This is a genomic window from Chryseobacterium geocarposphaerae, assembly GCF_002797535.1.
Lineage (GTDB): Bacteria > Bacteroidota > Bacteroidia > Flavobacteriales > Weeksellaceae > Chryseobacterium > Chryseobacterium geocarposphaerae.
In genome coordinates, this window is the sequence record NZ_PGFD01000004.1 from 57,672 (window position 1) to 115,342 (window position 57,671).

The window sequence follows — 57,671 nt, forward strand, 5'->3', positions numbered from 1 at the left end:
TGAAAAATATTCGATATCCGAACTCTGATCTTTTCTGATATTCAATATGGCAAAACCACTTCCTCCGTAGGAAAAATCTGTTCTTGAACCGATTGTTGCAGGATCTACTTTTGAACCTGCCCCACTGATGATCTGCCGGATGTTTCTTTCTTCATGATATTGAAGGTTATGATCATGCCCCGAAACAAAAATGATATTTTCTTTCTCCTGAACAATACTTTTTAACCGGTTGGCTAAATCAGCGTAATGCTGGTTGTTGATATCTTCCGGGTTTGCTCCGGAAGAACTTCTTAAAATATTGATGATGCTTGCAATTCCGGGAAGAGGAATTTTTGAGTTTAAAGGAAAAAGATGAGAAGCAGCAGAGTTATATCCTGCATGAGTTCCGCTGCTGATCACAGGATGATGCAATGCTACAATAATTCTTTTATCCTGATTTTTATTAACAAGGTCTTTAAATTCAGTGAAAAGATCTTCTCGGGTTTTAATGTCACAGTTTTTATTGATTCCGGGATAATTGTCCCAGTTGGCCAGTACCCATTCAGTATCGACTACAATTAATTTGATATCTTTTGTCAGGCTAATATCATCCAGAGGACAGGAATTTTTGGGCAGGAATGCTTTTTTATCATTAAAATAATTTTTTACGAGATCTTCCTGGGCTTTTAATCCATCAAGGCCATTATACCAATCATGATTTCCTGGAATTACCAATGTTTTTCCTTTGAAATTTTTGGTTATGTTCAATTGATTTTCCAATTTCTGCTTTGCCAGTGCGTAATCTTTATCAGATTCTTTGGGCATTCCGTTAGGATAAATATTATCGCCCAAAAAAATAAGCATCGAGTTTTTATCGGCAGAATCCAGTTTTGATTTTAATAAGCCTAATGTCTGCTGAGCCTGAGGTTCATCAGCATTTCCTGCGTCACCTATCAGGAAAATTTTGAAATCATTTTCAGTCTTGATATCAGAATGTTGTATTTCAGATAAGTTTTTACCCTTTTTTACGTTATATGTTGCGCAGGAATAGAGTACTCCTGCAGATAATACCGTTCTTACGACAACGGAAGTATTTTTTAGATGAGTTTTAAAGGATAAATTCATAAATTTACAATAACAAAATTTCAGTGATGAGCATTTTACAAAAAGCCAAAGATTATGTTGAAATCTTATTCAAAGATAAGTTATCTTCGGTATATTTTTATCATAATTTTATTCATACTACCTACACGGTCAACAAGGCCGAAGAAATCTTAAAGCATACTCAGGTCTCAGAACAGGATCAAGAGAAAGTTTTGCTTGCTCTTTGGTTTCATGATACGGGGTACATAGAATGTGCACAGAACCATGAAGAAAAAGGAGTCGAGATTATGAAAGACTTTTTGAAAAAAGAAAATTATCCTGAAAACTATATTGAGGATGTTGCCAAGCTTATTTTAGCTACTAAAATTACATATGAGCCCCAGAATCTGCTGGAAAAAATTGTCAAAGATTCGGATTGCAGCCATTTTGCAAGCCACGATTATAATGATATTTCTGATGCATTAAGAAAAGAATGGGAACTTACCAATGTGAGATGCTTTTCCAATGATGAATGGAATGCCGGAAACCTGGAAATGCTGAAAAATAAGCATAGGTTTTATACAGACTATGCAAAAACAGCCTGGCAGCCTCTGAAGGAAAAAAACATCAAAAAAATCGAAAAAAAATTGGAAAAAGAGGAAGGAAAAGAAGGCAAAAAAGAGGGTTCCGAAAATAAGAAAGAAAAAGAACCTAAATCTGACAGAAGTGTGGATACTTTGTTCAGAGTAACTTTGAGCAATCATACGAGACTGAGTGATATTGCAGACAGCAAAGCGAATATCTTATTGTCTGTAAATGCGATCATTATTTCGGTTTGTCTTTCTGTATTGGTTCCCAAGCTGGATACACCTAAGAACTCACATTTGATCATTCCTAGCTTTATTCTTTTGTTATCGGCAGTTTTAACGATCATATTTGCTATTTTATCTACAAAACCTAATGTTACGCAGGCAAGATTTACCATGCAGGATGTTGCAGACCGAAAAGTAAATCTTTTATTCTTTGGTAACTTTAATAGAATGATTTTCGATGATTACCAGAGCGCGATGAACATTTTGATCAAAGATCGTGATTATATTTACGATTCGATGGTGAAAGATTTATATTATCTGGGGAAAGTACTTGACAGAAAATACAGGCTTTTGTCTATAACCTATAAAATCTTTATGGCCGGAATTATCATTTCCGTATTATCTTTCGGATATGCTTTTCTTTCACTGTAAATTATTTTAAATTTAAAAACTGATGATTGTAAGACAGCGTACCAACTGGCTGAAAATGCTTTTTATATGGAGAGGTTCTGTATTAAAGAAAATTATTGTTCAGCTTTTTTCCATTACGTTGTTTTCTTTGGCCATCTATTTTTTCAAAGGAAAAATTTTTGATTACAAAGTTCATCTCAATCCGACTATTTTTACTTTGATCGGGCTGGCTCTTGCTATCTTTATGGGATTCTGCAATACAGCAAGCTATGACCGTTATTGGGAAGGAAGAAAACTTTGGGGATTGTTGGTGATTGAAACCCGGTCTTTAACCCGTCAAATTTTATCTTTGGTAGATGGACCGCAAAATGAGGAAAAGCAAAAAATTGTAAGAATGATTTCTGCTTTTTGCTGGTCTTTAAATTATCAATTAAGAAATAAACCAGGGAAAGAACATCTTTCGAGGCTGCTTTCTCCGGAGCAGGTAGAAAAGCTGAATGGGAAAAAATTTATTCCCGGTATTATTTTAGGATTTATTGCTGATTGGATCAAAGAGCAGAACAGAAAAGGAAATATTGATACCATTGTTTTAACGCAGCTCGATCATCAGTTGAATCAATTTTCGAGTATTTCCGGAGGTTGTGAAAGGATTTTAAATACACCATTACCCTTTGCATATAGTGTTTTACTGCATCGTACCGTATATTTTTACTGTTTTTGGCTTCCTTTTGGATTGGTTGATACATTGGGCTGGATGATGCCTCTGATTGTGGGTTTGATAAGTTATACCTTTATTGCATTAGATGCGATTATTCAGGAAATTGCAGAACCTTTTGGTGAAGAAGAAAATGACCTTGCCCTGAACACCATTTGCAGAACAATTGAGTTTTCTATTTTTGAGCAGGCAGAAATTCCACAAGAGGAGCTTAAGGTGCCGGACTCTTATTTTATTGATTAATCATATTTTGGGTAAGAATAGAAACCCTTAACGCTAAAAGCCCTGTAATCCCTTGTAAATCTTCTACTTTTAAAAATTCTACATCATGGTGAAGAATATTTTTTTTCTGTAATTTACTGATGTAATCTAAATATTCTTTTTGATTTTCCATTCCGAAATAAACTATGGTAACTTTTCCAGGGCAAGTAATTCTTTCGGTGGAATCTTTGATATGAGCTTTATCCAAACGTTTTTTAATGATCTCATAATAGGAATTATAAGCGCCATCTATATCAAAACGTTTTTCATCCATTCTGAAGCGGATATCAACTTTCTCGTTATACACAAATATTAAAGAGGCTATATCCAAAGGAACAGGCAGGTTTGTTTTGAAGCTTTGAAACTCCTGTTCTAGTGTACAAACGGTTTTCAATTGCCAGTATCTCAATCTGTGGACTACTTTTGAGGTATAATGTAGTTCTGGAGCAATCGTATTGCCAATATAGAGATTATGTTCTACACCATCTGATTTAAATCTTTCATAATAATGTGGAAAAATCTGCTGTGCCTTAATTTGGTTTTCATCCAGAATATCTGCCAGTTTTCTGTTGACCAATGTGATGGATTCATCCAGATTTTTTCTGCGGTTATAGAAAAGATGATTTTGAACGAATACTTTTGAGAAATAGTCTTTAATTTTAGATTTTACTTCTTTAGTACTTTTTATTTCCAGTTTTCCCTGTAAAAAAGGATGGATTTCATCTCTTAAAAGTCTTTGAAAACGCTGCTCCGTATCTGCTTTGATGTCATTGTTCAGTTCGTTTTCAAAAATATCTAATGCCAGTAAATATTTTTCTGAATCTGAGTTGATGAGCGAAAAAAGATCATGAAGACTTTCTATCTGTTCATTTAAATCTTCAAGCATTAAATTATAACGCTTTTCAGACGAAGAACGGATATCAGAAAAACCAAAAAGCGGAGTCAGATTTTTAAACGAAATCTGCTTCAATGTATACATTTTCCTACCTAAAAAAGCATTGTAATACTTTTCGGCTTCGTTTCTGAATTTCCATACCACACTATCATGGATTGTAGTATATTCTCTTTGAATAATGGCTTCAATCTGGTTATTTCTTTCAAAAGTAAACCTGCTTAAAGAGAAAAGAATCATATCCGCAAAGAATTCAAGCTTTTTGAGCTTCAGTCCGTTGAAACTGTATGCTATAGGAGAAGTAAACTCCATAATTGCAAGAAGTTCATTGTCTTTCATGATAGGGATTACCATGAAGCTGTTGATATTATTATTTTTTAATATACTGAAGGAAGGAAGTTTTTGTATTTCATGATCTAAATGGTCAACATTTGAAATAACAACAGGTTTGGAATTATGACTCAGATTATTGAACGTACTTTCCCTAACCTCCTGATCAAAAGTATTGATCCAGAAATCGAGAATATGATTGGTAAAGACGTTCTCATAGATCGGAACATTTTCCAGTCTTTTTTCCTTTTTGTTGAAAAGCATTAACCCGAAATTAAGCTCAGAAACATCAAAATAAGATTTGAAAATTTCCTTCAGATTTTCATCAGGAACAAGATTCTCCGGATCAATTTTAATCATGGTTGATTTTAAATCCGATAACGCCACTTCTGAGGTGCAGTCTACCAGAGAAATAATGGTAAACCCGCTTAATATCCATGATTTTGAAGGGAAATATTTTTTCCATAATGCAGTATCATCCAGATTTTCCAGAAGCATATCTATAACAGCATCCGGGGGAATTGGAGCATCCTGTGTAGGATAAACCTCCGAAAAATCGGAATTTACCGTGATTTTATAATGCTTCATGATTCCCTGTTTATTGGGAATATCATAATAAAAGGGTAGTGTGGACTTGATATCTCTTTTGAAATAGGTCTGTAAGATGAGACAGCAGCAGAAAACATAAAACTCATCATCATCAATGTTTCTGAGCTCAATTTCAAAATCTTTTCCTGCTTCTTTCAGAATATTTTTGAATCGCTCGGTATAATTGAACGTAATATTGGAAAGCGGAATACTTGCCGCTTTTATTTCATTATTAGTTAAACCGGTAGGAAACAGGTCGGCTAGTAAAAGCTTGATAATATCCTCATATTTGTCTAGTAAGGACACATCCTGAAAGCCATTTTTCAGCTCCTGAAAATTGTTGGTCTTCTCGATCAGGGATTCGGCATAATTGGCACGATACTCTAACCTGTCATTATAACGGATATGTTCCAACACATCCAAATACTTTTTGAATGATATGTAAACCTGAAATGGAGCGTCTTTTTTATAAAGGTTTGCCAACAACTGAAATTTAGGGTAAAGTTATGAAAAAAATAGATTTTTTCAGGAATGAAAAGCCAGAGAAATGTGAGATTTACGAATGTATCTGAATTTAAATGAAATCACGTTTTATATGTTCAATAAAAAATGAAGACTGTTGTTATTGTGATAATTAAAATGGAAATCTTATGGTCTGCGGATGTGTACTATTGGAATAAAGCTAAGTGATAAAGCAATTATTTTATCCTGCTTTTATGAACGTAGCCTTTATTACCTTCTTTGGTTTTGACTAACCACCAATCGCTTGACTGATCTAGAACTTCTATTTGCTCTCCTGAGTTTATTTTTTCTAAAACTTCAGAAGATGTATTTTTATCTTTCCTTAGGTTGGTATACCCATCATTGTCGTGGATAAAATATTCTATATTTTCACCTTTAATGATATAAGATTTAAAAAACGGTCTATATTTTATATTGTAAAGGGATAGTTCATTTTTATCAAGTTTATTCAAAATACTATCATCAATATATCTGTATAGATTATAATACATTATTGTTTTATTTTTCCAGCCAGTATCATAAGATGGAGAAAAAATGGCTTCAATTTTTTCACATTGCTCAATTCGTTTTTTTAAGTCTGGAATCGAAAATTTATTGACAACATCTTCACTGATTAATAAGGCATCTTTTTGAAAATTAATATCTACAATATTTTTATCAAAATAGTCTTTATTGGTCAGCAATGCCTGCGGAAGATTATGATTGATATAATCAACGAGTTTATTTTGTTTGTATTTATATTCTCCTTTAATAAAATAAGAAGGTTTATAGAGAAATAACTGAAATAAATCAAGTTCATAATCTTCCAAGTAATACCCTAAATTCTGATCATTAAAAATAAGTGATAAAAAATAATAAGATCTTATATCATCCAGTTGTTGTATCCGAACGAGTAACAGCTTGATAAAAAACACCTGTTCATATTGACCCTGATCAAAATTTCTACTGGTTAAAAATTGAAAAAAGCTATTTCTGAAAGACAGATCTTCTAAAGAACTGACTTCTATCTGTTCTATGTATTCTCCGTTATACTTGTATTTATTAAAATCTAAATCTTCAATAAATGAATTGGAAATATTGATTCCATCTTTTAATTTGTCATTTTTGTCTTTACAGCTTACAATAAATGGAAGGAGAAGGATAAGAAAAAATCTAATAAAATTCTTCATGTTATTATAATTACTGGAACCTCTGTGTATCTAACTTTTATTTTTAAATCAGTGAATATTCTTTATTTCATTATTATCCATTGATTATACGTTGACTCTCCTCCAACTCCTTTTATATAGAACTTCTTACCTTCTTTTTTAATGTAAAATTTTGGATCTATTGAAATACAGGAAAACTGATCACCAGCATAATATAGTTCTAGCATATTATTTTTTTCAATTGCAAAATATTTTCCTTCACATAAGTTCGATTCATGATAGGTTGTTAATGATAAATTTGTGGCTCCCTTTTTTATATTAAAATTGTAAGAAATAGATGCCATTCCGGTTGTGGTGGCTTCTGTTTCTACTGAAACTGAGTGAACCCCATCATAATTTTCAGTACTATTATTTATGCTGTTGAATTTATCTTTTTGAATTAAGCCAACTTCAAAAGCCAATACATCTTCCGGAATTTTCGATGTTTCTGTTTCATTAATTAGTCTCCATGTAGCATTTTCATATAAATAAAAAGAAGTTTTTGCACCAGGCTTAATGTCAAACTCATCAGACTCTTTATCTATATAAGAAATATATTTGCTTGGAAGGAAAGAAGCAATAAGATAGTAATCGTTAGTATTTATTAATTTCTTGATATTGTCTGATTGATAAGCTGCATCTTCAGGATTGGGGTATTTAGAAAAGTAACCATTTTCATTTTTTACATTCCAGAAATACTGAACAGTACCAGTTTTTCCAATGTAATCAATTGAGAAACCACCAAGCTTTTTGTCAGAAAAAGTATAGGTAGGAAAAGGATTTGGACTGTCCTCAATTATTGGTTTTAGATCTTGATATTTTTTGTTTAAGAATTGGATTACCGGATCATTAACATTTTTAATTTCATTGTTTTTGTTTTCTTCTTTTTTTATAGAAGTTTTAACCTTATTATCTTTCTTACATCCTGTATAGATGAATGTAGAAAAAATAACTAAAAGTAAAAATTGTTGTAAGATATTTTTCAAGACTAATATCAATTATTTTTCATTTTTATAAAATCTATTGTAATAGAACTTTATCTAACTCAAGTTGTTTAAAGAACTTTTTTCAGAAACTTCTTTTCTTATCCATTCTTCTTCACCTGTTTTTGCACTAGTTCCTAATGAGGATATAAATAATTTTTCAATAAAAAGATCATTATTTCTAAAAAAAACAGGAATTACAATTTTTCTAAATACATTTTGATACTGATCTGTATATCCTAAAATTAAATTAAAGGTTTGGTTATTTTTTGTATTGGTTTCTATGTCTATAAAATCACAAACGAACTTTTTACTAAAAAGTATTTTATTATTGGCTTTTGCTTCTAAATTATATCCGTCAGCCGTTTTTTGGACAGTAAGTATATCTTGTTTATCATTTTTATTAAAGCTTATGTTATATTTTCTAATTTGTTCGGACTTAGTAGAGTTACTAGGCGGATAAGTTACTTCCTCTTCTTGCATATTCTCTTTTGATTTCAGAAAATATTTTTTACACTCGGGTGAATCACACCCTAAAAGAAGTGTCTCTTTCCCATCATAAAGAGAAACATATGAACCTCCGTTAATTTGTAAATCATACTTTTTCCCTTTATATAAATAATCTTTTACATCAATATTGCATGGAGTAATAGGATAGGAAAAGTGCCATTCATCCTCTGTAATGGGGTTGGATAAGTTTATAATTTTATCTATATCTGCCTTATTCAGTGACCATGTTTTATCTTTTTCATTTAATTTTTCTCCATTTGAATATTCACCTTCACATTTTGCATAATATGTGATTGCTTTTTCTTGTTTTTTTCCATCCTTATCTTGTCCTTTGCAAGATATCATAAATGAAAAAAGTATTAAAAAACTTATAAGAATATTTTTCATAAATTTTAATTATAAATAATCTTTAATAGCGTTGTAAACAATTTGTCCCTCTCCTGCTTCTTTAGGGGCTAAGTGTTCATGACAATCAATTTTACTTTTATCTAAATTATAATAATTTAAAAGTGCTTTGACAAGACATGCAACCGATTTTGCTTGTACTTCAGTTAAATTTTCCCACCCTGAAACTGGATTTTGCCCTTTTAATCCGAGTGTTGGTTTGCCATTTTTATCAATTGCAAAACCTACAACCTCTATTCCTACAGATTTGGAATTCCATCCGGCACAATGCCAGGTTATTTTAGATAGATTGGCTGTTTGTGTTATTATGCCATCTTTTCCCACAATGAAATGTGTTCCATAATGATCTATACCTCCTTTTTTATTTTTTCTGCCATTTTTAAAAGCATTTATACATGCTTCAGTTGTTCCACCTGCAGTTCTATGCAATATTATTTTCTGAATACTTGTTATAGGGTCTTTAAATAGACCATTTTCTATGGCATTTACTTGATGACCTTTTATTGATTTTTATTTTTTGATTATTCAGGTAAGAAATTCTATTACTTATTGCTCAATAATGGTCTCAAAATGTTGAATCGAATATTTCTTCAAGAATTGTAAATCAAAAAAGTTTTTCTGAAGAAATTTGGCAGGTAAATTATCATGAAGAGAGTAAAGGTATTGAACTAAAGGTTTGCATTTTTCATTAGTTGTCTCTTGTTCATATTTTCCCAGTAATTTTTCTATTAGAGTTGCTATCAGCTGAAATTTATACTGATCTTCACAATAAATGTGATCCCAAAAATTAAAAAATTCTTCTATTACATCTAAAAAATATTGTTCTGAGTTTTTATTGTTTTGAAGTATATAAGAAATAATATTGGTTTTGATAGGTGTTTTTTCCTTATTGTTATACAGAAATAAATGTTGAATATAATCGGGTTCAAGATTTTCATAATTTATTTCGCGTAATGCTAAATTATTTACCAATATATTTTTTTCATAATCAAAATAAAAGAAAATATCTTCCAGTTTTTCTTTATCGTTTAATATATTGGTGATGGAAGAGTTATCATCGTTAAAAATGATTTTATTATAATTAATAAACTGGTTATTATATGAATTTTTTAGCCCCTCATTTATTACAAAATCTTTTAAATAATAATTCTCAAAAGGATATGTATTTATAAATTGATTTTCAATATCAATTTTATATCCCTTCTGATTAAAAAGAATAATAATTCCTCTATCAAAATTATCAATTCCAAAGTGGGTTTTCAGTTTTCCCAAAAATTCAGTTTTAGAAATATCTTTAAATCCGTTTTTTATTAAAATTGATTTTAAAGATTGTGACAGGATTTCCATATTAATGTATATTTATATCAAATCTATAAAATAAATAAGGTGATGGACTTTTAGCTCTTGCAGAGTTTACCAAACTTTCCGAATCTTTAATATCTGAAGAAATTGCATAATATTTATTATCCTTTTTATTAAGAATTAATACTGGTTTTTTCTCACTATCAGAAATATTTTTAGGGGAAGAAGTGTCATTTTCGTCTTTTGCATAAAGTTTTATGGTATTTCCGGAAATACTGTAATTACAAGTATAATGTATTGAATACCCACCGGGTGATTCTGTTGGAAATTCGCTTTCCATTCTACTGTCATTATCGAAGGTAATTTCTTTTGAACTTATTTTTAGCTCATACCAGCCGATTCTGTTTTTAATTTCCTGATATGAAGTTAGTTGTAAATTGTCGGAATTTAAATAAATTCCTGTCCAGCTATCAAGTGATGATGAAGAGGTTGTTGTTTCCTGTTTGGTCTTAAGTTTCAAAATTTTACTCTCTCTCCATTGGTTGGCTTTAGCTTCGTCATTATCATTGTCGACTGAAAATGTATCAGCGATTTTCCATGTATTGGAAGACGTATTATATTGGTATAAAAATATTTTCCTTGGAGTTAATGGCGTATAGGGAGCATCCATATTGGGAGTTGATTTTAAAAACTCTTTTGGAGTATGAAAAACCCAAATATCAAACTCTTTACTAAGATTTTTTAAAGACTGTTGATTTAGCCCTTTTTCAATAGTTGCATCAATATCCTGGTTATGGATTTTGTTTTTTTGCTCAGAATACCATTTTTCTGATCCTATTTTAGGAACCAGTATAAAAGTAGTTTCACCATTGCGGTATTTAAAATCAAAATTTCTATAAATTCCATCAAATTGAGTTGACACAATGCCTTCAAAATCATCAATTGGGTAATCTATAAAATTAATTTTTGCAGGACTTTGTTCTTTATTTACGGTTAAGTGGTCAAAATTTTTAGTGTTTTTTTGGCAGCTCATTAGCTGAATTAATAAGCAAAGTATGAAAATATGTAATTTCATTTTATTTATAATTTTTTAGTATAATTTTTTGGTCTAAAATATCCTACCCATCCTCCATGTCCCCATAAAGCTCCTTTTAGTCTTGTATATTTCGCTGTTCGTGAACATCCGGTTCCTGCATACCCACCATTCTTGACCTGGTCTTTTTCACTAACGGCCCCAACATTTCCTATTGCTTCTAGTATAACTACTACATCATTCGCAGAGTCATAAGAATATACAATACCAGTGTGTCCCGCGTCACTTCGTCTCCAAACAAAAATGTCGCCTCTTTGGGGAGTGAAGTCTTTATCATCACTTCCCGCAACAAAATCTATATTGTTATTTCCAATTACCTTTCTAAAAGCTTTCTCACTTATCATATTATCTGTAGTCATATATTTTATAGAAGAGGTAATTCCTAACTCATGTAAGTATCTGCTCACAAATTCTGAACAATCCATTTTTGAAATACCTTCTTCAGAATCGTCAGTTCTTAAATTGTTAGTTTCCTGTTTATAGGTATGGTGTTGATCTGCAATTTTTTTCATTTTATTGAGTACTCCGTCGTCATCCGATGCTACTTGATCGTCTACAGGATTTAGCAATTTACATTCTTTTACACGAAATATTGATTTCATCGAATCTTTTTCCTTAATCGTGTGTGACGTAGTTGTAGTATCATCATCCTTGTACCATGCTCCTCCAATCAAATGTGCGACTCTTTTGGTTTTTGATTTGGTTTTACTATTAATAATTTTAATAACATTTAAACAAGCTTCTTTTGTTACTCCAACCTTTGCAGGAATATACATTTTATGCAGATCCCAGTCACCTAGACCAGAAAGCAGAGCTTCAGTTGCCGTAAACTTTCCATCGTATTGTCGTCCATCTTTAATATTTAACGTCTGATTACCCAAAACTTTATTTACATGAGCTTCAATATCTGTATAATTATTTTTTCCAGTTATTTGCAGCATTCCTCTTCCTCGGTATCTCCAGCCTTCATTGTCATTTTCACTTAAACTCTGATTATCAGTAGGAGCCTTGTTTCCTAATGTTTTTGCTTTTGGATCAAGGCCATATACGAAATTGGCAATTTTTATTTGCCTGTCTAAATCCAAAGCTCCTTCGTTTGCCTTTCTTCCCAGATCTTCAGCCATTTTAATTCCGGTTTTATTCCCAAACATGTACGACGCAGATACATTTAAAAAGCCTGTTGTTTTTAATGCTGCAATATTATAATTCATGCTTTCACCATTTATGGCAGGTGTTAATGAATCTCCACTTTCCTGTTTTGCCTGTGCAAAAAAATGAGCTTTAAGTGTGCAGGTATTAACATTAAACTTTTTGCAAAACTCATTAAAAGATTTAACGATTTCTTTAATTAATGTTGTGTTTGTTACTGATGGAAAAACTGCTTTTAGCTCATCTTCTGTAAGTACTTCACATCGTGGGCACTTACCTGTTGAATTTTGCTGATTAACATTTTGGTCTACATTAGTAGCTGTATCGGGATTTTTAGCAGGAGGATTACTTCCGTTTCCTTTTACTGTAATTTTTTGATTTAGAATCTGAACTGTTTGTGGGCTATAGGTTGAAAAAGTATTTTGCTTTACTACCAAATAGTATTCATGCTCTCCTCCTTCCATAATGGAAGAAAAACCAGTTCCTTGAGCTTTTTTCATCATTAATTCGTTGAGAATTATCTTCTCATCATTTATTCCGTTGGCATTAACTAAGATTTCTTTTTCATAGAGCAGGGTGTTTTCATCTTTGTTATGCCCTGTATCTGCTGCGGTATCCCGTTCCCAAATCTGCATAAGTAATTTTTCTTTGAACATATTTTGCGTTTTTATTTCCGCAACTAAAGTCTGTCCGTATTTCGGTTTCTCTGTAATTTTTTTCTTATTACTATTAAGGAGGGTTAAGGAAAGGATTTTCGGAGTTCCTTTTACAGGTTCTATATGGATAATGGTGTTGCCTTTTCTTTCCGGGGAATTGAGGTATCCTTCTACAAAGAACTTTTGTCCAAGCGCTTTCTCTTCAAAAGTGAATGTTCCTGTAATACCTTTCTTTTTAATATTTGTAGAAGTATAATTGCCATTACTCCTTCTTCTGAAAAGTTCCCATGTAATATTACTACCATTACGTTGACTAGAAGGAGTTTCAGGATACCATTCTATCACTGAATAAGTTGCAGGTGCACCTATTCGAGGATTTGATGGACCAGATATTTTTGCTACACCTTTTTTTGACATTGTCTTACAGTTTTAATGTGCATAGTTATTTTCATTATCCATTTCATCTTTTAGTTCATCAATATTTACTAACGGATTGTAAATCTGTTGTTCTATAGGATTGGCATTGGAAATTTGGGTATTACTGATCCCACTTTGTTGACCGTGCTTCAGAACCGTAATTTTGCCACCGGTTACACATGTCAGTTCAGAAATCTCTGTAAGACAGCTTTTCCCTAAAATTTTCACTTTTTCATATGTTTTCTGCCATTTTCCTGCAGGAGCATAGTTACAAGGAAGATAGCCGCCAGAAGTTGGCTTAAGCTTACATTGCCCGAAAGGTTGAATGGCAGGATCCAACTGAAGATCATCTTCTGTGACAGCAAGATAATCTGCTTGACTTTCGGCATTATTCCAGTAATGTTTCTGATGGCTTGTGACTTTAAATTTTGGAAATTTAAAGCCTTGGTTGCATTGGCAGGTTCCTTTTTGAATCACAAAATATTTTCCATCATGTTCACTGGAATCATCACTTTTTTGTGTTGTACTGTCGTCCTTTTTTGAAGATTCGGAAAGAGTATTGCTTTTGTTTTCTGTTAGAAGTATTTCATTTGAGGGTTGACCATCAGTATAGCTTTCTTCAGTATAATTTAGCTCTTTCTCTAAATTTAGCTTTTCGTCTGATTGAAGAACTTTTTTATCTATTAAAAATTGAGGGTTTTCAGGAATAAAAACTTGTTTACCTACTTCAGGTTCTCCGTGTATAATGTCATTCTCAGGACAGGAGAGATTGTGAAAAGTTTTTAAATAATTTTCATCCTTTATACTGAAGTTTTGAGCAATACTGGCAAAACTGTCGTTGGCTTTTGTGATATATATTTTCATATTATGATTGTGCTTTTAGATGTAATTTGTGTTTGTGAAATAATTTATCCTTATACCAAATGTTTATCTCTAGTTTTATTTCGGATAGCTGTCTTGTGATTTTATTTGTAAAATAATGTAAATGTATATTGGCCTTTAATTTGTTTACATCATTTTCATCTCTAATACGAGAACCTTTTATAAGTTCCTGAAAACTGCAGTTTTCTGATATTTTTCCGGTAAGAACTGTCTCAATATACTCCGGATTTTCATAAAAATATTCGCTTTTAAAATTAAATTCTAATGGAAATGAATTATAATAAATGGCAAATTTTTCTTTCCATTCGGCTTTTTTATGAAACCAATTGATATCGGGAAATAATATTTTATAAACCAAGGTGCATTGCATTTGTCTTAAAAAATAATCTTCATTGGAAATATTTTCACTGAACAAATCAATATAGGAATTTGCTACATCACCGATAAAAAAATCTTTGAGTTCAGATTCTTTATCTTTAAATTTTTGAACCAGACTCTTGTGATTGGCCAATGCTGATATTTTCCCTTCTGATAATATGAACGAAATAGGGGAGATCTTTTCCATACAGGCGAGAGCAAAAGATGTTACTTTGTCATCGGGAACAATATTATTTTTTCTAAAATCAGTTTGCTGGGTTTTTACAATAATCTGTCCCTTTTTCTCCTCAACATCCAAACGAATTTTATAATTAAGCTGTAATTGATCTTGATTGAATTGTTCAATATTCTCTGTGACAGTATATTCAGAGGAATGAAATGAAATTATATCTACAATTGATGGAAGTTTTTTTTGTAATTGTCTTTCTTGCTCTGTTTTAGAAATATAAGATATAGGTATTAAAATAAATTTCACGCCCTGCAAGTTTCCGAACCACAACTTATCCATTTTTTCGCAATGTTTATTATGGAACTCCTTAAGCTCTAGTTCGTTCATATTCACACGAAATGCGATAGAATTAAGACTATCTTTTGGTTGCACTTTATATTTGATAAAATTGTTGTCCATCATCAAATATCTTTCAGATGATATAAAGCTATAAAAAAGGAAAAAAATAGCTTGTAGTAATTCTACTACAAGTGACAAGGAATCGAAAAAATATATTAAAAAAACCTTTCAATTTGTTTGAAAGGTTTTTAAATTTTATGATGTTAAGGTTTTTAGAACCCTACTAATCTTGCGAATAAATCAGGGAAAACACCTAAGACAATAATCGAAGCAATAACGAATACTCCAACGATATTGTATGTAAGGGTTACTTTCTCTGAAGATTTGAATGTGCTTTCTTTGAAGAAGAACATGGAAATGATCAATCTCAAATAGTACGCAATAGAAACTGCAGATCCTAAAACCGCTACCAATACGAGGAAAACCCCGTGATTAGAATTCATTGCCTGAGAGAATAAAGCAAATTTCCCCATGAAACCAGCCGTTAACGGAACTCCCGCCATTGAAAGCATAGAGATTGCCGCTACGGTTGCCAATAAAGGTTCTGTTTTTGCCAATCCTTTGAAAGCTCCGAAAGAAGTCTCTCTTTTTAGTTTTTCAACATAAATTAAGCACATGAAAACTCCTACTGTAGACAAAGCATAAGCAAATAAATAGAACGCCAAATTGTAAGTAGAAAGGCTTGTCATTCCGAAGAATACCAACCCGATGTATCCAGCGTGAGAAACTGAAGAGTAAGCCAACATTCTTTTTGCATTGGTCTGAGCAAGCCCCATAACGTTTGCCAAAAGCAAGGTAATAATTAAGAATACCCCGAAAACATTAATCCATTCTGCTGTAACGCCACCGAATCCGATCGTCATTAATCTGAATAGAGCAAAGAATCCTGAGATCTTTACAACACTCGCCATAAAAGCCGTGATCAATGAAGGTGCTCCATAATAAACATCAGGGCTCCACATATGGAAAGGTGCCAATGCTACTTTGAATGCCAATGCACAAAGAATCAATAATACACCCAAGATGAACATGGCATCATGAGGATTTGAAACTCCGAAATTCTGGATTTTATATAAATCAAAACTTCCAACACTTCCGTAGATGAATGCAATACCAAACAATAGGAAACCTGTTGCGAATGCCCCCATCAGGAAATATTTTATGGAAGCTTCGTTTGATCTTAGATCTGTTTTGTTAGCTCCCGCCATTACATATAAAGGAATAGAAAGGATTTCAACTCCTAAGAATAGCGTTACCATGTTTTGATATCCGAAAAGGATAATTCCACCACACAATGCGAAAAGCATTAATGCGTATAATTCTGACTGGTGGCTTCTGTGGTTGCTGAATGCAAAACCTCCCAAAAAGAATAATAATAATGTCGTTACGATTGATATTTTTGTGAATAACGCAGTATTCCCGGTATAGTCATACATATGTCTGTACTGTGCAAAGAAAGCACATTCAGGCATGAAACTTACCCATAATGCGATGATTAATCCCAAAATCCCAATGTATCTTGCGAATTTCCCTTGTTCAAAAACTCCTGAAAATAACGCAACAACTGCCGTTAGGAAAACAATAATTAAAACACTCATTTCTTAAAATATCAAATTAGCTTACCATTGATTGGTAGATAAACTTCAACGAACTATTCACCATTTCGATTATCGGTTGTGGGAAAATACCAAATACAATCACAAAAACCGCTAAACTTGCCAATACAGAGAATTCTACTGCAGAAAGATCTTTTACTGTGCTTAAAACAGCATCATCACCTTGCCCGAACATTGCTTTTCCATAGAATCTCAATAAATAGACAGCAGCAAGAATTACCGTAAGACCGGCGATTACCGCTGCCAATCCGTTAAAATCATATACAGACTTTAACAAGATAAATTCCCCGATGAATCCATTAGTCAACGGAACTCCCATTGAACCTAATATAATGATCAGGAACAACACCGCAAACTTAGGAGCTACTTTCGCCAAACCTCCCATTTGTCTGATGTCTCTTGATTTAAATCTCTTGTATAAAATATCACAACAGTAGAATAAACCTACCACGTTGATACCGTGAGCAAAAGTTTGTACCAAAGCTCCTTCAGCACCTTCTATTGTGAAAGTTCCTCTTAAAGTAACCACCGCAGAAGCGAAGATACCTGCCACCATTAATCCAACGTGAGAAAAAGAAGAATAGGCAATGATTCTCTTCATATCAGTCTGAATGATCGCGATCAATGCTCCGTGAACAATTCCCACAATTGCCAAAATAATTACGATCTGCCCTGAAATTCCTGCAATCGGAAGGGGAGTGATTGGTAATAAATAACGCATCACTCCATATACTGCCATTTTAAGCATGATACCCGATAAAAGCATCGACCCCTGAGTCGGTGAATAGGTATAGGTATCCGGTTGCCAAGTATGGAAAGGGAATACAGGTAATTTCACTGCAAAAGCAAAGAAAATAAACCAGAATACCACAGTCTGTTGTGTTTCGTTTAATTGAGCATTATATAAATCTGTCAGCGCAAAAGATGCAGAGTTGTTATACACATAAATCAATCCTGCTAACATGAATAATGACCCAACGAATGTATATACGAAGAATTTCGTAGTGAATTCAAATCTTTTATTTTCCTGACCCCAAAGTCCGGCAATGAACCAGATCGGAATCAAAGTTACTTCCCAGAAAATGTAGAACAATAGCCCGTCAAGCGAAGTGAAAACTCCTACAAGACCGAATTGCATTAGCAGGATCAAACCGTAGAATGTGTTTCTGTAGCTTACATTTTCATTAAAAGAAGATAAAATAATGATTGGCGTTAAAATATTAGTCAGCAATAAAAGAAGCAAACTCATCCCATCGATACCGAAGTGAAGAGAGCTTTTCATAAATTGTGACCAAGGGTAGTTGATCTCGTGCTGCAATACGCTGTCTACCGTCGGATTAAAATCAAAATCCGCCGCGATGTAGAACGTTACAAGCATTTGAACCAATGCAATTCCCAATGCCAAATATTTGCTGGATTTATCTTTCCACGCAAAAACTAATCCCGAACCTACTAGAGGTAATAGTAATAATGTTAATAATAAACCAGACATTATTGTAATATAAAGTTAACAATCAGTATAATTCCTACAGCTAAAGACATGATCAAAATGTAATTCTCAACATTTCCGTTCTGAATACGCTTCATCGCTTTTCCGCTGTCTTCGGCACCTTCGCCTACGAAGTCTACAAAACGATCAAGAATACCTTTATCAAACATCTTTCCTCCGCGTCCTAATCCTTCAACAGTTTTTACAATTAATGCATTGTAAAGTTCGTCAACATATAATTTTTTAGCAGACAGTTTTTCCCATCCGGTATATTGTTCTTCAGGAAGTGCTTGTTTTTTCTTGTTCACGTAAGTATTTTTAACGATGAACCAAACACAGAAGAACATTAGAACTGTTGCTCCTAAAAGTATCATTTCAGTACCAAACGGAACTCCCGAAAGAGTAGCTTCCATTTGTTTAAAGCTTTCCTCAGTAAGAACCGGCTTCAACCACTCCATTAATTTTGCATAATGACCGTGACCGATGAAGTGAGGAAGGTTAATTAATCCTCCTACAACAGAAAGAATAGCCAATACGATCAATGGTAAGGTCATATTTGACGGACTTTCGTGTAAGTGGTGTTTTTGATCTTCAGTACCTCTGAACTCTCCGTGGAAAGTTAAATAGTACAATCTGAACATATAGGTTGCAGTAATAGCCGCTAAAATGAATAATAATACCCAATAGATTGGATTTTTAGCAAAGGCTGCTACTAAAATTTCGTCTTTTGAAATCATCCCTGATAATAGAGGGAATCCTGAAATAGCCAATGTTCCGATTAGGAAAGTTGCGTGAGTGATCGGAATGTATTTTTTCAGACCTCCCATAAAACGCATATCCTGCTCGTTGCTCATGGCGTGGATCACAGAACCTGCTCCCAGGAACAATAATGCTTTGAAGAAAGCGTGCGTCATTACGTGGAACATCGCTGTTGTATACGCTCCAAGTCCTAAAGCAATAAACATAAATCCAAGCTGTGAAACCGTAGAATAGGCCAATACTTTTTTGATATCGTTCTGACGTAGTGCGTAGAATCCTGCCAAAGCAGCTGTTAAGAATCCGATGAATAAAATTCCTCCCTGAACAGTTGGTGCTAAAGTAAATAAGAAGTTTGATCTTACTACTAAATAGATACCCGCAGTTACCATCGTTGCCGCGTGAATTAACGCAGAAACTGGAGTTGGACCAGCCATCGCATCCGGTAACCATGTATATAACGGAACCTGAGCAGATTTACCCGTTGCACCGATAAATAAACTCGCCGTAATAAAGATAATTACGCTTCCGTCTAATTCAAATTTTCCTGCGTTTTCTGCTACCGTAAGGTAATCAACAGCGTTTGTTTGTCCGGCAATCATGAAAATACCGATCAATAACGCAAGGTCACCAATTCTGTTCATGATGAAAGCTTTTCTTGCCGCTTTACCATATTCTTCGTTGGTATACCAGAATCCGATTAGTAAGTAAGAACACAATCCTACACCTTCCCATCCGATGAATAGGATTAGGTAGTTGCTTCCCATTACTAATAATAACATTGAGAAGATAAATAAGTTCAGATAAGTGAAAAACTTATAGAAACCTTTATCGTGGCTCATATATCCGATAGAATACAGGTGAATTAAAGATCCGATCCCTGTGATGATCATCACCATCATTAATGATAACTGATCAATCTGGAATCCGAAATTGATCTGAACTCCGTTTATTCTAAACCATTCAAAAGCTTTTACAATTACAGGCTGACTTTCAGAATCAAAATTCATGAAAATACTCACTGCGATGCAGAAAGATGCAAAAACCATTGCCGTAGCCAAGCTACCTACAACAATTTTTGGAAGATTTTTTCCGAATAAACCATTAATAAGAAACCCTAAAAGTGGTAAAAGTACTATTGCATATACTAAATTCTCCATTCCTATCCTCTTAATTTATTAAATATACTAACATCAACAGAACGGGTATTTCTATACAGCATGGCAATAATTGCCAAACCTACTGCTACTTCTGCAGCAGCAACCACCATAATGAAGAAAACTAAAAGTTGTCCGTCGCCGTTACCCTTGTACGCAGAAAATGCGGCCAATAAAAGGTTCGTAGAATTTAGCATAAGCTCAACACAACCCAAAATAACAATAGCATTTTTTCTCAACAATACTCCCAACACTCCCAAACAGAACAATACTGAAGAAAGAATGATGAAATAATTCAGAGGGATGCTTTGTATAAATGTATTTACTTCTCCCATAATTTTATAAATCTTTTTTACCGATTAATACCGCACCTACGATACCTGCCAAAATAAGGATGGATGCAAGCTCAAACGGTAAAACATATTCATTAAACAAAAGTCTACCCAGATTTTTTGTCAAACCAACACCTCTGTCTACATTTTCAACAGCAATATGGTTGTCCTGAACTCCTCTGAATACTCCTAGAACACCAATTAATAAAAGACCGGCCGTAAAAACTCCAATAAATTTTAAAGTATTGTTCTTCTTACTTTCGTCTTGTTTATTAAGGTTAAGCATCATCAGGATATAAAGGAATAATACCATGATCGCTCCGGCGTAAACAATAATCTGGATAATCGCAAGGAATTGTGCATTCAGAAGGATGTACATACCCGCAATAGAAAACATCGTAACAATTAATGACAAAATAGCATATAAAGGATTTCTCGCAAATACGAAATACACCGCACTTGCCACTGCTAAAAACGCCACCAAGAAAAATAAAAACTGATCCATTATTTTACCGCATTTTTTTGTTTCTCGGATTGTCTTTCAGTGATATCAATCCTTTCATTTATTTTTTCAACCAATTTATCTTTTCCATAGATAAAAGAACCTCTGTTGGTTTCCACGTCTACCAATCTGTCGGTAAGATAGATAGCAGATTTAGGACAAGCTTCTTCACACATACCACAGAAGATACATCTCAGCATATTGATTTCATATACGGAAGCGTATTTCTCTTCTCTGTAAAGGTGTTTTTCCTCTTTTGTTCTTTCAGCAGCAGTCATTGTAATTGCTTCTGCAGGACATGCCACCGCACAAAGTCCGCAAGCCGTACATCTTTCTCGGCCTTCCTCGTCTCTTTTCAAAACGTGCTGACCTCTCCAGATATCTGCTCTCGGTTTCTGTACTTCCGGATATGAATATACTGCGGGAGCACCTTTCAATACGGTTCTTACAGCATGCTTAAATGTAATCCCCATTCCTGTAAAAATCGCAGGTAAGTAGATTTTTTCAGCAAGGGTCATTTCTTTATTAGAAACAACTTTTGATCTGTTCGTAAGTTTCATTTAATTATAGATGTTAGATGTTAGACATTAGATTTTAGACTAATCTTGTCCGTTATCTTAATTAATTTTAAATTTTAATTTCCAAATGCTAAAATTACAGCTCCTGTAACCAGCAAGTTTACCAATGCCATTGGGATTAAAGTCTTCCAACCCAAATGCATTAATTGGTCATATCTAAATCTTGGAAGCGTCCATCTGATCCACATGAAGATCAAAATTCCGATTACCGTTTTCGTTAAGAATGCTACAATACTCAGGATACCTGCTGTGTTTTCACCCCAGTGTTGAGTTACCCATTCAATTCCCGGATAGTTGTAACCTCCGAAGAAAAGCACTACCATAAATGCATTGGAAATAAACATATTCACGTATTCACCGAACATATATAATCCTAATTTCATGGATGAGTATTCTGTAGAATATCCTGTTACCAATTCAGATTCACATTCCGGTAAATCGAAAGGGTGTCTGTTTGTTTCTGCCAAAGCTGCTACAATGAAAACAAGGAAAGCGATCGGCTGATAGAAAATATTCCAGTTAAGACCTGAAACCCAAGGAATAACTCCCCAAAGTTTTCCATTGGTCTGGCTTGCTGTAATTTCTTTTAAATCTAAACTTCCCGTCATCATAATAATAGAAAGTAAAGCCAATCCCATTGCTAATTCGTAAGAAATCATCTGAGAAGAAGCACGAATCGCCCCTAATAATGAATATTTGTTGTTCGAAGCCCAACCCCCGATCATAATTCCGTAAACACCAATTGAAGCCATTCCGATGATGAAAAGTACACCAACATCGATGTTAGCCACCTGAAGATCATAAGAAGTACCTGCAATATTTAAACTTTTACCCCAAGGAATAACCGCTCCGGTGATTAATGAAATAAACATTACCAAAGCCGGCCCCAATACGAAAAGGAATTTTTCTGCATTGGCAGGTGTAAAATCTTCTTTAAAGAAAAACTTTCCACCGTCAGCAAGAGGCTGCAGCAATCCGAAAGGCCCTGCTCTGTTAGGCCCAATTCTATCCTGCATGATAGAGGCAACTTTTCTTTCTGCCCAGGTAGAGTAGGCTGCAATCGTTAACGAAAGCAGGAAAAGCGCTAATACAAGTATAAGTTTAAATGTAAGTAAATCCATTCTGAATTTTAGATTTTAGATTCTAGATTATAGATTGTAATTCATTTAAAATCTATAATTTAAAATTTATAATTTAATATTATTTTTCGTCTTTTTCACTGATTTCTTTAGCCATCGGATTGTCTAAAACTCTTAGCTCATCTTTAGGCTTCTCATAGTGGTTCAATGAAATCACTGAATGTCTGTCGATGTGTCTTGGACCTTCGATGTTCCAGTCGCTCAGGCTTTTTCTTTCGAAACGGCACGTGTCGCAGATAAATTCTTCCACTTCACCCCACTGGTCTTTTCTGGCAGTAACCCTTACAATTTCATCACCTTTCATCCATACTACAGCTTTTCCTGAACACTTATCACATTTGCAAGATGCATTCATTGGTTTTGTAAACCAAACTCTGCTTGCAAAACGGGCTGTTCTGTCTGTTAATGCTCCTACCGGACAAACGTCAATTACGTTTCCGATGAAATCATTGTCTAAAGCTTTATTTAAATAAGTAGAAATTTCAGCGTGATCTCCTCTGAAAAGAATTCCATGCTCTCTTTCTCCTGTTAACTGGTTTGCTGCTAATACACATCTTGCACACAGAATACAACGGTTCATGTTCAATTTGATGTGCGGACCAAGATCATCAGCTTCGTAAGTATTTCTTTCGAATTCAGTTCTTGTATTTTCCACACCGTGTTCATATCCTAAATCCTGAAGATGACATTCACCAGCCTGATCACAAATAGGACAGTCTAACGGGTGGTTTACCAATAAAAACTCAGTCACAGCCTTTCTACCTTCCTGAGCTTTTTCAGAAGTAAGATTTTTTACTTCCATACCATCCATTACGTTGGTTCTGCAGCTTGCAACCAATTTTGGCATAGGACGAGGATCTGCTTCAGATCCTTTAGAAACTTCTACCAGGCAAGTTCTACATCTACCTCCACTGGTTTCCAATTTGCTGTAGTAGCACATTGCAGGAGGTACAGATTTTCCACCGATTTGTCTTGCTGCTTCCAAAATAGAAGTCCCAGGCAAAACTTCAGTAGTCTGTCCGTCTATAGTTATTTTGAATTTTTTAACCTCTTCGCTCATATTCTATGCTTTTCGCTTTTATGCCTTTAGCACCTAAGCTATATTTTAATTATACTTTTTTGTATTGAATGTATATCCGATTCCTGCAAGTGCTTGTCCGAAAACAAAATCCTGGCGAGCTTTATCCGGTTTATTGTTTAATGTGGTTTTAATATCCCACATATTGATATATCCGGCTTTTACTTCTGCTCTCAACATCCAGTTTTTCCAGAAAACCATGTTTAAACTTGATCTAAGATCGGCTCCCATACCTGCAACGTGAAAACGGTCGCTTCTTTCATTTCCAAAAAGCTTGATATTACTTTTCGGGAACATTACTCCTAATCCGGCTCCATAAGACCATACCAAATCTATATTCTTTTTATGAACAAGATTCTTATATTTCTCAAGACCTAAGTTCTCATAATTAAGTCCATCTGTATGCTCAAAAGTAAGGAACTGTTCATCAGCTAAATTTACCTGTCCGTTCTGCACCATTGCTGCATATTTCGGATCTGAAATATATCCTGAAAAGTCAACCGTCTGATTTTGTTTCATTACATATTTCATATGGTCAATTCCAAGAACAAGGGCTAAATTATCTTTAATAAAATATCCTATTCTGAAATTATATTGCGTCACCGTAAACCAGCTTGGATCAAAATAAACGATTCCAAATTTGGTAGGTTTATCTCTTGCAGCTACATTATTCAGCTGAAAATCATAACCGTTTCCACTGAAATGAATGTCAGAGTTACTAAAAGCTCCTCTGTTCCAACCAAAGAAAGCGAACATCTGACCTTTTTTACTTAAAGGAAGAGGCTTTTCTTTCTTTTCAACTTTATATGGAGTCGCCTCCAATTTATATTCCCTTTCTAATGTATCCTTTTTGACTTGTCCAAAGGCAATCCCCGACATCAATATGCCGGCTACCAATAAATTTTTCATTCTAAGCATTGTTTTCAACAGCAGGAATTGGATCTGCATAATGTGCTAATCCATAATTTTGAGTTTGAGACAACTCAGGGTTTTTAACATGCCATTCGAATTCATCTCTGAAGTGACGAATAGCTGCTGCAACAGGCCAAGCTGCTGCATCACCCAATGGACAAATCGTGTTTCCTTCGATCTTTCTCTGGATATCCCAAAGAAGATCTATATCTTCCATTTTCCCTTCTCCTTTCTCGATTTTCTTTAAAATCTTGTACATCCATCCCGTTCCTTCACGGCAAGGAGTACATTGTCCGCAACTTTCGTGATTATAGAATCTCGCCAAAGTCATGGTATGTTCTACGATACACTGATCTTCATCCAATACGATGAAACCTCCTGAACCCATCATGGTACCGGTAGCGAAACCACCGTCTGCCAATGATTCATAGTTCATATATCTTGGTTCTCCGTTTACGGTTTTCAATAATAAATTGGCTGGAACGATCGGAACTGAGCTTCCTCCAGGGATACATGCTTTTAATCTTTTTCCGTCTTTGATACCGCCGCAGTATTCTTCAGAGTAAATGAATTCTTCAACCGTAATTGTCATGTCGATTTCATAAACCCCCGGTTTGTTGATGTTTCCACAAGCAGAAATTAATTTAGTACCTGTAGATCTTCCCACACCGATTTTGGCGTATTCAGCTCCTGTAATATCAATGATTGGAACCACCGCCGCGATAGATTCAACATTATTGACTACCGTTGGTCTTTCCCAAAGTCCTTTTACAGCCGGGAATGGCGGTTTTAGTCTAGGGTTTCCTCTTTTACCTTCAAGAGATTCAAGCAATGCAGTTTCTTCACCGCAGATGTAAGCTCCACCACCTCTTTGAACGTAAATTTCGCAATCGAAACCAGTTCCTAATATGTTTTTACCTAAAAATCCTGCCGCTTTAGCTTCTTCAATCGCTTCTTCCAAAATATCGGGAATCCAGGAATATTCTCCACGGATGTAGATATAAGAAACATTTGAACCTAAACAGTAAGATGAAATCAGCATCCCTTCGATCAGTAAATGAGGAAGAAATTCCATCAGATATCTGTCTTTGAAAGTTCCCGGTTCAGACTCATCAGCATTGACTACCAGGTGTCTTGGAACGCCTTCCGGTTTTGCCAGAAAGCTCCATTTCATCCCGGTTGGGAATCCTGCTCCACCACGTCCACGAAGTCCGGAAGCTTTTACTTCTTCCAAAATTTCGTCGGGTGTCATTTTCAAGGCTTTTTCAGCAGCTTCGTAACCACCATTCTTTCGGTATGTTTCGAAATAGCGAATGCCTTCTATATGTGCGTTTTTAAGTAAAAGTTTTTTACTCATTGTATATTTTAATTAATCCAAAGCGATTTGTCCCTCTCTGCAAAGATCAAGGATTTCGTCAACTTTTTCTATCGTTAAATTTTCATGAAAGAATTTTCCCAACTGCATCATCGGAGCGTATCCGCAAGCTCCAAGACATTCAGCAGGTTTTAATGTGAACATACCGTCTTCAGTAGTCTGTCCGTCCTTAATATTCAGTTTTGTCCTGATATGATCAAGGATTTTTTCACTTCCTGAAACCATACAAGGTCCGGTTCTGCAAACTTCCAAAACATATTTACCAACCGGTTTCATATTGAACATAGTATAGAACGTTGCTACTTCATATACTTCAATTGGCTTAATACTTAATAATTCCGCAACATAATCCATCACAGGAACATCTAACCATCCTCCGAATTCTTTCTGCGCTAAATGCAAAACAGGAATAAGAGCAGACTTTTGTCTTCCTTCAGGATATCTTGCGATAATTTTGTGTACCTGTGCTAAACTTTCCGGTTTAAAAGCTATTGTTTCGCTCACTTTTTTAAATTTTAAATTTTGAATTTTAGATTTTAAATTCTAAAAAATTTCAATTTTTATATGTAGTTTGGATTAATCTAAAATGTATAATCCAAAATCTATAATTTTTTTATGCGTCTAATTCTCCCGCAATAATATTCATACTACACATGGTTACGATCGCATCAGAAATTACAGAACCTGTAATCATCTCAGGATACGCCTGGTAGTAGATAAAACATGGCCTTCTGAAGTGCAGCCTGTAAGGACTTCTTCCACCATCACTTACCAAATAGAATCCTAGTTCTCCGTTTCCACCTTCTACAGCGTGGTAAACTTCACCTTTAGGCACATCCGTTTCTCCCATTACGATTTTGAAATGGTAAATCAATGCTTCCATTTTTTGATAAACATCAGCCTTTTCAGGAAGATAGAAATCAGGAACATCCGCATGGAATGGCCCTTCTGGAAGGTTTTCGTATGCTTGTTTGATGATTTTGATTGATTCCCAGATCTCTTGTTGACGAACCATGAAACGGTCGTAAGTATCTCCTGATGTTCCCACAGGAATAATGAAGTCGAAATCTTGGTAAGAAGAATAAGGCTGTGCAACTCTCACGTCATAATCTACACCTGTCGCACGTAAGTTTGGACCAGTGAAACCATAGCTTAATGCTCTTTCTGCTGAAATTGCTCCAGCTCCGATGGTTCTGTCCATGAAAATTCTGTTTCTTTCCAACAAAGTACAAAATTCTTTGAATCTTGGTGGGAAAGTTTTAAGGAAATCCTTAATCAATTCATGGAATTTTGGAGTAAAATCTCTTTCGAAACCTCCAATTCTTCCCATGTTCGTTGTCATTCTCGCTCCGCAGATTTGCTCGTACATATCGTAAATACGTTCTCTTTCGATGAACATATAAGTAAGACCGGTAATTGCTCCGGAGTCCATCCCGGTTACCCCGTTACAGATAAGGTGGTCACCAATTCTTGCTAATTCCATCAAAATGACACGCATATAATCTACGCGTTTTGGAACTTCAACACCGATTAGCTTCTCCACTGTCATGTGCCAACCTAAGTTATTAATTGGTGCAGAACAGTAATTCATACGGTCGGTAAGGGTAGTGATCTGAGCGTAATTTCTTCTTTCAGAAATTTTCTCAAATGCTCTGTGGATGTATCCTACCGTTTGCTCCGCGTGAAGGATTCTTTCTCCATCCATCGTTAAGATATTCTGGAAAATCCCGTGTGTTGCAGGGTGGGTTGGTCCTAAATTGAGGGTATATAGTTGCCCATCAATTTGCTCCTTACTGTCGTACTGGTTTAGTATATTAGATAATGAGTTATCTTTCATAATGTTTGCTTTTAGCTATTTGCTTTTGGCTAATTGCCTTCCGCTATTATCTTCCGAACATGCTATCGTTCTTGTCGGTCCTTGTGCCGTCTTCCAAACGATATTCCTTCAACATCGGGTGGTATCCAAGATCTTCCATATTTAAAATAGGTCTAAGATCCGGATGGCCTTTAAATTTAATTCCGAAGAAATCATAAGTTTCTCTTTCCATCCAGTTAGCTCCGGCGTACAATTCCACTAAAGAATCCACTTCGATATTTTCTCTGGACATAAAGATTTTCAGACGCAATCTGAAGTTAGTCATCATATTATGTAAATGATAAACTACGCCGATTTCCTTTTCCGGGAATTCAGGGTAATGGATTCCACAAACGTCTGTAAGGAAATTGATTTCTAATGATGAATCTTTAAGATAATGAACGATTTTCTTCAAATCTTCTTTCTTCACCTCGATTGTGAGCATTCCATATGGCTCAGAACTCGCGATTACAGACTCCGGAAATTCTCTTGTGATTGCTTCTAATACAAATTCGTTTGTCATTTCCCTTAGTTGCTTATGTTGTAAGAATCTAATAATTTCTGGTATTCTGGCATATCTCTTCTCCTGATGCTTTCGCTTTCTGCCAAAGCCTGAACCTGCATTACCCCTTCGATAATCTGCTCTGGTCTTGGAGGACATCCCGGAACGTAAACGTCTACAGGGATAATTTTATCAATACCTTGCAGTACAGAATAGGTATCAAAAATACCACCGCTGGAAGCACAAGCTCCCACTGCTACCACCCATTTCGGCTCTGCCATCTGAGTGTACACTTCTTTTAGGACAGGTCCTAATTTCTTAGATATAGTTCCGCAAACCATCAGCATATCTGCCTGTCTTGGTGAGAAAGAGTTTCTTTCCATACCAAATCTTGAAGCATCATACGTAGGGTTCAGGGTAGCCATAAACTCGATACCACAACAAGAGGTTGCAAAAGGCAACGGCCAAAGAGAAAATTTTCTAGCCATCCCGATTACACTGCTCAGTTTCGTTGCGAAAAACCCTTCTCCTTCAAATCCTTCCGGAGCAGGTGCATCTGTTCTTATTACTGGTTTGTTATCTGACATTTTAGTAGATTTTAGATTTTAAATTTTAGATTCTAAATTATTGTTAATGTTAACCTTAATTAAAATCACCATCTAAAATTTGTAATTTAAAATTTATAATTTCTTTTATTTATCCCAATCTAATGCGCCGCGTTTCCAGACATAGAAAAATGCCATGAAGAAAATCGCCACAAATGTAAGTACTGCCAAGAATCCTTCCATTCCGAATTCTCTGAAGTTAACTGCATATGGATAAAAAAATACGATTTCAATATCGAATAGTACGAATAATACCGCTGTCAAAAAATATTTGATGGAAAACGGTGTTCTTGCATTTCCTTCTACCGGGACTCCACATTCCCAGCTTTGGTTTTTTACAGAATTTCCTTTTTTCTGTTTTGGACCTAAAAAATGCGCTCCAAGCAAAGAAATGGCTACGAAACCTATCGCAACACCTGCCTGTAAAAGGATTGGAATATAACTTTCAGGTAAATTCATTTTTGCATTATTATCTCAATTTGCAAATTTAGCGAATAAACAAGAAAGCATGAAATTTATCAGCTTTAAAATAGGATGAAAATAGAGAAAATTGGTAATTTAGAATGAATAAAAATAGTAGTTATTTTTTCATTTTTTTAAGTAAAGAAAAGGCCATAAATGAAATATAACCAAATAAAACACTTGCATACATTATGTTAACTACAGTGTTGGTTTTGTCATCCTCTATTTTAAAAAAGAAATTATAAAAAATAAATCCGGCAATTAAAATGGCGAAAATAATAAGGTGTGGTTTCATGAAAAGATATTAAAATGTTAAGGGTAAGAAATTAGCCTTTATTTATTGCCAATATTTAGTGAATAGGTTCTTCTTCTTTTGTGATTTACAGGATTATAATCCTGCCACAAAAGCTGAATGCTCTTATTCTCTTCCAATTCGGGATTGGTTTCAAGAAATTTCACCCCTTTTTTGTTGAAAACATCCCAGATTTCTTTAAAAATAATTGAAGTGACTCCACGTCTTTGGTAATCTGGATGAATTCCGATCAGATAAAAATTTGCTCTGTCGTTTTTCTTTCCGGCTTTCAGGAAATGCCACCATCCGAAAGGCAGTAATTTTCCTTTCGATTTTTGTAATGCTTTAGAATAAGAAGGCATTGTGATGGCAAACGAAATCAGATGATTGTTTTCATCTACAATACAAATAATGAAATCTTTATCCAGAAGAGGAAAGTATTTTTCCTTATATGTTTTTCTTTGCTCATCGGAAATAGGAGTGTAGGTCGAAAGATGTTTGTAAGTTTCATCCAGAAGATCAAACATGGCATCAGCATAAGGTAAGATTTCTTCTTTCGTTTTAAATCTCAGAACCTTTAGATGATATTTCTGAGAAATCAGTTCGTTGAATTTATAGATTTTTTCAGGTAAAGTATCGGGAAAGATGATTTCAAATTCCACCCATTCTTTTTCTTTTACCAATCCTAATTTTTCAAGATGCTTCGGATAATACTCACTATTGTAAATTCCGATCATTGTTGCCAGTTTGTCAAAACCCAATGTCAGCATTCCTGCTTTGTCCAGATTGGTGAAGCCCATTGGTCCTTCAATAGTGTCAATATTTTTCTCTTTTGCAAAATCTACAGCTGTCTGAATTAACGCCTGAGAAACTTCCTCATCATCAATAAAATCGATCCACCCGAAACGGACTTTTCTGATTCCCAGTTCTTTTTCTTCTTTGTGGTTGATAATTACAGCAATTCTGCCGACAACGGTATTGTTTTTATAGGCTAAAAACTGTTTGGCTTCGGAGTATTGAAGGGCAGGATTTTGCTTGGGATTCCAAACGTTAACTTCATCATTGATGAATGCCGGAACGTAATAAGGGTTGTTTTTATATAAATCCATCGGAAAACGGACAAATTTCTTTACCTGATCCGGGGTTTTTACTTCAATAATGGAGACTTTCGACATAATGTATGACGCTAATTAGACAGACAAATATAATTAATTAAATACAATACTTTGGCACAGTTTTTACATCAAAATAGTAAAAAAAACACATTTAAAATCTAATAAAATGATAGGTTACTACGGTTATTATATAATTATCGGTATTTCGATGCTCGTAAGCTGGTGGGTTTCATCGAGATTGAAATCAAAATTTGCATATTATTCAAATGTACATCTTCGCAACGGGCTTTCAGGAAAGGAAGTTGCTGAGAAGATGTTAAGAGATAACGGGATCACGGATGTTCAGGTAATTTCAGTTCCTGGGCAATTAACGGATCACTACAATCCGGAAAATAAAACAGTAAATCTTTCTGAAGGTGTTTATATGCAGAGAAATGCCGCTGCTGCAGCGGTTGCTGCACATGAATGCGGTCACGCAGTTCAGCATGCTAAAGGATATTCTATGCTTCAGCTACGATCCAAATTGGTTCCTGTAGTAAGTATAAGTTCTAATCTGATGCAGTTTGTTCTGATTGCCGGGATTATGATCATGGCTGCGACACGTACCATTGATAACCCAACAGGAAATAGACTGGTATTAGGAATTGGGGTACTGATGTTTGCCTTTACAACTTTGTTTGCTTTTGTGACACTTCCTGTGGAATACGATGCAAGCAACAGGGCAATGAAATGGCTGAAAGATACAGGAACTGTTACTTCAGAAGAATATGTCGGAGTGCAGGATAGCTTGAAATGGGCGGCAAGAACCTATGTGGTAGCGGCTATCGGTTCGCTGGCACAGCTTCTCTACTGGTTATCCCTATTTATGGGCGGAAGAAGGGATTAATTATTCTTTAAATTTAAAAGAAACATACTGCATCTCGGACAATTTGTCCGAGATGTTTTCTTTTTGTGCTATTTTTAGTGAAGCTGTAAGAATACAATTTTCCTGAGCATCAAAATTTAACACTTTAGCATCAAATTTTGAAAGTAGGGTAAAGATGGTATTTTGCTGGTTAAACTGAAACTTAATTTCGATTTCTGTTTCTAATTCTTTAGTAATGATATTGGCTTCTTCCAATGTGATTTTTGCCGATTCTTTATAGGCTTTTACCAATCCTGATACTCCCAGTTTTGTACCTCCATAATAGCGAACGGATATAACCAAGACATTAGTAATTTCATTAGCTAATAATTGATTGTAAATCGGTAAACCTGCACTGCCGGAAGGTTCTCCGTCATCATTGGCGCGATAATTTTCACCATTCAGGCCTATTCTGAAGGCATAACAATGATGTGTTGCTTTTGGATGCTCTGCACGGATTTTTTCTAAAGCATTTTTTAGTTCTTCTTCATTGTTCACAGGAAAAGCAAACCCGATGAATTTGCTTCCTTTTTCCTTTAATAAGGTATTTTCTACTGCAGATTCTATCGTCTTAAAATTGAACATATCTTGTAAGGAAGCTTATTGTGCCTTGAATTTAAATTAATTTTTCAAAGTTAAAGCTTTTTAAGAATATTGCATGAAAAAAGAGAACGGTAAAGTTCTCTTTAATCTTATTAGCAAGGAAAGCTTCCTTCAAGTCAGAGTGGCGGACAGCTCATGCCTGATGGGGGTTGCGCAATATCTTTGTAAATTTGGTGGATAATATGTGCAGCATTTTAGGGCTATTCCTCCGACGATGTTTTTTAATCTTTGTTTGGAATTTTTTAGATTCTTAATAATAAATATTTCTAAATTTCAGGGTGCGGAATAGCGCACGCTTGTTCAATTGGAACACATTTACCATTACAGTTGTATTGAGTGTGAGGATTGCATGGACAAACTTTGGTTCCATCAATAAGATAGTAACAATCTTGAATTCCTCCGTTCACAGATTTTAGTTCCTTGTTGTTAATTTTCTTAGATTTTTCATGATAATATTTTTAGCTTCATCATGAAATTACATAATTAATTTCAAAGGATGGTGATAAATTATAAGATATTTATTATGTTAAGTTTTGATTGTTAGATGATTATAGTGCTTTTAATTGGAAGAATTCAATAGTATTACCTCTGAAATATTCGGTTTTGCAAGGTTTTATATTACTTAAAGTAGGAGCTTTAGTCCCGTTTTCTAATTTCAGATCTTCATTTTTAATAACAATAGCCTCATCCCAAAGATTTTCATCAATAAATTGCTGTAATGTAAACCTTCCCCCTTCAATAATAACAGACTGAATCTGTTCTTTATACAAAGAACTCATTAAATCGTGTGGAAAATTTTCTTTTTCAATTCTAATAAAATGAATATTCTCCTTGTTTTCTTCTTTTATAGAATTGAAAATTAAGGTTTTAGCCTGGTTATTATAAATACTGAAATCGTGAGGAACTTTTAGATTAAAATCAATTAAGATTCTTACAGGATTCACACCCTTTACGTTTCTTACTGTTAAGCTTGGATTGTCGTTTAAAGCGGTTTGTGTTCCGACTAGAATAGCATGTTCATTGGCTCTCAACTGATGAACGAATTGATTGACTAAGGTATTGGAAATAGAGGTGGGCTTGAAATCTTTATCCAGAAAACCATCTCCGGATTCTGCCCATTTTAGAATGATATATGGTCTTTTCTTTTCATGATAAGTGAAAAATCGTTTATTCAGCTCAATACACTCATTTTCTAAAATTCCGGAAACGACTTCAATGCCTGCATCTTGGATGATCTTTTTCCCTTTTCCGTTCACTTTGTCATGGGAATCCATTGCACCTATCACTACTTTTTTGAACCCCAGCTCTTTAATCTTTAAAGCACAGGGTGGAGTTTTTCCATAATGTGCACAAGGCTCCAGGGAAACGTAAATGGTAGATTCTGGAATTAAACTTTTATCCTTAACGGAATTGATGGCATTAATTTCTGCATGAGGTTCTCCTGCTTTATGATGGTAGCCTTCACCAATGATTTTTTCATTATGAACAATTACACTTCCCACTAAAGGGTTTGGATAGGTATTGCCGATTGCTTTTTGGGCAAGCTCAATACATCTTCTGATATAAAATTCGTCTTGCATAGGAAAGAAAAAAGCGAAGACAAATTATTTGGCTCCGCTTTTTAGATTTTTAATAAGTTTATTCTCCTGCGATTATGCTGTGAAGATTTTGTCTTAAGGTTTCTAAATGAGCTTTTTTCTCATCAATAGTATCGAAAGTATCTTTTAATAAAGGATTTTCTCTCGATGGCTTATTAAAGAACGCTAAGTTGTTTTCCAGTTTTACGATTTCTGCTTCAAGATCAGATATTTGACTCTTAATTTTTCTTGCTTTGTCGGTTAACTGGTTTTCAGAAAGTCCTTCTTCTTTAAGCTCTAATTCGTTGATTTTATTCAGTTTTAGCTTTTCTCTCAGCGTTTTGTTGAACTCGGAATTGATAGAGATTTTTTCTCTAGGCACTTTTCCTATATTATTCCAAGCGGTTTTAATCGCCTCAATCTTTTCGATGCTGCCATCTTCATTAGTGATGGTTTTCAACTCATCAAGAAGTTCTTTTTTATGTTTGTAATTCTCTTTCCAGTTATCTGTAGAGGTATTACTTTTTTCTCTGTAGTTGTTAAAGAATGTATTACAAGCATCACGGAATTCATCCCAGATCTTATTGGTCATACTTTTAGGAACGTGGCCAATTTTTTTCCAGTCTTCCTGAAGCTTTTTGAATAATGGTACCGCAATGTCCCACTCTTCATTGTTCATATTGTCTTTAGCGGTCTGGATAAGCTTTAATTTTTCTTCCAGATGACTTTGCTGAGATCCTTTTAATGATTTGTAATAATTGTTCTTCGTTGTGTTGAAGTTTCTTAGTGTTGTTTTGAAATCAGTCCAGTTCTGATTGGAAAGCTTTCTAGGAACACTTCCGGTTTTCAAAAATTCTGAACGAAGATCTTCAACTCTTCGGATGGCATTTTGCCAGTAATTATGGTTAGGAGCTTCTGTTGGTTCTGAAAGCTTCTTAATTTCAGCGATGATCTGGTTCTTTTTCTCCAGATTGATGCTTTGTTCAGATTCTATTGCAGCAGAAAGTTCAGATTTTCTCTCGTGTATTTTGTTAGAGATTTCTTTAAATTCTTCCCAGGTTTTTTCACGGAATTCTTCTGCAACCGGTTCGGCTTCTTCTTTCCAAAGTTTATGAAGATATTGAAGCTCATTCAGTGCTTTCTGAATGACAGGTTCATTCTCAAGTTCTTTTGCACGTTCTATGATATGCTGTCTTTTCTCAAGATTATGGCTGTATTCCTGCTCAAGAAACTCTTTATTCAAATCCAGCATCTGATAAAACTGGTTCAGATGGTGGAAATAATTGTTGTTAAGAATTTTAAATTCGGATTTCGCAACCTGCCCGGCTTTAGACCATTCCTCTTTTATTTCACGGATTGATTTGAAAAGGTTTGTTCCCGGCTCTGAATTGGTATATAGATTTTTAAGTCTTTCAATGATATTCTGGCGTTGTTCCAGGCTTTTCTTTTGCTCCTCTTCCTGACCTTTTTGGTAAGAATCATGTTTTTCTTTAAAGATGTTGACTAGAGCAGAAAGTTTAGATTGCAGAGGATGCTCGTAACTAAAATTTTCAGGAGCATTTCCAGCTTCTACATATTCATGCTTTTTATCTTCTATCTCATCATGGATGTGGTGACTTGCTTTTTCTTTTAAAAGGTTGAATTTTTTGAAATTTTCACCAGCATTGGGAGTGTTGATGATTTTTTCCATTTCCTTTAAAGCTTCCGCTAAAGAAATTTCAACCTCTTCTTCCTGATCTTCCACAGAATCTGTATCTTCATCATGAGGGGGCTCATGAGAAGAAACGGTTTCTTCCGATGGGTTTTGTTGAGATACTTCTTGAGCGTTTTTCTTTTCTTCGTTTTCAGAAAGGTTGTTTTCTGTAGTCATAGCAAGTCTTTTATGTGAGTGGCATTAATATCCTTTAAATATAGTAAAAAGCCAATTAAAACACTAATTTATGTTATTTTTTTTGAAAATTCCAAATTTCCCAAGCTTTTTCTGCCTGCTGTTCCAGCATATAATACCCATTCACTGTTTTTGCTCCTTTTTCGGATGCATTAATGATGAATTGGGTATAATTGGGATTGTAAATTAAGTCAATAACCAGATGATTTTTAGATAGTCCTTCAAAAGGAAATTTGAGGCAGTCTTCTACATTCGGGAAAGTTCCTACAGGAGTACATTGAATAATAATAGGATGATTTTCAACGGTTGCCTGATCCAGATTATCGAAATTAATTTCCGTGCTTCTGGAAACGGTAATAGAACTGATCCCATGTTTGTTTAAAACATATTGAACGGCTTTCGCGGCTCCTCCGTTGCCTAGGATAAGCGCAGCGTTTTGGTGTGGCTTTTTATGAAGAAGCAAGGTTTTTTCAAATCCGAAAGCATCTGTATTGTATCCTGTTTTTTTACCATCCTTAATTAAGACACAGTTAACAGCTCCTATTTTCTGAGCTTCGTCACTCAATTCATCCAGGTAATCAATGATTTTTTCTTTGTAAGGAATGGTTACATTAAACCCTAAAAGATCGGAGGTTGAAAATAACTGTTCAACCTCGTGTATCTCATTTAAATCAAAAATACTGTAAGAAAAATCTTTCAGCATCAGTTTCTGAAATTTGTCTTCAAAAAACTTTTTTGAAAAAGAATAAGAGATATTACGTCCTATTAAGCCTAATTTTTTATTGGAAATCATATTTCAAAAATAAAAAAAAGACCGAGAATTTCGGTCTTTTATAAATTAAATTTTTGTATTTACTCCACAATGAATTTTGTGGTATTTATATCTGTTTTTAATAAGTAAACTCCTTTTGACAGGTTTTTAAGATCTATCTTGTTAGAATTTTTAAACGGATGATGGATCACCTGAATAAGCTTTCCTGAAAGATCAATGATTTCTGCTTTTGTGATCTTATTAATGTTTTCGCCTTTTACAAAAAGCTCGTTGTTTTTAACAGGATTAGGATAAATTCCGAATGCGCCATCTTTTGAAGTTTCTGAAGTCGCCAGACTGGTGTAGCACGTCCAGCTTAAATCATCAATAGCCACTCTATTCCCTGAAACAGGATTGACAAGTTTAATGGTAACGTTTCCGCTTATGTTGATGTTGTTGATTGTGTATGTTCCTACTGTTGTTGTATAAGGAATTGTCCCAACCTGAACACCATTTATTAATAGATTTAAAGCGCTGTCGGTACCTGTTGTAAATTTTAACTGGGTTTTTACGGTTAAGCTTTGGATTCCGCCGGAAAGGGTAGAGCTTAGCAAATAACCGTCTCTTATGGTAATTGCTTTTCCTGTAATGGTTTGGTCTGTTCTTGCATCGGTTGCATTCCATGTAATGGAGTTATTTGTCCATGTTTGGTTTGCATAGCTTGAAGAAGCTGCAGGAATATTGCTGAAATCTTCAGTGCCACAGCTTCCTCCGCCCGGTTGTCCTGCAAGAGTTGTTTCTGTTGCATTGTTACTTTGTGGAGATGAGTTCCCAGCGGCATCTCTGGCAATAACATAGAATGTATAGGTAGTAGAAGGAGTTAATCCCTGAACTGTTGCTGTGGTTCCTGTAACAGTAGCATAGAAAGCTCCGTTTGAAAAATAAATATCGTAACCTGTTACTCCAATGTTGTCTGTAGCTGCAGTCCAGCTTAAAGAAATTGAATTGCTGGTAGGGTTATTGGCTACTAAATTAGTTGGTGCTGTTGGGGCCTGGGTATCAACAACTGGTGTTCCCCAAATCTGATCAACATATTCAGGATGATCAATATAAGGGTTTCTGTTTCCCTGATAAATATAAGAAGCATTATTTCTTCCGATTTCTGCAGGAGAAACAGGATCTAATGCATTCCAGGCTAGTAATTGATTAAGCTCCCAGGTTTGAAGACCCGGAAAAGCTGAATTTCCCAACATATTTCCTGAACTGAACCCGGAAAGCTGCGTTTCGTATCGTGTTACAAAATAAAAAATCATTCTTGCCACATCGCCTTTAAAAGCATCAACAGGTTCAAAAACCGTTCCTGAATATCCAGGAGAGACCGAGGTTCCAAGTTTAGATCCGTTTAAAGAAGTAAAAGATGCTGTACCTACTTTTCCGTAAGGATAGTTAGATCTCATTCCATTTACTTTTCCATCAGTAGCTCTAATGAAATGAATATCTGCAACCATAGGAGAGTTGCTGTTGAATAGGCTCTGTGGAACTACGTGTTCTCTATTGTAGCAGTTTCCTTCTGTGCTGTAAGAGCCACATTGGTTGGTTGAGTAAGTAAATGTGTAAGGATCCGGGCCATTGGCATTTTCGGAATAAATATCTAAAATTGTTCCGTCATTTTCATAATAATAATCACGATCGGTAGTCTGATAACCGCTCCAAAGGCCATTATAGCCATGATCGATATGACCATTGGTGATAATCTGATTAAGCTTGCTTTTCAAAGCGGCTCCAGTAAGTCCTGTTGTTCCGTTGTAATACCCTGCCGGAATTTGTGCAAACGCATTGATAAATACAACTGCAAACAACAAAGAAAATAATATTCGTTTCATTTTTTAAAATTGGGGGCGTAAAGATACAAAAAAATGAAACGTTGTGTATTAACTTTTAGTAATATAGTCTTTGCTGATCTTTGAGAAGAACCATGAAATTAGTATCCCGAATACTGCTGCAGTAAGGGCTACAATGATGTAATTGTTTCCTACGATCTTAATAGGAAAGGGCAATGTTCCTATGGCTTTAAAAAATTCAGTATACTGCTGAAAATAGCATAAAAGAGTACCTAGAATTAGTCCTGAAATAATACCTAAAATTACAATAAGAACTCCGGTATAAAAATACGTTTTTCTTAAATGAGCTAAAGGAAATCCAAGTGAAATGAGTGAGCGGGCCTGTTCTTTTTTATCAAGCTGAAGAATAATAATTGCTCCGGCAAGATTGAAGGTCGTAATGAAGATGACTAAAGCAAAAATAAGGTAAATAAACAGCTTTTCGGTATTAATCATTTTCCAGAAAGCGGCGTTTTCCTCTTCTTTGGTTTTGATTTCAACCGTTTTGCCAAGTTGTGAGATCAAATTTTGCTTTACTATATCTGCGTTTTCAGGATTTTTAAGTTTAATCACAATCTGATAGGCAGATTGCTTTGGTAGATCCAATAGTTCCTCAGTAAGCTCAATAGGAGCTATAATGTAGTTGTTGAGCTGATCATTTCCAGGAAAAACTCCTGTAACGAAAATATTTTTCTTATTATAAATATCTTCTTCCTTATTAATAATTCCTGTACCTGGTTTAGGCATGAAAACCGTAGCAAAATCCGAGGTAGAATCTATAGGAATGGAAAGCCTGTTTTTAAGGGAATGCTCCATAATCACTTCATTGGAATACTTGAAGCTTGGGTAAGTTCCGTAGAAAATACTTTTGTCAATAGGATTCACTTTCGTATAAGCAGAATCTACTCCCCGTAAATAGGCAATATCGCCTTTGCCGTTGTAGTTGATGTATACTTTTTCTTCGATCACTTTAGAAAAGCTCACAATTTCTTTGTTCTTTTTTAAAGTAGTCTCTGCCTGTTGTATATTCTTAATCGTTTTTCCTGAGCTGCTTTTTAAGGTAAGATCTGCATGCAGGTTGGCAATAAGATCTTTATTGAAATCTTCCAGTCCGGAGAAAACCGAAATAATAACGAACATCGCAGTCACAGCTACGGTCATCGCTCCTACAGCAAGCCACGTGATAAACGTAACGGCAGTGCTCCCTTTTTTAGCTAAAAGGTATCGGGATGCGATATAAAATGCAATGTTCTTCAAAATGTACTATAAAACAGGATTGTCACCTTCTCCTCTTAATTCTCTCTCCAGTTTTTCCACGTCATCAAGAGTGGTGTCCAGATAAAAGTTAAGATTTGGAATTACACGTACTTGTTTTGCCATTTTCTGGCCGATGAAATTTCTGTACTGAGCTTTGTTTTCTTCTATTTCCTTCATCACGGCACTGCGGTGCTCCTGTGGGAAAATGCTTAAATAAATTTTTGCAATCCCTAAATCTGCCGTTACTTTTACGTCAGAAACGGTTACTAAAATACTTTGTTGGCTGTTGGCAGCCTGTTGGCGGAAAAGCTCTGCGAAGTCTTCCTGTATAATCTGTGCTACTTTTCTTTGTCTGTTACTTTCCATAAGTTCTGCAAATTTAGTACTTTTGTTTGAATTGATACTTTGAAATTAAGAAGCAGTATCAAAATTACAATTTAAATTATTGATTAGTATTTATGAAGCTAGAACATATCGGTATTGCTGTAAAGTCTTTGGGAGTTTCAGATGAACTCTTTGCTAAATTACTGGGGAAAGAATCATATAAAAAAGAAACCGTACAAAGGGAAGGAGTAGTTACATCTTTCTATGAAACCGGAGAAAGTAAAATAGAGCTTTTGGAAGCCAGTAACCCTGAAAGTCCGATCTCAAAATTTATAGATAAAAAAGGAGAAGGTATTCATCATTTGGCATTTGGAGTGGAAAATATCTACAACGAAGTGCAAAGACTGAAAAAAGAAGGTTTTCAATTTATTTCCGAAGAACCGAAAGAAGGTGCTGATAACAAATTAGTTGTGTTCTTGCATCCTAAATCTACCAATGGAGTACTGGTAGAATTATGCCAAGAAAAGCAATAAAAAATTTTGTGGTGAAAGAATTTTTGCTATTTTTGCAAACACAAAATTTAACCAAGTTTTGAGGTCCTATAGCTCAGTTGGTTAGAGCACCTGACTCATAATCAGGTGGTCCCTGGTTCGAGCCCAGGTGGGACCACAGAAAATTAAGCACTTACAGAAATGTAGGTGCTTTTTTTAATTCATGACTAATTTTAAGAAATTTTTAAGCAAAATAATATATCATTACCCAAATTATTTTTACTTTTGAGAAAAACAACGTCTGAGAGTTATGAATAAAAAGCTAAGATTTGGAATAAGTTGTGCAATCGTTTGCATTGCTGTGGATTTTATAGCTGCACAAACTTCTATTCAGGTGAAAAATACTCTGGACTTTGCACGGAATGAAGTGGTTACGATTCCGGTGAGCCGGCTGAAGTCGTTTTTAGGGAAAAATAAAGAGTCGGATCTTCGAATTAAAGATGCTCAAAATAATTATCTTACGATTCAGTGGATCGATAATAATGGAGACGGTAAAAATGATGAGTTGCTTTTTCAGGCAAAAGTGGGAGCAAAAGAGACAGCATTTTATACTATCGTTGCGGATGCAAAAACTCCAATTCCGGTAAGTAAGGTGGCGACATATTCAAGGTTGGTTCCTGAGCGTGCAGATGACTATACCTGGGAAAATGATAAAATTGCTTTTCGTGTATATGGTCCGAAAGGGCAGCAGGAGGCTTTGGCAGGAGTGAAAGGAAGCACGCTTTCGAGTGGAGTGGATATTTGGTTGAAAAGAACTGATAAATCTATCATTAATGACTGGTATAAAGGTTATTTGACGGATCCGATGTATTACCATAGAGATACTCGGGGTGAGGGTTACGATCCTTATCAGGTTGGAGATAGCCGTGGAACCGGAGGAATCGGGATCTGGAAAGACGGAAAACTCCAGGTTTCTCAAAATTTTGTAACCTCAAAAACGATTGCAGAAGGTCCGTTGAGAACGGTTTTTGAATTAACTTATCATCCTTGGAGTGAGTTTGGGGTGCAGGAAACGAAGAGAATTTCTTTGGATTTGGGATCTAATTTTTCAAAATTTGAATCGACTTTTGAAGCTGAAAAACAGGTTCCGAACTACACCATCGGAATTACGCTACATAAAAACGAAGGAGAAGCAAAGTTGAATGATAAGAATGGATATTATCTGCATTGGGAAAAAATTGATGATGCTTTCGTAGGAGAAGGAATAGTTGTTGATCCTAGTATTGTAGAAAAATCAATTGCTTTTGCATCTGAAATTCCGGATCAGAGTAATTTACTGGTCATTACAAAACCTCAGAAAAAACTGACTTATTATGCAGGATTTGCATGGCAGAAAAGTGGGCAGATTCAAACACAAAAAGATTGGGAAAATATGTTGCAAAAACAGGCTCAGATTATAGCAAACCCTTTACAGGTAAAGGTTAAATAATATTGTAAGGATGAAATTAAAAATATACGTATTCGCTTTTGGGCTAACTGCCGTTAACCTTTCCGCTCAGGTAAAAGACACTTTAGCAGAAAAAATGCTGATCTATCAGCTTCCGATCGGAGGATGGGGAAAGCAGCTGGAAGATAAGTCTGTAGTCAATTACAGTTTACCGCTGGATAAAGACCTTTTAAGAAAGATAAAATCTACAGGCGATGATCACGCCACCATTGATAATAATGCTACTTCAAAGGAAATCAATGCTTTGATTAAAGCGTATTCAACAACAAAAAATCCTGAATATCTGAAAGCTGCAGAAAAAGGAATCAGCTATCTTCTTCTAATGCAGTATAAAAACGGAGGTTTTCCACAATATTATCCGAATACGGGCTTATATAGAAAACAGGTAACGTATAATGATAATGCGATGATTAATGCTTTGACGGTTTTGTATAATGTTGCTGAAGGTAAAAATGATTTCGATGTCGTAGATTCAAAATTAAAAGAGAAGTCAAAAGATGCCGTGAAAAGAGGGATCGACTGTATTTTAAAAACTCAGGTATTACAAAAAGGAATTCCGACCATTTGGGGCGATCAGTACAATGAATTGACTTTGCAGCCGGATAAAGCCAGAGCTTTTGAACCGATTTCGTTGGCAACAGGAGAGTCGGTGGGGATTGTACGTTTTTTAATGATGCAGCCGGTTACTCCTGAAGTTGAAAAATCAATAAAATCGGCAGTAAAATGGTTCAAGCAAAACAAAATTGAAGGCTATAGCTATAATGTTTCAAAAGTAAACGGAAAAGCTATCCGAACTCTAACGGCAGAAAAAGGTTCTGTAATCTGGGCAAGGTTTTATGATATTAATAATAACAGGCCGCTTTTTGGTGACAGAGACGGGAGTGTAAAATATAATTACAATGAAGTTTCGGAAGAACGAAGAAACGGTTACAGCTGGTTTGGTGATTTTGCGGATAAGCTGATCAATAAAGAATATCCGAAATGGTTGGAGAAAAATAAAATTTCTGATAACTAGTTCATTCAGATTTATAGAAAATTAGCAAACATTCGTCTAATAGAAAAAGACTGAGATATTTCTCAGTCTTTCTTGTTTTACAGGTGGACAATTAATTATAGTGAATTACAGATGTTCCCAGTAAGGGTAGCACCTGCATTGGCTGTCACATCAGACTTTACGGACGATAAAGATAAAGTCGGGATAGAATAAGGTGGCGTAAATGCTGTTCCGCTTCCTGCTGTATTTCCCGTAACGTTGGTGAATGTATTGTTTGAGGTAACAGTTACTGCGGTATATCCGCTCATTAAATTGATAGGCTCTTTTACATTTTCAAAAACGTTTCCGTCTACACGAATGTTGGCCTGAACTCCCGCTGCAATACATTTGTTGCTCACAGAACTGTTGAAATAGCTGTTCACAATATGGATTTTTCCAAATCTCACTCTCGGCATACGTTCTCTGCAACCCGGAGCCCACCAGCAACGAACGAAGGTTACGTTCAGCTTTCCTGCATCTGTTGTAGAAGTGTCGCTAGAGCCGATCAGATTTGAGAACCTGTGATCATCAGTTCCGCCTGAGCCACCCGCTTTCGGAGGTTTCAGATAATGAAACTTAGTATAAGAAACCGTGATATAATCTGATTTGTTTTTGATGTCAAAGTTTCCGTCAACGCCGTCTCTGAATTCACAATGATCGATCCAGACATTTCTGCAATCGTCTAAAATAGCATTGTCCCAACCATCTGTATCATAGGCTCCCGGTCCTTCGAAGATCAAATTCCGGATTACGATATTGTTACATCTTTTAATATTGAGAATTCCCGAACCGTCTTTTGTCTGATCGGTCGAAACCAGTTTGGCGCCGCTTGTTCCATAAATGGTTTTTCCGGTTTGATCCTGAAATGAGATACGCGCAGTGATGGTAATGGTTCCGGATACTTTGATCACTTTTACCGCGGTATTTTCAATGGCTGCTTTTAGTTGGGCATACGTGGTTACAGTTGTTTCGGCTGCTGTTCCACCACCGGTTGTCCCGCCGTTTTGAGAAGCCCATCCCGGAGCGGCGCAATCTGCTAAGGGAACAACTGCATTGGTCTCAGAAATGTCATTCATGGTAAGGCTGTTCGGATTTTCTGTAAGATCAGTTTTGATGTCTTCCTGTCCACAGCCGGTTAAGGCAAAGATTGAGCTCAGAGCTACCATCAGAATGGTAGCTTTACATGTTTTTTTCATAGTAATAATTTTTTGTTATTTGATACAAGTATAAAATTATAAATTTAATATATAAAAGTTTTATATTTTAATATATTAATATTTATATAATTATAATATTGATTATTTTTTTTATTCAATCGGTTGCATTTTATTATTTATTGAATTTTATTTTACTTCAAAAGTATACGTTCCGCCTTTCTCTGTATTAAAATCAAAAATCTGAGTTTCAGGAACATCAAAACTTTTTAACTGAGCTTTTTCAGAAACTAAAGGAGTTTTAATCGTATTCGTTTGATAATACCCATTTGGGTTTTCTCCTTTTGCTAAAGTGAAGTTTGTTTTAGATTTTAAATTTAAATCTTTCACAATTCTGATTCTTGCATTTCCGCCCAGAGCAGATTTTACAACCAATTTTGTAAGTTTAGAATTTTTCCAGTCTATATCAATTTCAAAACCGCCTCTTGCTTTCAAGCCTTTTACAGAACCATTGGGTAAAGCATCCGGAAGTGCCGGTAAAATGTAAAGATAACCATCATAGCTTTGCAGCAACATCTCTGCAATTCCTGAGGTACAGCCAAAATTTCCATCAATCTGGAACGGTGGATGTGCATCCAGAAGATTCGGATAGGTTCCTCCTGATTCGCCTTTATTATTGAGAGGAGCGGGTGACAGTTGGTCTGAAATTAATTTAAAAGCACGGTTACCATCTAATAATCTTGCCCACCAATTTACTTTCCAGCCCATTGACCAACCTGTAGATTTATCTCCTCTGTATATCATTGAATTTTTTGCGGCTTCTGCCAGATCAGGGTTTCTGAACGGTGAAATCTGTCCTGATGGAAAAAGTCCATACAAATGTGAAATATGTCTGTGTTTATCGTCTGTTTTGTCCATATCTTTCAGCCACTCCTGTAGTTGGGCGTGCTGCCCGATCTGCATAGGCGGAAGTTTGCCTAAAGCCGATTGTATTTGATCGGAAAGGTTTTGATCTTTATTTAAAATTTTTGAAGCATTGATGAAATTATTAAATACATCAAAAACCAACTGATTATCCATTGTTGTTCCGGCTGTAACTCCTACATTTTTTACGTATGTATTTTCAGGAGACATCGAAGGTGAAACAACAAGGTATTGTTGGGAAGGATCCTTCTGAAGAACATCAAGATAAAACAAAGCGCACCCTTTTAAAGCTTCATAGTTTTTCTTTAAGAAATCCTTATCTCCGGAATATAAATAATGATTCCAGATGTGCTGTGTTAACCAGGCTCCACCCATGGGCCACATTCCGTAGAAACCGCCGTCAACAATTCCTGTGATTCTCCACAAATCGGTATTGTGATGTATATTCCAGCCTCTTGCGTGGTACATTTCTTTGGCAGATTCCTGTCCTGTTACCGATAGATCCTGGATCATATCAAATAAAGGCTCGTGCATTTCGCTGAGGTTGGTATTTTCTGCAGGCCAGTAATTCATTTCTGTGTTGATGTTCACTGTGTATTTGCTGTCCCAAGCCGGATTCAACTGGTAATTCCAGATTCCCTGAAGATTGGCAGGCTGGGTTCCCGGTCGAGAAGAAGAAATCAGAAGATAACGCCCGAACTGGAAATACAAAGCCACCATATCCGGATCTTTTGAAGTTCCAAATTCCTTGATTCTGATATCGGTTGTCTTTTTTGTCTGTTCAGTGGTTCCTAAATCTAAACTTACACGTTTGAAATATTTCTGGTACTTTTTAATGTGAGCTTTTAATTCTGCATCATATTTTTTATTTAAAGCCGATTGTAAATATTCTGAAACTCTTGCACCAGGATTGGCTGAAAGATCATTGTACTTTTTGAAATTCGTTGCAATGGAAACGTAGATCACCACTTCATCCGCTCCGGAAATTTCCAGTTTATCTTTTGATGAGGTTAGTTTTCCGCCTTTTAAAACAGGAAAAACAATGGTTTTAAAGTTGACTTTTCCGGTTTTATTATCTTTCGAACTGCTTGTCCCATTGATAACCAGTTGGTTATTTTCTGTAAAAATAGATTTTTGCAAGTGTGGAGTAGAAGCGTTGATAGAGAAATTTAAACTTCCCTTTTTACCTGAAGAAAGTTTGATCATAATCACATTATCCGCAAAAGACGAGAAAATTTCCCGCTTGAAGGTCACCCCGTTTACTTCGTAAGAAATAGTACTGACTGCTTTTTCAATATCTAAAGTCCTATTGTAATTTTTAAAATTTTCATGGCCTTTAAAGTCCAAAAACAAGTCTCCCATTGTCTGGTATGGCATTCCGTAATTCAAATCTTTTGGAGCCTGTCTTGGGTATGTTCTGTTGGAAAGATTCTGAGCCTCCTCAAATTTACTTTCATTTAACAGTTTCCTTATTTTCTGAATGCTGTCGAATGTGTTTTTCGGAACATTATTGCCGGGTTCTCCGGCCCAAATTGTTTCTTCATTAAGCTGAAGATGTTCCTGTGAAGCTCCTCCAAAAATCATGGCCCCTAATCTTCCGTTTCCAATAGGTAAAGCTTCATTCCAGTTTTCCGCAGGTTTGTTGTAAGTGAGTTTTAAATTTTGCTGTGCCTGAACCGAAACAGAAATAAGCGTTCCGCAAACCAGTAAGAATATTTTATGTTGGATGATTTTCAGCATTTTTAGATGTTTAAAAGGTTTTTATTTGTTAGGATGCTTCGACAAGCTCAGCATGACAGTGTTACCAATGAATTATTAATAAGAAATAGTATTAGAGATATCACACTGAGCCTGTCGAAGTGTTCCTATATTAGCTTTTTATTACTTATTACCTATGGTTTTAAGCCAGTCTGAGCATAGTTTTTTCCAGTTATCCGTCAGTTCAGATTTATTGGTAATTCCGATCTTATGTTCACCTTCAGGAAAAATAAACAATGCACCTTTTACCTTGTTTTTGATCATTTCCTGATAGTACAGAATACTGTTCATCACAGGAACGGTTTTGTCGTTTTGGGCATGAAATAAAATTGTAGGCGGTGTTTTTTCCGTTACCCGATTCTGCATAGAATATTCTTTGATTTTTTCCGGGGATGCATTTTCACCAAGCAGACTGTTTCGGCTTCCGACGTGCGCAAATTCTCCAAAATCAATAACCGGAGAGACTAGAATTGCAAAATTGGGAATAGTAGGAACGGATGTCCAGTCGCCTTTTAATTCAGTATAATCTGTAGAAATATTACTTACTGATGCCGCCAAATGGCCACCCGCGGAAGTTCCGATTACACCGATCTGTTCCGCTGAAATACCGTATTGCTCTGCGTTTTTTCTAAGGTATTTTATGGCAGCCTGTACATCTTGTAATGGTGCTATTTCTCTTTGCTTTAAATCGGGAGAAGTCGGCAGCCTGTAATTTAAAACAAATGCTGAAATTCCTTGAGTATTAAACCACTTTGCAATCTGGTAACCTCCTAAATCATAAGTCAGTTTGTAATATCCGCCTCCGGGAATGACAATAACCGCCATCTGTTTTCTTTCTTCTTTTGGCGGCAGAAAAGCAAACATCTCGGTTTCTTTTATCTGTATAATTCTTCCGTCTTTTTCTTCTGTTTTTAAAGGCATTCCTTTAGAATTGGGCATCTGACTTTTCGGCCAAACCATTATTTTTTCCTGTGCGGATAACCGAACGAAAAAAGAAAGTAAGAGTAGGAAAGTAATTTTTTTCATATCCAATTAATTTGATGAAGTATATGCATAAACCTTATAGGTTTCAAAAACCTATAAGGTTTGAATTTTTAGATATTAATCTTTAAGAAAATCCTCTCTGAAAGGGGTAAAAGCATCAATCAACTGTCCGGCTTCGAGGCATTTCACCCCGTGAAAAATATTAGGTTGTGCAAAAAATCCGTCACCCTGTTGCAAGACTTTTGTTTCACTATCCACCGTCACTTCAAATTTTCCTGAAGCCACGTACGTAATCTGAGAATGGAAATGCTGATGTAAAGCACCAATGGCATCCTTTTCAAATTTTACAATCACCATCATCACTTGAGAATTGTATCCGACAAATTGTCTGGAAACTCCGTCTCCTAAATCTTCCCATTCGGAATTACCGTCAAAGAAAGGTTCTTTCTTGAAATTCATTTTTGTATGTTTTTTGAATTTTAAAATTAATAGTAAATTACTGCATATACTTTGTCATTCCGTAGGAATCTAAACTCTGAATTCACTATTGAATTAATTTGTTTAGATTCCACACTTCACTTCGTTTCGCTCTGAATGACAAACCAACTGTTTATTTAAATCTGCGTCATCTAAAAAATTTGCGAGAGTTTAATTATTTAATATATTTCTCCAACCCGATTTTCAAATTCTTCAAATCTTTCACAGCCAATTTTGCAGCTGATTCTGCGCCCAATCTTGATAAATGTGTGTCATCTGCTTTATCTTTTTCATAATATGGATTTTCTCCCGCTTTAAAATGTAAATGCAACAGTTTTGATTTTTCAGGGCCATAAGAAATTTCCAGCTGTTCTGTGAGTAATTGCATGTCTACAAAAGGAACTTTCAAATCATTGGCTACCATTCTTACTACCAAAGGGTATTCTTTGTGTGTATCGATTAAAACTCCGTTTTCGTTGAAGTTTCTTCTTACAATAGAAGTCATTAGAATGGGCGTTGCTCCTTTGGCTCTGGCTTCATTTACATATCTTTCCAGATTAGCTCTGTATTGAGTATAAGGATTCGTAAATTTTGTTGAATCTTTTAATTTTTGATCATTATGCCCAAACTGAATAATCACAAAATCTCCTTTTTTCAATTGTTTTTCCACTTTATCCCATCTTCCTTCCGTCCTGAAGCTTTTCGAGCTTCTGCCATTCATCGCATGATTTTGGATTTCGATTCCTGTGGTAAAAAACTGTGGTAAAACCTGTCCCCATCCATGTTCAGGGTTTTTGTCGGGGTTTTCTTTGTTGGCCATGGTGGAATCGCCGATGAGGAACAGAGTAGGCTTTTTTTGAGCTAAAATTAAAGTTGAAAAGGCTAAGCTGAATATTAAAAGTATTTTTTTCATTTTAAATAAATTTTAAATTAATGTTCTTTTGTCTTGAAATCGCAGATTCGACGTAGTCAAACAAAAGAACCAAAAGTTCAAGACTTGGAAACTTTCGCTAAAAATGAATTCTGTTCTCTAAAAATTCTAAAACTCGCACGAATCCAATGTTAGTTCTTCGTTTTACTATTTGTGTCGTGCTCAAACAGTAGAATTTTTTTAACGTTCACAGAATTAATTTTCTTAACGCTCCATTTTCCTAGGTCGATTTATTGAGGTTATCATTACTCATTACCGATTATTTATTACTCATGTTCGGGTTCCAATCATTAAAAATCTTTTCTAATGTATAATTCTTCAAATCTTTTTTCGTCAGTTGATGCGACCAGTTTACACGTTTTGAAACATTTCCACCTTCTCCTTTACTTCCAAATTCTGCGTAATACGCTGTTTTTTCTTTATCAGGAAACATCTTGTCGCCTTTCCACGGATTCCAGCCTTCGGGAAGAATGTGTTTTCCCATTTCTGTGTTAATAAAAACTGTTTTCGCGTAAGGTCGCCATGGTCTTCCCAAATACACTTTGGTAATACCTTCTTTGGCAATTAATTTACAGTCAAAAAATACAAAACCATGTTGCTTATCAGCTTCCGTTGCAGCTGCAGTGATGTAAGAATCAGCTAAGCTTTTGACGGTACAGTTTTTAAAAACAACGGTGGCCTGTCCGAAAATAAAATCTGTTGTTCCTTCAATATAGCAGTTTTCAAAATATTGTCTGCTGTGATTCGTGGCAGAGTAGATTGTATCCTGACACCCCGAAATATTGGAGTTTTTAATTATAAAACGGTCACCTTCCACATGGAGAGAGACTGCCTGTCCTTCATTACAGGAGGAGTTTTGGATGGTAAGATTGCTGATTTTAATATCATCACCCATTACCAGCAAAGTGTAGGAATTGAAAGTTGTCATTTTTTCATTAAACGAATCCAGCTTTCCTGAAAAATCATTGTTGGTAATGATGGTATTGTCTTTATTTTCGCCTTCTAACGTGATTTTATGTTTTGAAGATGGAATAACCACTTTTTCATTGTACGTTCCGGATTTAATGAAAACCAACGCTTCAGCCGGACCCAAGTCTCTGATAGAATTAATCGCTTTCTGAATGGATGTGAAATCTCCGCTTCCGTCTTTGGCAACGGTAATTTTTATGTACGGATCATTTTCTGCAAAGAGAAAATTGGCCATTGAAATAAGAAGAATTAAAAGTAATTTTTTCATAAAACTCTATTATTTTTAACGCAAAGTTTGTTTTTTCTTTATGCTTATTTTAGTGAGCAAAGAGGAAATCAATAAATTGATTTTGATTAAGCGGGTGAATTATCATTAAGCTTCATTAGCGACTTGTCGCCTACTTTGCTATCTTAAAAATTTAACATTATTATTTTAATAAATCTTTGCGTTTAAAATTATTATTTCAAAACTTTATTTAAAAAGTCAACCGTTACATTCAGCGTTTCTGTAAACCAAGGCTCAGCTGACCAGAATGAATGCGGTGTATCTTTGATTTCGTGAAACTCAGTCGGAATATTATAGCTCTTCAGTTTTTTCATCATGTCGTCTCGTCCCGCGTGGAAACGAGGCTGAGAAGAGTTGATGAATAGAGTAGGAGGGGTATTTTTATCCACATATTCCAGCGGTGAAGCTTCAGTCCAGTTTTTTAAATTGATATCTCTGTCGCCACCAAGCCAATAAGCGGCGTAAGTACTTTCTTCAGCTTCGGGATGAATAAAGGAGACAATTCCATCCACATTTACAATTGCCTGAATTTTATTCTTTTTTTTGACACCTACCAAAGTGGCAATCTGTGCTCCTGCAGATTCTCCTAAAACTGCCATTTTCTTTTTGTTTAAAGAATATTTTAAGTGATTTTTCTTAAGCCATTGAAGTCCGGTCTCAATATCTTCAACTCCGGCAGGATATTTCGCAACATCGGCCAAACGGTAACCGATCGCAATCACCACATAGCCTTTTGAAGCCAGCTCCATTGCCATGAACTTTTCATTTTCCTTACTTCCTGAAATCCAGCCACCACCGTGAACCATGGCAATTCCAGGATGTTTTTTGGATCGATCTAAAGGGTAATAAACATTTGCTTTTAGGGAAAGCCCATTGATGTTGGTGTATTCTACGTCCTTATCAATTCCGATATTTTGTGGAACAGCCCGATCGATAGGGGTGGTGAAAGGGTATTTTTTTTTGAATTTTTCAAAAGTACCTTCATTTGTGTAAGGAGTAGCACTCGGACGTTTTACCTGCCCGAATGCCATTGTCCCCACAAAAAAAATAGAAATATAAGTATGTTTTCGGTTAAAAATCATGTTGGCCAATTTTAAAATTTTGAAACATTAAGAGTATTGAAGAAGTTAAGTTTCATTAAGAAAATCACTCTGATTTTATCTTAAAGTAAAGCAGCTCAAATGTTCTTAACAACCTAATTTTACCTTAATGGTTTAAATAATTGATACACTATTTAACTGCATTTTTCGCTACATCCGTCCCGATAGAAATTGAATTTTTATCGGATGTTATTTCTTTCGGTAACAATACTGCTCCCGTTTTATTTCCTAATACTTTTACAACAGGTTTGTTGGCTGATTCAAACTTTACTGTTGAAAGATTAATGTTTTTACTGTTATAAATGGTTGCTCCGGCTCCTTCAGCATATTTCAGTTTTACATTTTTCAGCTGAATTCCGTCTGCATCTACGATCGTTAAAGCTTTTCTAGTATCAAATTGGGAGTCTTCAATCACAATATTTTTAAGATTCATTTCTGCTAAGCCGAACAATGTAATTGCTTCATCAGAATTTACCGCATTGATGTTTTTAAAGAAAATATTTCTGAAAACCGGTGTTTCTTCCGTTACAGGATAAATCTTTTCCGGAGCTTTGTTTCCTTCCTGTTTTTGTCCGTCTTCCAGAACGGGAGATGCTCCTTCATAGAACATGTTAAAGCCGATTACCTGTGTCGGAATATTAATCATATCAACGTTTTTAATGTAAATATTTTCAACAATTCCGCCTCTTCCGCGTGTTGTTTTAAAGCGAAGACCGATATCCGTTCCAATAAAAGTACAGTCAGAAACATGGATATTTCTTGCGCCACCGGACATTTCACTACCGATCACGAAACCTCCGTGACCATGATATACAACATTATTTTTAATGATTACATTTTCAGTAGGCATTCCTCTTTTTCTGCCGTCTTTATCTTTTCCTGATTTAATACAAATCGCATCGTCACCCACGTCAAATGTATTATCATAAATCAAAACGTTTTTACAGGATTCCAAATCTACACCATCACCATTTTGGGAGAACCAAGGGTTTCTAACCGTAAGATTTCTTAAAATCACGTTCGAACACATCAGTGGGTGAAGGTTCCAGGCCGGAGAGTTCTGGAAAGTCGGACCGTCTAATAACACCTTGTCACAACCTACCAAGCTTACCATTACCGGGCGAAGGAAATCTTTTACAGTTTTTAAATCATCTTTAGAAATCTTATCAGGAACATTGAAGTTAGAACTGCTTTCAAAGCCTTTTTTATAGCTTTCGGAAGGATACCAGTTTTTACCGTCTGCAGATAAAATGCCGCCGGATTTTACGATATTTTTCCATTCAGATTCTGAAACTTTGCTTTTTTTGATGGCTCTCCATGCATCGCCGCTTCCGTCGATTACGCCTTTTCCTGTGATGGCAATATTCGTCGCGTTTCTTGCGGAAATCGGGGATTGGCAACGGATGGTGTTTAATCCCTCAAAGCTCACATCAACCAAAGGGTAGTCATTTTTATCTTTACTAAAAACGATAAACGCTCCTTCTTCTACATGAAGGTTAATGTTGCTTTTCAATTCGATGGGGCCTGTTAACCACATTCCGCGGGGAACCACTAATTTTCCACCGCCTTTTTTGCTTAAATCTTCGATTGCTTTTCTGAAAGCTTCTGTATTTTTTACATTTCCCCCTGCAATACCGCCATATTGTGTTATAGAAACTGTGTTGGCTGCAAATGAAGTTTCTGCAACCTGAGGCATTTTAAACTCAATGTTTTTATAAATATCAAGGTTCTGAGCATAAATTTGCCCTGAAAACATCATTGCTGCTGCTAAACCGATCACTTTAAGAGACTTCTTCATTTTATTTTTTGAGTTTTATTGATTTTGAATTTTTAATGATTGAGTTCAAAATCTGATTTTTATTTTTTCTCTCGCAGATTTGACAGATAACGCAGATTTTTAATATAGATGAAAAAGTTATTCCCAATCATCTGTGTTATCTGCTAAATCAGTGAGAACTTTAAAATTTAATTTTTTGTTATTCTGAACCAATCAAAATCGGCGTATCCGCCACGAGGTGCTTTTGCAGTACTTATGCTGTACAAGCCTACTTTAGCACCAATCCATTTTCCTGGTTTTGCCTGAAAAACGTCACCTGCTTTTATGAAGTTTTTTCCGTTTTCGCTGTAACTGAACTGGCATAAACCATTGGGTTCATTTACATTGACTTTTAAATAGGCTTCATTTCCTTTTAATTTGGTTTCAAACAAAATTTTTTCTTCCTCTCCTTTATCTGCTTTTTCGGCTCTTCTTAGTTGAAGATAAAATCCGTCTGGTTTATTGGTGATCACAATGGATTGATGGTCTAATCCCATTATCAAGAGTCCTGCAGTTTTTCCTTCTTTGGCATCTTCGGGAGTTAATTTAACCTTTGTTGAAGCTGCAAAATTCGGAGCCGGGAATTTTTGGGTTAATAAATTTGGGATATTCCACAGATTTTTTTCACCTTCAGGAACCTTCATGGAGAATAATCTTAAGAATTTCTGTCCGGGAAGTTTGGAAGACCAAACGATATTTTCGTTGGCACTCCATTGCCATTGCAAGCCTAATCTTTCACCATCAAATTCATCAGTTTCTGGCGGAGTAACGACGGGATATGTTTTTCCGACGTTTGGTTTTTTATAGGTTAAAACCGGTTCTCCGATTCCATTCTTATTATTGTCGATTCCCATGACAGGCCAGTCATTTTCCCATTTCATAGGTTGTAGATGAACGATTCTTCCTCCTGCATCAACATCCTGAAAATGGTAAAACCAATCTTCACCGTAAGGCGTGTCTACCCAGGCTCCCTGATGAGGTCCGTTTATTTTTGTTGTACCTTGTTCTAAAACTATTTTTTCCTCGTAAGGACCGTAAATATTTTTTGATCTTAACACCAATTGCCAACCTGTAGCTACACCGCCTGCCGGAGCAAAAATGTAGTAATAGCCGTTTCTTTTATACATTTTCGGGCCTTCAACCGTTGGATGTGCATCATGACCGTCAAAAACATGGACGCCTTTATCCAATATCTTTGTTCCTTCAGGATTCATTTTATTAAGTGTCAAAATACTTTTTACTCCGGCGCGGCTTCCTGCCCAGCCATGAACTAAGTAAGCATTTCCGTCTTCATCCCAAAAAGGACAGGAATCGATCAACCCTTTTCCTTCCATGACCAAAACCGGTTCTTCCCATTTTCCGAGTGGATCTTTGGTTTTTACCATATAAATTCCGAAATCGGGGTCGCCCCAATAAATGTAGAATTCTCCTTTATGGAAACGAATTGACGGTGCCCAAACGGCATCTCCACGTCTTGGAACAGAGAAATGTTCTTTAGGCAAAATATCCTGAATCGCATAATTTTCCAATTTCCAGTTGACCATATCTTTTGAGTGAAGAATAGGTAATCCGGGAGTTTCATTGAAGCTGGAAGCCGTCATATAATAATCTTCACCTACACGAATAGCATCCGGATCGGAGTAATCTGCGTAAAGAATTGGATTTCTGTAACTTTTTCCCTGATCGGCAGTCCAAACTTCGGAAACGTAGTTTTTTTCCTGTGCATTCAAATAGCTTGATGCAATAGAAAAAACTGTTACTGAAAGTATATTTAAAATGTTTTTTGTTTTCATAAATCAGATTTTAGATCTGGTTTGAAATTAAAAATGTTTTTTAACCATTAAGACTTTATTAAGGAATTAGTATAGTTAAGATTAGCTATGCTTTAAGCAGTCCGCTTTATAAATCTTAATTTTAAACTTAATGAATCTTAACTTCTTCCTATTCTTAATGGTTTAAAGTATTATTTTTCAAACTCTATACTTGCCAAGATGAATGGTCCTGTTCCTTTTGCATCATTGGAACGGATTTCTTCATTTACATAATATTCGTAAGAGCCATCTCTGTATGGCTTTCCGCCTAAACCTGCAACTGCACAACATTTATTTAGATTGACCACGCCGTTTTCATCAACTGTAATTAGGTTTTTAATGATTCCGTCGTAGCCTTTTTTAGCATAAGCTTTATAAGATTTAGGCAAATAACCTTTATTCACCGCCTTAATCATTGTGTAAACAAACATTGCTGATGCTGTTGCTTCTTCATAATTTCCTTTTTCCAAAGGCTTGTCTAAAATCTGATACCAAAGCCCTGATTTTTTATCCTGAACTTTGATGATGGCATCTGCATAAGATTTTATGTAAGAAATTAACCTTGCTCTTCCCGGATGATTTTGCGGTAAATAATCCAATACATCCACCATGGCCATTCCGTACCAACCCATGGCTCTTCCCCAGAAATTTGGAGAAAGTCCTGTTTCTTTGTTTGCCCAAGCCTGTTCCTTGCTCTCATCCCAACCATGATAAAGAAGTCCCGTCTTTTTATCTAACATATTTTTCTGAACCGAATCAAACTGAAAAACTACATCATCATACGCTTTAGTGGCATCTGCTCCCGTTACGAAATCTTTTGTGTAATGCGTATAGAAAGGCATTCCCATATATAAGCCATCCAGCCAAACCTGATACGGATAGATTTTTTTGTGCCAGAAAGATCCTTCATTTGTTCTCGGCTGCCCATCGATTTGTAAACGTAATGTTTGAAGTGCTTTTAAATATTTTTCTTTTTTCTCTTTTTCGTAAAGATAAAGTAATACATTCCCACTGTTCAGCATGTCGATATTGTACTTTTCAAGATCATAGGTAAGAATGGTACCGTCATCTTTGATCAGCTTTTCACCAAATTCGCTGATGTAACTGTAATATTCTTTTTTACCTGTTTTTGCGTATAACTGTTCAGCGGCATCGAGAACAATTGCTGAAGGATAGGTCCATTTCGGGCTTTTACTGAAATCCAGCATCCAGGCTTCTGGGAAACGGTGCATTTCGGAAAGCATCATTCTTTCTGACCATTTCAGATTGGCTGGAACTACTTTTCCTGACTTTGAAGTTTCTGTTGAAGGTTTTGAAGAAGTTGCCGTTTTTGTCTGAGCACAAGCTAAGAACATTCCTGAGCTTAATGCTGCAAATACTAATAATTTTATGTTGTGATTAATAAAATTCATGATTTAAACTTTAAAGTTGATTTCTTATCTAAATTTTCAGTTCTGTTATTTATTGCTTCTCCGTTATTTTTTTGACTAAATCGTTAAAATAAACTTCAATATTATCGTAATTTTTATCTAAATCTCTTCCGTTGGCGTTAGCAACTTTCGGATTCAGGTTATTCTTAATTTCCCATTCATCGGGCATTCCATCGCTGTCTGAATCGGATGGGGAAGTACCTGGTTTCAAATCCGGAAATCCTCCAACATCTTTCTGGGAATCGATGATTCCGTTCGAACTTCCTTTTGATCCGTTGTAAGTGAAGCTTCCGTTTTCTATGTCTTTTAATATATGTAAATCAACCAGATCTCTCACCAAGCTTGCGCCCCCGATCTGCAAAACTTTATCATAAGCTTCTTTCGGGGTATCTGTTTTTATATTATTCTGAATATCGTGAGGCTGATTAATTTTGATGGAATTTTTATCTTTTTCTGTTAAATTATAAGAAGACTTCATCTGTGCAAAAACACCTTTCGGCCAGTTATCTTTTGAAATTCCAGGATTTCCTTCGATTATATTTCCATTGATGTAATATTTGCCCCAGATGTTGTAAACTTCAGTTTCCGGTTTTTCATTTTTGTCGATGGCAACAATTCGTTGCTTGGTCATTGTTGCGGGGCCTAGCTTGTAATAATTATTAACGATGTTTACATTCATTCCTTCGCCGCCGTATATATTATTATGTCCCCAATTATAAATCACATTATTTCTAAAATCGGTAAGATCCGTCAATGCAAATTTGCTTCCTGCATATTCTCCCAATCTGGGATTTCGGCTGTCGTGATGAGCGTAGATATTATGATGAAAGGAAGCAAATTTTCCACCTGCAATTCCACCATATCCGTGAGCACCTTTTTGATGTACAGAGTTTCTCAGACTTTCTGCAATCACACACCACTGAAGCGT

The 57,671-nt window shown here is 35.4% G+C and carries 51 protein-coding genes and 1 tRNA gene (2 of these 52 cut by a window edge); 7 read left to right on the forward strand and 45 right to left on the reverse strand.

The features are described 5' to 3' along the window. Nucleotides 1–1,104, reverse strand: the 5' portion of a protein-coding gene (locus tag CLV73_RS18135; RefSeq protein WP_100378303.1) for a metallophosphoesterase. 2,610 nt of this gene lie to the left of the window's left edge; only the first 1,104 of its 3,714 coding nucleotides appear in the window; the start codon lies at nt 1,102–1,104; its stop codon lies beyond the left edge, outside the window. A 26-nt stretch (nt 1,105–1,130) separates the two neighbouring features. Here CLV73_RS18135 and CLV73_RS18140 point away from each other — a divergent pair, with 26 nt between their 5' ends. Both CLV73_RS18140 and CLV73_RS18145 read left to right on the forward strand, forming a co-directional pair. Then, the gene (locus tag CLV73_RS18140) at nt 1,131–2,306 is read left to right on the forward strand and encodes a Pycsar system effector family protein (RefSeq protein WP_100378304.1); all 1,176 of its coding nucleotides are present in this window, start codon (nt 1,131–1,133) and stop codon (nt 2,304–2,306) included. A gap of 22 nt (nt 2,307–2,328) precedes the next feature. Then, nucleotides 2,329–3,243 (forward strand): bestrophin family protein, encoded by a 915-nt coding sequence (locus tag CLV73_RS18145; RefSeq protein ID WP_100378305.1) that lies wholly within the window; start codon nt 2,329–2,331, stop codon nt 3,241–3,243. Here CLV73_RS18145 and CLV73_RS18150 read toward each other — a convergent pair. The 26 genes from CLV73_RS18150 to CLV73_RS18275 all read right to left on the reverse strand — a co-directional run bounded on the left by CLV73_RS18150 (nt 3,233) and on the right by CLV73_RS18275 (nt 30,948). Beyond that, nucleotides 3,233–5,554, reverse strand: a complete 2,322-nt coding sequence (locus CLV73_RS18150; RefSeq protein ID WP_100378408.1) for a GAF domain-containing protein — start codon at nt 5,552–5,554, stop codon at nt 3,233–3,235. The two genes, CLV73_RS18145 and CLV73_RS18150, sit on opposite strands and share 11 nt — an antisense overlap. Before the next feature lie 215 nt (nt 5,555–5,769). Beyond that, nucleotides 5,770–6,762, reverse strand: a complete 993-nt coding sequence (locus CLV73_RS18155; protein WP_100378306.1) for an SH3 domain-containing protein — start codon at nt 6,760–6,762, stop codon at nt 5,770–5,772. Between the two features lie 62 nt (nt 6,763–6,824). Next, on the reverse strand, nt 6,825–7,766 hold the full coding sequence (locus CLV73_RS18160) for a hypothetical protein (protein ID WP_100378307.1): 942 nt from the start codon (nt 7,764–7,766) through the stop codon (nt 6,825–6,827). 54 nt (nt 7,767–7,820) lie between these two features. Beyond that, nucleotides 7,821–8,660 (reverse strand): hypothetical protein, encoded by an 840-nt coding sequence (locus tag CLV73_RS18165; RefSeq protein ID WP_100378308.1) that lies wholly within the window; start codon nt 8,658–8,660, stop codon nt 7,821–7,823. Between the two features lie 9 nt (nt 8,661–8,669). Further along, the gene (locus CLV73_RS18170; RefSeq protein ID WP_100378309.1) at nt 8,670–9,182 is read right to left on the reverse strand and encodes a peptidoglycan recognition protein family protein; all 513 of its coding nucleotides are present in this window, start codon (nt 9,180–9,182) and stop codon (nt 8,670–8,672) included. A gap of 42 nt (nt 9,183–9,224) precedes the next feature. Continuing rightward, entirely contained in the window at nt 9,225–9,950 is a 726-nt protein-coding gene (locus CLV73_RS18175; RefSeq protein ID WP_157798821.1) for a hypothetical protein, read from the reverse strand. Between the two features lie 76 nt (nt 9,951–10,026). Further along, on the reverse strand, nt 10,027–11,055 hold the full coding sequence (locus CLV73_RS18180; protein WP_157798822.1) for a hypothetical protein: 1,029 nt from the start codon (nt 11,053–11,055) through the stop codon (nt 10,027–10,029). Between the two features lie 5 nt (nt 11,056–11,060). Then, nucleotides 11,061–13,295: a CHAP domain-containing protein gene (locus CLV73_RS18185; RefSeq protein WP_100378312.1), complete on the reverse strand. Its 2,235-nt coding sequence runs from the start codon at nt 13,293–13,295 to the stop codon at nt 11,061–11,063. A gap of 12 nt (nt 13,296–13,307) precedes the next feature. Then, nucleotides 13,308–14,159, reverse strand: a complete 852-nt coding sequence (locus CLV73_RS18190; RefSeq protein ID WP_100378313.1) for a DUF4280 domain-containing protein — start codon at nt 14,157–14,159, stop codon at nt 13,308–13,310. Nucleotide 14,160: 1 nt separating this feature from the next. Continuing rightward, nucleotides 14,161–15,186: a hypothetical protein gene (locus CLV73_RS18195; protein ID WP_100378314.1), complete on the reverse strand. Its 1,026-nt coding sequence runs from the start codon at nt 15,184–15,186 to the stop codon at nt 14,161–14,163. A gap of 149 nt (nt 15,187–15,335) precedes the next feature. Beyond that, on the reverse strand, nt 15,336–16,721 hold the full coding sequence (locus CLV73_RS18200; protein WP_100378315.1) for an NADH-quinone oxidoreductase subunit N: 1,386 nt from the start codon (nt 16,719–16,721) through the stop codon (nt 15,336–15,338). A gap of 16 nt (nt 16,722–16,737) precedes the next feature. Next, nucleotides 16,738–18,231, reverse strand: a complete 1,494-nt coding sequence (locus CLV73_RS18205) for a complex I subunit 4 family protein (RefSeq protein WP_100378316.1) — start codon at nt 18,229–18,231, stop codon at nt 16,738–16,740. After that, complete coding sequence (gene nuoL / locus CLV73_RS18210) at nt 18,231–20,144, reverse strand: NADH-quinone oxidoreductase subunit L (protein WP_100378317.1); 1,914 nt, start codon at nt 20,142–20,144, stop codon at nt 18,231–18,233. Before nuoL ends, CLV73_RS18205 begins: the two co-directional genes overlap by 1 nt. Nucleotides 20,145–20,146: 2 nt before the next feature. Beyond that, nucleotides 20,147–20,476 (reverse strand): NADH-quinone oxidoreductase subunit NuoK, encoded by a 330-nt coding sequence (gene nuoK / locus CLV73_RS18215; protein WP_055982308.1) that lies wholly within the window; start codon nt 20,474–20,476, stop codon nt 20,147–20,149. A 4-nt stretch (nt 20,477–20,480) separates the two neighbouring features. Further along, nucleotides 20,481–20,978: an NADH-quinone oxidoreductase subunit J family protein gene (locus CLV73_RS18220; RefSeq protein WP_100378318.1), complete on the reverse strand. Its 498-nt coding sequence runs from the start codon at nt 20,976–20,978 to the stop codon at nt 20,481–20,483. Continuing rightward, a complete protein-coding gene (locus CLV73_RS18225; protein WP_029298761.1) occupies nt 20,978–21,535 on the reverse strand; it encodes a NuoI/complex I 23 kDa subunit family protein in 558 nt (185 codons plus the stop codon). The genes CLV73_RS18220 and CLV73_RS18225 overlap by 1 nt, the downstream gene beginning before the upstream one ends. 74 nt (nt 21,536–21,609) lie before the next feature. Beyond that, a complete protein-coding gene (gene nuoH / locus CLV73_RS18230; protein WP_100378319.1) occupies nt 21,610–22,674 on the reverse strand; it encodes an NADH-quinone oxidoreductase subunit NuoH in 1,065 nt (354 codons plus the stop codon). A 79-nt stretch (nt 22,675–22,753) separates the two neighbouring features. Continuing rightward, nucleotides 22,754–23,752 carry a 2Fe-2S iron-sulfur cluster-binding protein gene (locus CLV73_RS18235; RefSeq protein ID WP_002983549.1) on the reverse strand — a complete coding sequence of 333 codons (999 nt, stop codon included), beginning with the start codon at nt 23,750–23,752 and terminating at the stop codon, nt 22,754–22,756. A 45-nt stretch (nt 23,753–23,797) separates the two neighbouring features. Then, the gene (locus tag CLV73_RS18240; RefSeq protein WP_100378409.1) at nt 23,798–24,679 is read right to left on the reverse strand and encodes a hypothetical protein; all 882 of its coding nucleotides are present in this window, start codon (nt 24,677–24,679) and stop codon (nt 23,798–23,800) included. Between the two features lies 1 nt (nt 24,680). Continuing rightward, a complete protein-coding gene (gene nuoF / locus CLV73_RS18245) occupies nt 24,681–26,039 on the reverse strand; it encodes an NADH-quinone oxidoreductase subunit NuoF (RefSeq protein ID WP_100378320.1) in 1,359 nt (452 codons plus the stop codon). A gap of 12 nt (nt 26,040–26,051) precedes the next feature. Then, nucleotides 26,052–26,561 carry an NADH-quinone oxidoreductase subunit NuoE family protein gene (locus tag CLV73_RS18250; RefSeq protein ID WP_076393021.1) on the reverse strand — a complete coding sequence of 170 codons (510 nt, stop codon included), beginning with the start codon at nt 26,559–26,561 and terminating at the stop codon, nt 26,052–26,054. A gap of 109 nt (nt 26,562–26,670) precedes the next feature. After that, nucleotides 26,671–27,894: an NADH dehydrogenase (quinone) subunit D gene (gene nuoD, locus CLV73_RS18255; protein ID WP_090000173.1), complete on the reverse strand. Its 1,224-nt coding sequence runs from the start codon at nt 27,892–27,894 to the stop codon at nt 26,671–26,673. Nucleotides 27,895–27,940: 46 nt separating this feature from the next. Further along, nucleotides 27,941–28,435 carry an NADH-quinone oxidoreductase subunit C gene (locus CLV73_RS18260; protein WP_100378321.1) on the reverse strand — a complete coding sequence of 165 codons (495 nt, stop codon included), beginning with the start codon at nt 28,433–28,435 and terminating at the stop codon, nt 27,941–27,943. A gap of 5 nt (nt 28,436–28,440) precedes the next feature. Continuing rightward, complete coding sequence (locus tag CLV73_RS18265) at nt 28,441–29,001, reverse strand: NADH-quinone oxidoreductase subunit B (protein ID WP_047397471.1); 561 nt, start codon at nt 28,999–29,001, stop codon at nt 28,441–28,443. Nucleotides 29,002–29,106: 105 nt separating this feature from the next. Continuing rightward, nucleotides 29,107–29,478: an NADH-quinone oxidoreductase subunit A gene (locus CLV73_RS18270; RefSeq protein WP_100378322.1), complete on the reverse strand. Its 372-nt coding sequence runs from the start codon at nt 29,476–29,478 to the stop codon at nt 29,107–29,109. 336 nt (nt 29,479–29,814) lie between these two features. Beyond that, the gene (locus CLV73_RS18275; RefSeq protein ID WP_100378323.1) at nt 29,815–30,948 is read right to left on the reverse strand and encodes a GNAT family N-acetyltransferase; all 1,134 of its coding nucleotides are present in this window, start codon (nt 30,946–30,948) and stop codon (nt 29,815–29,817) included. A gap of 106 nt (nt 30,949–31,054) precedes the next feature. Here CLV73_RS18275 and CLV73_RS18280 point away from each other — a divergent pair, with 106 nt between their 5' ends. Further along, nucleotides 31,055–31,774 carry a zinc metallopeptidase gene (locus tag CLV73_RS18280; protein WP_100378324.1) on the forward strand — a complete coding sequence of 240 codons (720 nt, stop codon included), beginning with the start codon at nt 31,055–31,057 and terminating at the stop codon, nt 31,772–31,774. Here CLV73_RS18280 and CLV73_RS18285 read toward each other — a convergent pair whose 3' ends face one another. The 7 genes from CLV73_RS18285 to rbfA all read right to left on the reverse strand — a co-directional run bounded on the left by CLV73_RS18285 (nt 31,775) and on the right by rbfA (nt 40,114). After that, nucleotides 31,775–32,377: an IMPACT family protein gene (locus CLV73_RS18285; protein WP_100378325.1), complete on the reverse strand. Its 603-nt coding sequence runs from the start codon at nt 32,375–32,377 to the stop codon at nt 31,775–31,777. Nucleotides 32,378–32,943: 566 nt separating this feature from the next. Next, nucleotides 32,944–33,975 carry a bifunctional diaminohydroxyphosphoribosylaminopyrimidine deaminase/5-amino-6-(5-phosphoribosylamino)uracil reductase RibD gene (gene ribD, locus CLV73_RS18290; RefSeq protein ID WP_100378326.1) on the reverse strand — a complete coding sequence of 344 codons (1,032 nt, stop codon included), beginning with the start codon at nt 33,973–33,975 and terminating at the stop codon, nt 32,944–32,946. Between the two features lie 58 nt (nt 33,976–34,033). After that, nucleotides 34,034–35,842 carry a DUF349 domain-containing protein gene (locus tag CLV73_RS18295; protein WP_100378327.1) on the reverse strand — a complete coding sequence of 603 codons (1,809 nt, stop codon included), beginning with the start codon at nt 35,840–35,842 and terminating at the stop codon, nt 34,034–34,036. 73 nt (nt 35,843–35,915) lie between these two features. Beyond that, nucleotides 35,916–36,653, reverse strand: coding sequence for a shikimate dehydrogenase family protein (locus CLV73_RS18300; RefSeq protein WP_100378328.1), 738 nt, complete (start codon nt 36,651–36,653; stop codon nt 35,916–35,918). Nucleotides 36,654–36,712: 59 nt separating this feature from the next. After that, nucleotides 36,713–38,494 carry an endonuclease gene (locus tag CLV73_RS18305; protein WP_100378329.1) on the reverse strand — a complete coding sequence of 594 codons (1,782 nt, stop codon included), beginning with the start codon at nt 38,492–38,494 and terminating at the stop codon, nt 36,713–36,715. 48 nt (nt 38,495–38,542) lie between these two features. Then, on the reverse strand, nt 38,543–39,748 hold the full coding sequence (locus CLV73_RS18310; RefSeq protein WP_100378330.1) for an ABC transporter permease: 1,206 nt from the start codon (nt 39,746–39,748) through the stop codon (nt 38,543–38,545). A 6-nt stretch (nt 39,749–39,754) separates the two neighbouring features. Further along, nucleotides 39,755–40,114: a 30S ribosome-binding factor RbfA gene (gene rbfA / locus CLV73_RS18315; RefSeq protein ID WP_100378331.1), complete on the reverse strand. Its 360-nt coding sequence runs from the start codon at nt 40,112–40,114 to the stop codon at nt 39,755–39,757. A 92-nt stretch (nt 40,115–40,206) separates the two neighbouring features. Here rbfA and mce point away from each other — a divergent pair, with 92 nt between their 5' ends. From mce to pelA, 4 genes are all read left to right on the forward strand, one after another. Beyond that, complete coding sequence (gene mce / locus CLV73_RS18320) at nt 40,207–40,605, forward strand: methylmalonyl-CoA epimerase (RefSeq protein ID WP_100378332.1); 399 nt, start codon at nt 40,207–40,209, stop codon at nt 40,603–40,605. Between the two features lie 62 nt (nt 40,606–40,667). Then, nucleotides 40,668–40,741, forward strand: a tRNA-Ile gene (locus CLV73_RS18325). A gap of 132 nt (nt 40,742–40,873) precedes the next feature. Next, on the forward strand, nt 40,874–42,052 hold the full coding sequence (locus CLV73_RS18330) for a DUF4861 domain-containing protein (protein WP_100378333.1): 1,179 nt from the start codon (nt 40,874–40,876) through the stop codon (nt 42,050–42,052). 10 nt (nt 42,053–42,062) lie between these two features. Then, the gene (gene pelA, locus CLV73_RS18335; RefSeq protein ID WP_100378334.1) at nt 42,063–43,085 is read left to right on the forward strand and encodes a pectate lyase; all 1,023 of its coding nucleotides are present in this window, start codon (nt 42,063–42,065) and stop codon (nt 43,083–43,085) included. A gap of 95 nt (nt 43,086–43,180) precedes the next feature. Here pelA and CLV73_RS18340 read toward each other — a convergent pair whose 3' ends face one another. The 11 genes from CLV73_RS18340 to CLV73_RS18390 all read right to left on the reverse strand — a co-directional run. Then, a complete protein-coding gene (locus CLV73_RS18340) occupies nt 43,181–44,299 on the reverse strand; it encodes a pectate lyase family protein (RefSeq protein ID WP_100378335.1) in 1,119 nt (372 codons plus the stop codon). 147 nt (nt 44,300–44,446) lie between these two features. Continuing rightward, nucleotides 44,447–46,921, reverse strand: coding sequence for a glycoside hydrolase family 95 protein (locus CLV73_RS18345; protein ID WP_100378336.1), 2,475 nt, complete (start codon nt 46,919–46,921; stop codon nt 44,447–44,449). Nucleotides 46,922–47,062: 141 nt separating this feature from the next. Further along, nucleotides 47,063–47,965, reverse strand: a complete 903-nt coding sequence (locus CLV73_RS18350; RefSeq protein WP_100378337.1) for an alpha/beta hydrolase — start codon at nt 47,963–47,965, stop codon at nt 47,063–47,065. Nucleotides 47,966–48,040: 75 nt separating this feature from the next. After that, on the reverse strand, nt 48,041–48,382 hold the full coding sequence (locus CLV73_RS18355; RefSeq protein WP_100378338.1) for a cupin domain-containing protein: 342 nt from the start codon (nt 48,380–48,382) through the stop codon (nt 48,041–48,043). 193 nt (nt 48,383–48,575) lie between these two features. Then, complete coding sequence (locus CLV73_RS18360; protein ID WP_100378339.1) at nt 48,576–49,313, reverse strand: rhamnogalacturonan acetylesterase; 738 nt, start codon at nt 49,311–49,313, stop codon at nt 48,576–48,578. Between the two features lie 277 nt (nt 49,314–49,590). After that, nucleotides 49,591–50,568 (reverse strand): pectinesterase family protein, encoded by a 978-nt coding sequence (locus CLV73_RS18365; RefSeq protein ID WP_100378340.1) that lies wholly within the window; start codon nt 50,566–50,568, stop codon nt 49,591–49,593. Nucleotides 50,569–50,759: 191 nt separating this feature from the next. Next, on the reverse strand, nt 50,760–51,668 hold the full coding sequence (locus CLV73_RS18370; RefSeq protein ID WP_100378341.1) for an alpha/beta hydrolase: 909 nt from the start codon (nt 51,666–51,668) through the stop codon (nt 50,760–50,762). Nucleotides 51,669–51,816: 148 nt separating this feature from the next. After that, entirely contained in the window at nt 51,817–53,484 is a 1,668-nt protein-coding gene (locus CLV73_RS18375; RefSeq protein WP_100378342.1) for a glycoside hydrolase family 28 protein, read from the reverse strand. A 167-nt stretch (nt 53,485–53,651) separates the two neighbouring features. Next, nucleotides 53,652–55,295 carry a glycoside hydrolase family 43 protein gene (locus tag CLV73_RS18380; RefSeq protein WP_100378343.1) on the reverse strand — a complete coding sequence of 548 codons (1,644 nt, stop codon included), beginning with the start codon at nt 55,293–55,295 and terminating at the stop codon, nt 53,652–53,654. A 170-nt stretch (nt 55,296–55,465) separates the two neighbouring features. Further along, nucleotides 55,466–56,725, reverse strand: a complete 1,260-nt coding sequence (locus CLV73_RS18385) for a glycoside hydrolase family 88/105 protein (protein ID WP_100378344.1) — start codon at nt 56,723–56,725, stop codon at nt 55,466–55,468. A gap of 49 nt (nt 56,726–56,774) precedes the next feature. Then, nucleotides 56,775–57,671: the 3' portion of a pectate lyase family protein gene (locus CLV73_RS18390; protein WP_100378345.1), read on the reverse strand. It continues 516 nt past the right edge of the window; only the last 897 of its 1,413 coding nucleotides appear in the window; its start codon lies off the right edge, out of view; it ends in the stop codon at nt 56,775–56,777.

Coding starts and splice junctions, on each gene's coding strand:
- CLV73_RS18340 (WP_100378335.1), bottom strand. CDS start 44,299: ATGAAAAAAACATGTAAAGCTACCATTCTGATGGTAGCTCTGAGCTCA.
- mce (WP_100378332.1), top strand. CDS start 40,207: ATGAAGCTAGAACATATCGGTATTGCTGTAAAGTCTTTGGGAGTTTCA.
- CLV73_RS18350 (WP_100378337.1), bottom strand. CDS start 47,965: ATGAAAAAAATTACTTTCCTACTCTTACTTTCTTTTTTCGTTCGGTTA.
- CLV73_RS18205 (WP_100378316.1), bottom strand. CDS start 18,231: ATGTCTGGTTTATTATTAACATTATTACTATTACCTCTAGTAGGTTCG.
- CLV73_RS18355 (WP_100378338.1), bottom strand. CDS start 48,382: ATGAATTTCAAGAAAGAACCTTTCTTTGACGGTAATTCCGAATGGGAA.
- CLV73_RS18180 (WP_157798822.1), bottom strand. CDS start 11,055: ATGAAATTACATATTTTCATACTTTGCTTATTAATTCAGCTAATGAGC.
- CLV73_RS18345 (WP_100378336.1), bottom strand. CDS start 46,921: ATGCTGAAAATCATCCAACATAAAATATTCTTACTGGTTTGCGGAACG.
- CLV73_RS18305 (WP_100378329.1), bottom strand. CDS start 38,494: ATGAAACGAATATTATTTTCTTTGTTGTTTGCAGTTGTATTTATCAAT.
- CLV73_RS18285 (WP_100378325.1), bottom strand. CDS start 32,377: ATGTTCAATTTTAAGACGATAGAATCTGCAGTAGAAAATACCTTATTA.
- pelA (WP_100378334.1), top strand. CDS start 42,063: ATGAAATTAAAAATATACGTATTCGCTTTTGGGCTAACTGCCGTTAAC.
- CLV73_RS18370 (WP_100378341.1), bottom strand. CDS start 51,668: ATGATTTTTAACCGAAAACATACTTATATTTCTATTTTTTTTGTGGGG.
- CLV73_RS18155 (WP_100378306.1), bottom strand. CDS start 6,762: ATGAAGAATTTTATTAGATTTTTTCTTATCCTTCTCCTTCCATTTATT.
- CLV73_RS18330 (WP_100378333.1), top strand. CDS start 40,874: ATGAATAAAAAGCTAAGATTTGGAATAAGTTGTGCAATCGTTTGCATT.
- CLV73_RS18365 (WP_100378340.1), bottom strand. CDS start 50,568: ATGAAAAAATTACTTTTAATTCTTCTTATTTCAATGGCCAATTTTCTC.
- CLV73_RS18165 (WP_100378308.1), bottom strand. CDS start 8,660: ATGAAAAATATTCTTATAAGTTTTTTAATACTTTTTTCATTTATGATA.
- rbfA (WP_100378331.1), bottom strand. CDS start 40,114: ATGGAAAGTAACAGACAAAGAAAAGTAGCACAGATTATACAGGAAGAC.
- CLV73_RS18360 (WP_100378339.1), bottom strand. CDS start 49,313: ATGAAAAAAATACTTTTAATATTCAGCTTAGCCTTTTCAACTTTAATT.
- CLV73_RS18195 (WP_100378314.1), bottom strand. CDS start 15,186: ATGATGGACAACAATTTTATCAAATATAAAGTGCAACCAAAAGATAGT.
- CLV73_RS18220 (WP_100378318.1), bottom strand. CDS start 20,978: ATGGATCAGTTTTTATTTTTCTTGGTGGCGTTTTTAGCAGTGGCAAGT.
- CLV73_RS18235 (WP_002983549.1), bottom strand. CDS start 23,752: ATGAGCGAAGAGGTTAAAAAATTCAAAATAACTATAGACGGACAGACT.
- CLV73_RS18185 (WP_100378312.1), bottom strand. CDS start 13,295: ATGTCAAAAAAAGGTGTAGCAAAAATATCTGGTCCATCAAATCCTCGA.
- CLV73_RS18385 (WP_100378344.1), bottom strand. CDS start 56,725: ATGAATTTTATTAATCACAACATAAAATTATTAGTATTTGCAGCATTA.
- nuoF (WP_100378320.1), bottom strand. CDS start 26,039: ATGAGTAAAAAACTTTTACTTAAAAACGCACATATAGAAGGCATTCGC.
- nuoL (WP_100378317.1), bottom strand. CDS start 20,144: ATGGAGAATTTAGTATATGCAATAGTACTTTTACCACTTTTAGGGTTT.
- CLV73_RS18270 (WP_100378322.1), bottom strand. CDS start 29,478: ATGAATTTACCTGAAAGTTATATTCCAATCCTTTTACAGGCAGGTGTT.
- nuoH (WP_100378319.1), bottom strand. CDS start 22,674: ATGGATTTACTTACATTTAAACTTATACTTGTATTAGCGCTTTTCCTG.
- CLV73_RS18260 (WP_100378321.1), bottom strand. CDS start 28,435: ATGACAAACGAATTTGTATTAGAAGCAATCACAAGAGAATTTCCGGAG.
- CLV73_RS18140 (WP_100378304.1), top strand. CDS start 1,131: ATGAGCATTTTACAAAAAGCCAAAGATTATGTTGAAATCTTATTCAAA.
- CLV73_RS18375 (WP_100378342.1), bottom strand. CDS start 53,484: ATGAAGAAGTCTCTTAAAGTGATCGGTTTAGCAGCAGCAATGATGTTT.
- CLV73_RS18240 (WP_100378409.1), bottom strand. CDS start 24,679: ATGAAAAATTTATTGGTAGCCGGCATATTGATGTCGGGGATTGCCTTT.
- CLV73_RS18225 (WP_029298761.1), bottom strand. CDS start 21,535: ATGAAACTTACGAACAGATCAAAAGTTGTTTCTAATAAAGAAATGACC.
- CLV73_RS18145 (WP_100378305.1), top strand. CDS start 2,329: ATGATTGTAAGACAGCGTACCAACTGGCTGAAAATGCTTTTTATATGG.
- CLV73_RS18200 (WP_100378315.1), bottom strand. CDS start 16,721: ATGAGTGTTTTAATTATTGTTTTCCTAACGGCAGTTGTTGCGTTATTT.
- CLV73_RS18300 (WP_100378328.1), bottom strand. CDS start 36,653: ATGATTTCCAATAAAAAATTAGGCTTAATAGGACGTAATATCTCTTAT.
- CLV73_RS18275 (WP_100378323.1), bottom strand. CDS start 30,948: ATGTCGAAAGTCTCCATTATTGAAGTAAAAACCCCGGATCAGGTAAAG.
- CLV73_RS18380 (WP_100378343.1), bottom strand. CDS start 55,295: ATGAAAACAAAAAACATTTTAAATATACTTTCAGTAACAGTTTTTTCT.
- ribD (WP_100378326.1), bottom strand. CDS start 33,975: ATGCAAGACGAATTTTATATCAGAAGATGTATTGAGCTTGCCCAAAAA.
- CLV73_RS18295 (WP_100378327.1), bottom strand. CDS start 35,842: ATGACTACAGAAAACAACCTTTCTGAAAACGAAGAAAAGAAAAACGCT.
- CLV73_RS18280 (WP_100378324.1), top strand. CDS start 31,055: ATGATAGGTTACTACGGTTATTATATAATTATCGGTATTTCGATGCTC.
- CLV73_RS18265 (WP_047397471.1), bottom strand. CDS start 29,001: ATGTCAGATAACAAACCAGTAATAAGAACAGATGCACCTGCTCCGGAA.
- nuoD (WP_090000173.1), bottom strand. CDS start 27,894: ATGAAAGATAACTCATTATCTAATATACTAAACCAGTACGACAGTAAG.
- nuoK (WP_055982308.1), bottom strand. CDS start 20,476: ATGGGAGAAGTAAATACATTTATACAAAGCATCCCTCTGAATTATTTC.
- CLV73_RS18190 (WP_100378313.1), bottom strand. CDS start 14,159: ATGAAAATATATATCACAAAAGCCAACGACAGTTTTGCCAGTATTGCT.